This is a genomic window from Klebsiella sp. PCX (assembly GCF_021869705.1).
Lineage (GTDB): Bacteria > Pseudomonadota > Gammaproteobacteria > Enterobacterales > Enterobacteriaceae > Klebsiella > Klebsiella quasipneumoniae.
The window spans coordinates 1,554,453-1,611,241 of record NZ_CP091527.1 but is presented as its reverse complement, the minus strand read 5'-3'; the positions used below and the strand labels follow the sequence as shown (position 1 = coordinate 1,611,241).

Genomic DNA, 56,789 nt, shown 5'->3' with positions numbered 1-56,789 from the left:
ATGGCCAGGTACTTTTCAACATCAACCGGAAATAACACATGACAACACGCGTGATTGCCCTGGATTTAGACGGCACCCTGCTTACCAGCAAAAAAACCATCCTGCCCGCTTCGCTGGAAGCGCTGGCCCGCGCCAGAGAGGCGGGCTACCAGGTGATCGTCGTTACCGGACGTCATCACGTCGCTATTCATCCTTTTTATCAGGCACTGGCCCTCGATACACCTGCAATTTGTTGTAATGGCACTTATTTGTATGATTATCACGCAAAAAAGGTTTTGGCGGCCGATCCTATGTCGGTGGAACACGCGGTAAGCCTCACCGCCATGCTCGCCGAACAGCAGATCCACGGTCTGGCCTATGTGGATGATGCGATGCTTTACGAACAGCCCACCGGGCATGTGATCCGCACCCGCAACTGGGCGCTGGCGCTACCGGAGGATCAGCGCCCGGTCTTCAGCCAGGTCGACTCGCTGGCGCAGGCGGTCCGCGAGGTTAAGGCGGTATGGAAATTCGCCCTCACCGACGATGACATTCCCCGTCTGCAGCGCTTTGCGCAGGAGGTCGGCGAGACGCTGGGCCTGGCGTGCGAATGGTCGTGGCACGACCAGGTGGATATTGCCCGCGCCGGCAACAGCAAAGGCAAACGTCTGGCGCAGTGGGTCGCTGACCAGGGGCTGTCGATGCAGAATGTGGTGGCCTTCGGCGATAACTACAACGATCTGAGTATGCTGGAAGCAGCAGGCACCGGGGTGGCGATGGGCAATGCGGTGGACGAGGTCAAAGCCCGCGCTAACGTGGTCATCGGGGACAATGAGTCCGCCAGCATCGCCGAGTTTATCTACCGTCAGCTGCTGTGATCAGGCGGCGATCGACACGCTTTTGATCTGGGCAAACACCTGCTGGCCTGGCGCTATCGCCAGGTCATCCCGCGCCCACGGGCTGATTCGAGCCCACAGAGGATGGCCGCTCACCCTGAGCTGAACCTCGATCTGTCCGTTGACCTCCAGACACTGAACCACCTCGGCGCGCAAGATGTTGCGGATGCTGGTGGCGGACGGCTGGGCCAGCACCAGCGAAACATCCGACGCCTGAATGCGGATCCGCGCGGTATCACCTGCGGGACGTTCGAGCCGGTTGACCCACAGCATTTGATCCCCCAGCGTCAGCGCGGTCATCGCGTACTGCGGATGCTGCGCGGCGATGGTGGCGCTGAGGATCGTACTCTGCTGTTCCGCCGGCAGCCAGGGGTGCATCACGCTGCTGCTCCAGACCTCCTCCAGCGGACCGAAAGCCTTCACCTTACCGGCCTCCAGCACCAGCACGCGATCGGCCAGATGCTGGATCTCGTCCAGCGAGTGGCTGACGTAAAGCATCGGAATATGGATCTCCTGCGCTAGCCGCTGCAAATAGGGCAACAGTTCGCGTTTGCGCGGAATATCCAGCGAGGCCAGCGGCTCGTCCAGTAGCAGCAGCTCCGGCGCGGTCAGCAAAGCGCGGCCGATGGCTACACGCTGCTTTTCGCCGCCGGATAACCGGCCAGGCAGGCGATCCAGCAAGGGAGCGATCCCCAGCAGCTCCACCAGCTTATCGAACTGGCTGACCATGGATTTCGCCATGCCGTACTGCAGATTGCCGCGCACTTTATAGTGGGGAAACAGGCGCGCATCCTGAAAGACATAGCCGATCCGCCGCTGCTCCGGCGCCAGGCAGATACGCTGCGCGGTGTCGTTCAGCACCCTGCCGTTGAGCACGATCCGCCCCGCCTGCGGCCGGGTCAGGCCGCTGATAGCGTTGATCAACGACGTTTTCCCGGCGCCGGAGACGCCAAAGATGGCGGTGATCCCGCTGCTGGGCAGCGTTTCACGGATCTGCAGACAGTGGCTGCCGAGGGTCTGGGTAAAGTCCAGCTCCAGCATCATTATCCTCCTATGCGCTGGCGGCTCACGCGGGCCAGCCATTCTGATATCAAGAGCGAGACCAGCGCCAGGCCGATAGCGATGAGGCACAGGCGAGCCGCCGCCCCCTCCCCGCCCGGAGTCTGGATCAGGGTGTACATCGCCGAAGGCAGGGTACGCGTTTCGCCGGGAATATTGGAGACGAAGGTGATGGTCGCGCCAAATTCCCCTAACGAGCGGGCGAAGGCCAGCACCGTGCCAACAATAATTCCCGGCAGAGTCAGCGGCAGCGTAATGGTGAAAAATACCCGCCAGCGGCTGGCCCCGAGGGTTCTCGCCGCCTGCTCCAGTTTGATGTCCACCCCCTCCAGCGCCAGGCGGATGGCGCGCACCATCAGCGGGAAAGACATCACAGCCGCCGCCAGCACCGCCCCGCGCCAGCTGAAGGCAAAGCTGATGCCGAACCAGTCATACAGCCAGCTGCCAATAAACCCGCGCCGCCCCATGGCCACCAGCAGCAGATATCCCACCACCACCGGCGGCAGCACCAGCGGCAGATGGAGAAGGCTGTCGAGCAGCGCCTTGCCGGGGAAGGTGCGCCTGACCAGCAGCCAGGAAAAAAAGATGCCAAAGGGCAGGCTCAAGGCCACCGCCAGGGAGGAGACTTTCAGGCTCAGCAGCACCGCCTGCCATTCGGGTTCGCTCAGAAACATCAGCGGGTGGTAAATCCGTAACGTTGGAAAATCGCGGACGCTTCCGGCCCTTTCAGGTAGTCATAGAAAGCGCTCACGGCCGCATTGCGGTGGCCATCGACAATCGCCAGCGGGTATTCGACTTTCTGATGCGACGCCTCCGGGAAGGTGCCCACCACTTTCACCCCTTTGCTGGCCACAGCATCCGATCCGTAGACGATGCCCAACGGCGCTTCGCTACGCTCCACCAGCGCCAGCGCGCCGCGCACGTCTTCCGCCGGCGCAAGCTTCGGCGACAGGGTCTCCCAGGCGCCCAGTTTCTGCAGCGCTTCTTTGGCGTAGATCCCTGCCGGAACGTGCTGCGGATCGCCCACCGCCAGACGGCCCCCTTTCAGCAGGCTGGTCCAGTCGGTTTTCTCATCAATGGTAATCGCACCCTGCGCGCTGGCTTTCGGCGCCACCACCACCAGGCTATTGCCAAGCAGGGTGGCGCGGGTCGCCGGATCGATGGCCTTTTTGTCAGCCGCGTAGTCCATCCACTTTTGATCGGCGGAGATAAACAGATCCGCCGGGGCGCCTGCTTCAATCTGCCGCGCCAGCGTCGACGACGAGGCAAACGACGAGACGACCTCGACGTTTTTCTCTTTCTTATACGCCTGGGCGATATCCTGCATCGCGTTGGTTAACGATGCGGCGGCGAAAACGGTCACTTTCCCCTCTGCCGCCAGCGCCTGACCCGCGACGCACAGCGTGAGTGATACCCCGATAACCCCGCGTAACCAAGAACCTGCCATCTGAATCTCCTGTCAATGCGTTATGTATTCGACAATATAACGATATGCAGAGCATTTTTATAGTGACACAGGACAATAAAACGAAGGGAAATGATACAGGAGGGAAATAGCACAGCGCCCGGTTAAACCGGGCGCCGGGAAATCAATGATTTTGCTGGCTGCGATCTTTGTGGCCTACGCCGGAGAAGAGGTTGAACACTTCGCCAAGACCGTAAATCAATCCCAGGATGACCGCCATCACCACCGGTACCATGATGACCGCAAAAACCAGACTTTTCAAAAGCTCTAACATGGTTCACTCCAGATAGTATGATTTGCTGATTGTAACGGTTTCAGCCGAAAAAACACGCCCCATTTGTGCGGTGGGTAATGACAAAACCGCGCACAGAGGTTTTGCAACTGGGTGACTATCGGTCACAATACGCTTTTTTGTCAGGAAACGATTATGCAGGCTGAAATTCTTCTCACCCTTAAGCTACAGCAGCGCCTGTTTGCCGACCCCCGGCGGATCGCCCTGCTCAAACAGATTGACCAGACCGGCTCGATAAGCCAGGGGGCGAAGCACGCGGGCATCAGCTATAAAAGCGCGTGGGATGCCATCAACGAGATGAACCAGCTCAGCGAACAGCCGCTGGTGGATCGCGCCACCGGCGGCAAAGGCGGCGGCGGCGCGGTGCTGACCCGCTACGGGCAGCGTCTGATCCAACTGTACGATCTGCTGGCGCAGATCCAGCAGAAAGCGTTTGATGTGCTCAGCGATGACGACGCCCTGCCACTGGACAGCCTGCTGGCGGCCATCTCGCGCTTTTCCCTGCAGACCAGCGCCCGCAACCAGTGGTTCGGCACCATTACCGGCCGCGATCGCCAGCAGGTGCAGCAGCACGTTGAGGTGCTGCTGGCCGACGGTCAGACCCGCCTGAACGTCGCCATTACCGCCCAGAGCGCTGAAAAGCTGGGGCTCGATGAGGGCCAGGAGGTGCTGGTTCTGTTGAAAGCGCCCTGGGTCGGCATCACCCTCGACCCGGCGGTGGCCCGCCAGGCCGAGAACCAGCTGTCGGGTCGTATCAGCCATATCGAATGCGGCTCCGGGCAGTGCGAAGTGCTGATGACGCTGGCCGACGGTCAGACCCTGTGCGCCACTCTGCCGCAGGCGCAGACGTCTGGCCTGGCGGAAGGGACGGAGGCGATCGCTTACTTCAACGCCGATCGCATCATTCTCGCGACGTTATGCTGACCCCATTGACATTGCGCGCCTGAAGTCGTATCCCTGATGCACATCGCTGCAAAAAATGGGATACATCATGTCATCATTGCAAATTTCGCAAGGCACGTTTCGCCTGAGCGATACAAAAACCTTAAAAATAGACCACCTGAGCGTGGCGGCGGGTGAAAGCTGGGCGTTCGTCGGCAGCAACGGCAGCGGCAAATCCGCCCTCGCGCGAGCCCTGGCCGGTGACCTGACCCTGCTCAGCGGTCAGCGCGAAAGCCACTTCTCCCGCGTAACACGTCTCTCCTTCGAACAGCTGCAGAAGCTGGTCAGCGACGAGTGGCAGCGCAATAACACCGACCTGCTCAGCCCCGGAGAAGAAGATACCGGCCGCACCACTGCGGAGATTATTCAGGACGAGGTGAAAGATCCTGCCCGCTGCGCGCAGCTTGCCGAACAGTTTGCCATCAGCGCCCTGTTGGACCGCCGCTTTAAGTATCTGTCCACTGGCGAAACGCGTAAGACCCTGCTGTGCCAGGCCCTGATGAGCGATCCGCAGCTGCTGATCCTCGACGAGCCTTTCGACGGCCTCGACGTCAACTCCCGCCAGCAGTTGGCCGCGCTGCTGGCCGACCTGCATCGCGCCGGCCTCACCCTGGTGCTGGTCCTCAACCGCTTCGATGAGATCCCGGAGTTTGTGCAATACGCCGGCGTGCTGGCTGATTGCCTCCTCAGCGAGACCGGCGAGAAGCGCGCTCTTCTGCAGCAGGCGCTGGTCGCTCAGCTGGCGCACAGTGAAAAACTGGACGGCATCACCCTACCGGAGCCAGATGTACCACCAGCCCGTCATGCGCTGGCAGACTCGGCGCCGCGTATCGTGCTCAATGACGGCGTGGTCTCCTACAACGATCGTCCGGTCATCAACCATCTCTCATGGACCGTGAGCCCGGGCGAACACTGGCAGATCGTCGGCCCCAACGGCGCCGGTAAATCCACGCTGCTGAGCCTTATCACCGGCGATCATCCGCAGGGCTACAGCAACGATCTCACCCTCTTTGGCCGCCGCCGCGGCAGCGGCGAGACCATCTGGGATATTAAAAAGCATATCGGCTACGTCAGCAGCAGCCTGCATCTGGACTACCGGGTCAGCACCAACGTCCGCAACGTTATTCTGTCGGGCTATTTTGACTCGATCGGCATTTATCAGGCGGTGTCCGATAAACAGCATAAGCTGGTGCAGCAATGGCTGGATATTCTCGGCATCGATAAGCGCACCGCCGACGCGCCGTTTCAGAGCCTGTCGTGGGGCCAGCAGCGGCTGGCGCTTATCGTTCGCGCGCTGGTCAAGCATCCAACCCTGCTGATCCTCGATGAACCGCTGCAGGGGCTGGATCCCCTCAATCGCCAGCTGGTACGCCGCTTTGTCGACGTCCTGATTGGCGAAGGCGCCACGCAGCTGCTGTTTGTCTCGCACCATGCGGAAGATGCCCCGGACTGTATTACCCATCGCCTGACGTTCGTTCCCAGTGGAGACGGTTACACTTATCAGCTCGGCCCCGTGGCCTGACGCCTCCTGCCGGGGATCGAAAGATCCCTGGTATTTTTCAGAAAAATAGCGCCAACCTAATATAACCAATTGTATATAAAACAAAATAAATTAAATGATGTCGTTTCACCCTCAAGTGTAAACGATTCCACTAACTTGTTCTGTGTCACACTTTTCACTTCTTTGATATGCTATCTTCCTTATACACGATAAGCCGAATGGAGCGAATCATGAAAGTTCTGGTTACAGGTGGTAGCGGTTACATTGGAAGTCATACCTGCGTTCAACTGCTGCAGCAGGGGCATGAGGTGGTGATCCTCGACAATCTCTGCAACAGCAAGCGCAGCGTACTGCCGGTGATTGAGCGTCTCGGCGGCAAAAAAGCCACCTTCATTGAAGGCGATATTCGTAATGAAGCGCTGATGACCGAGATCCTCCACGACCACGCCATTGAAGCGGTGATCCACTTCGCCGGGCTGAAGGCCGTCGGGGAGTCCGTCGCCAAACCGCTGGAATATTACGACAATAACGTCACCGGCACACTGAAATTAGTCTCCGCCATGCGCGCCGCGGGCGTGAAGAACTTCATCTTTAGCTCCTCCGCCACCGTCTACGGCGACCAGCCGAAAATCCCGTATGTCGAAAGCTTCCCGACTGGCACCCCGCAAAGCCCCTACGGTAAAAGCAAACTGATGGTGGAGCAGATCCTGACCGACCTGCAGAAAGCCCAGCCGGAGTGGAGCATTGCCCTGCTGCGCTACTTCAACCCGGTCGGCGCCCATCCGTCGGGCGACATGGGTGAAGACCCGCAGGGGATCCCGAATAACCTGATGCCCTACATCGCCCAGGTCGCCGTTGGCCGTCGCGAATCGCTGGCCGTGTTTGGTAACGACTACCCGACCGAAGATGGCACCGGCGTGCGCGATTATATCCACGTGATGGACCTCGCCGACGGTCACGTCGCGGCCATGGAAAAACTGGCTGACAAAGCCGGGGTCCATATCTACAACCTTGGCGCCGGCGTCGGCAGCAGCGTGCTCGACGTGGTCAATGCTTTCAGCAAGGCCTGCGGCAAACCGATTAACTACCATTTCGCGCCGCGCCGCGATGGCGACCTCCCGGCCTACTGGGCGGATGCCGCCAAGGCCGACCGCGAGCTGAACTGGCGCGTGACGCGCAACCTGGACGAAATGGCGCAGGACACCTGGCACTGGCAGTCCCGCCATCCGCAGGGTTATCCAGACTAAGGAACCTTCATGAGCGTATTTAACCCCGTTGACCATCCGCATCGTCGTTATAACCCGTTAACCGGGCAGTGGATTCTGGTTTCTCCGCATCGCGCCAAGCGCCCCTGGCAGGGGGCGCAGGAAACGCCGGCAAAACAGACCTTGCCGGCCCACGATCCGGACTGTTTCCTGTGCCCGGGCAACACCCGGGTCACCGGCGACACGAATCCGAATTACACCGGTACCTACGTGTTTACCAACGACTTTGCGGCCCTGATGACCGACACCCCGGACGCCCCGGAGAGTGACGATCCGCTGATGCGCTGCCAGAGCGCGCGCGGCACCAGTCGGGTGATCTGCTTCTCGCCAGACCACAGCAAAACGCTGCCGGAGCTGAGCCTTGAAGCGCTGGAAGGCGTGGTTAAAGCGTGGCAGGAACAGAGCGCGGACCTTGGAAAAAGCTATCCGTGGGTACAGGTCTTTGAAAATAAAGGGGCAGCGATGGGCTGCTCCAACCCACACCCGCACGGTCAGGTGTGGGCCAACAGCTTCCTGCCCAATGAAGCGGAACGGGAAGACCGTCTGCAGAAAGAATATTACGCCAGCCAGGGCCAGCCAATGCTGCTGGACTATGCCCGGCGCGAACTGGCCGACGGCAGCCGCACCGTGGTCGACACCGAGCACTGGCTGGCGGTCGTGCCCTACTGGGCCGCGTGGCCGTTTGAAACGCTGCTGCTGCCGAAAGCGCCCGTGCAGCGTATTACCGATTTAACCGACGCCCAGCGTAGCGATCTGGCGCTGGCGTTGAAAAAGCTGACCAGCCGTTACGACAACCTGTTCCAGTGCTCATTCCCCTACTCCATGGGCTGGCACGGCGCGCCGTTTAACGACGAAAACCATAATCACTGGCAGCTCCACGCCCACTTTTATCCGCCGCTGCTGCGATCCGCGACGGTCCGCAAGTTTATGGTTGGCTACGAAATGCTGGCCGAAACGCAGCGCGATCTGACCGCCGAGCAAGCTGCTGAACGACTGCGCGCCGTCAGCGACGTCCATTTTCGTGAATCCGGAGTGTAATGATGAGTCTGAAAGAGAAAACCCAAACCCTGTTTGCTGAGGCCTTCGGTTACCCGGCCAGCCATGTCATTCAGGCGCCAGGCCGCGTCAACCTGATCGGCGAGCATACCGATTACAACGACGGCTTTGTGCTGCCCTGCGCTATCGACTACCAGACGGTGATCAGCTGTGCGCCGCGCGACGATCGTACCGTGCGGGTGATTGCCGCCGATTACGACAATCAGAGCGATGAGTTCTCTCTCGACGCGCCGATTATCAGCCACGACAGCCAGCAGTGGTCGAACTATGTCCGCGGCGTGGTGAAGCATCTGCAGCAGCGGAACCGCCACTTCGGCGGCGCGGATCTGGTGATCAGCGGCAATGTGCCGCAGGGCGCGGGCTTAAGCTCCTCAGCCTCGCTGGAGGTCGCCGTCGGCACCGTGTTCCAGCAGCTGTATCATCTGCCGCTGGACGGCGCGCAAATCGCCCTCAACGGCCAGGAGGCGGAAAACCAGTTCGTCGGCTGTAACTGCGGGATCATGGATCAGCTGATTTCGGCGCTGGGCAAAAAAGACCATGCGCTGCTGATCGACTGCCGTTCTCTGGGCACCAAAGCCGTCTCGATGCCGAAAGGCGTGGCGGTGGTCATCATCAACAGCAACTTTAAGCGCACCCTCGTCGGCAGCGAGTACAACACCCGTCGTGAACAGTGCGAGACCGGCGCGCGCTTCTTCCAGCAGCCCGCTCTGCGCGATGTCACCCTTGAGCAATTCAACGCCGTCGCCCATGAGCTGGATCCGGTGGTCGCGAAGCGGGTACGCCATGTGCTGACGGAGAATGCCCGCACCGTGGAAGCCGCCAGCGCCCTCGAAAAAGGCGACCTGAAGCGGATGGGCGAGCTGATGGCCGAATCCCACGCCTCGATGCGCGATGATTTCGAGATCACCGTCCCGCAGATCGACACCCTGGTGGAGATCGTCAAGGCGACAATCGGCGATAAAGGCGGCGTGCGCATGACCGGCGGCGGCTTTGGCGGCTGCGTGGTAGCGCTGGTCCCGGAAGATCTGGTCGATACCGTGCAGCAGGCCGTTGCCAACGAGTATGAAGCGAAAACCGGAATTAAAGAGACGTTCTATGTCTGCAAACCGTCACAGGGGGCTGGCCAATGGTAACGCAAACCACCGCGCTGGCGCCGGACGGCCAGCCATGGCAGCAGGTAACCCTGCGCAATAAGGCGGGGATGACCGTCACCGTGGCGGACTGGGGCGCGACGCTGCTCAGCGCCGAGGTGCCGCTGGCCGATGGCAACCTGCGCCGCCCGCTGCTGGGCTGCGCCAGGCTGGAAGACTATACCCGCCAGGCCGCGTTTCTTGGCGCCTCGGTAGGCCGCTACGCCAACCGCATCGGCAATAGCCGCTTCCCGCTTGACGGCCAGCTCGTCAACGTTACGCCTTCAAACGACGCGGGCCACCAGCTCCACGGCGGCCCCGAAGGGTTTGATAAACGTCGCTGGCGCATCGTCCGCGCCGACGAGCAGGAAGTGCTCTTCGCCCTGACCTCGCCAGATGGCGATCAAGGCTTTCCCGGCACGCTGCAGGCTACCGCGCACTATCGTCTGACCGACGATAACCGCATCGCGATTACCTATCGCGCCACCGTGGATAAACCCTGCCCGGTGAACATGACCAATCACGTCTATTTCAACCTCGACGGTGAACAGCGCGACGTGCGCCAGCACCAGTTGCAGATCCTCGCCCAGAGGTATCTGCCGGTGGAAAGCGACGGTATCCCGGGTGGTGAACTCAAAGATGTTGCTAACACCAGCTTTGATTTCCGCCAGCCGAAAACCATCGCCGCCGACTTCCTCGCCGACGCCGATCAGCAAAAGGTGAAGGGATACGATCATGCCTTCCTGCTGGACGCCGGAGGCGACGCCAGCCAGCCTGCGGCGCAGGTCTGGTCGCAGGACGGTAAGCTGCAGATGACGGTCTATACCTCCGCTCCGGCGCTGCAGTTTTACTCCGGCAACTATCTCGGCGGCACCCCGTCGCAGACGACAGAGCCCTACGCCGACTGGCAGGGGCTGGCGCTGGAAAGCGAATTCCTCCCGGATTCGCCGAATCATCCGGAATGGCCGCAGCCGGACTGTGTGTTACGTCCGGGCCAGGAGTACGTCAGCCTGACGGAATATCAGTTTATCGCCCGATAATCGCTAGCGCCCTCCGCCGGGGGCGCTGCTTTTCGTCCCCCCTCCTCTCTGGCGCCTCTTTTTTCAGCAACCTGCTCTATTTTCCGTCACCAAAGGGCAAAAAAATAACCTGTGTTTTACAAGCACCTTACACTGAGCCACTATTTTCGCTATGGTTAGGGATAAGCATTGCCGTGAGCCAAATCACGGCAATATAATGAGAATAGTTATCAATCAATAACACATACACCAACATATTCAGCGCACCGTTCGCGGCGCGAGGGATGGCGTGTAGAGAGGAGTAAGAGAATGGCTGTAACTAAGCTGGTACTGGTTCGTCATGGCGAAAGCCAGTGGAACAACGAAAACCGCTTCACCGGTTGGTACGACGTTGATCTGTCCGAGAAAGGCGTTAGCGAAGCGAAAGCGGCAGGTAAACTGCTGAAGGCTGAAGGCTTCAGCTTTGATTTTGCTTATACCTCCGTGCTGAAACGTGCCATCCATACCCTGTGGAACGTACTGGACGAACTGGATCAGGCCTGGCTGCCGGTTGAGAAATCCTGGAAGCTGAACGAGCGTCATTACGGCGCGCTGCAGGGCCTGAACAAAGCGGAAACCGCTGAGAAATACGGTGACGAGCAGGTTAAACAGTGGCGTCGCGGCTTCGCTGTCACTCCGCCGGAGCTGACCAAAGACGACGAGCGCTACCCGGGCCACGATCCGCGCTATGCAAAACTGACCGACGCCGAACTACCGACCACTGAAAGCCTGGCGCTGACCATCGACCGCGTCGTGCCTTACTGGAACGAAACCATTCTGCCGCGCCTGAAAAGCGGTGAGCGCGTGATCATCGCCGCTCACGGTAACTCCCTGCGCGCGCTGGTGAAATACCTCGACAACATGGGCGAAGACGAGATCCTCGAACTGAACATCCCGACCGGCGTACCGCTGGTGTATGAGTTCGATGAAAACTTCAAGCCGATCAAACATTACTATCTGGGCAATGCGGAAGAGATCGCGGCGAAAGCTGCTGCCGTCGCCAACCAGGGTAAAGCGAAGTAATTTCCCCGGTCAAAACAAAAAAGCGTGGAAATCTCCACGCTTTTTTTATGACCTGCGCTAACGCAGAGTAGCTTAGCCGCGACGGGTTTTCACTGCTTCCGCCAGCTGACGCAGGATCGTGTCGGTATCCTCCCAGCCGATGCAGGCGTCGGTGACGCTCTTGCCGTAGGTCAGCGGTTCACCGCTCTCGAGGCTCTGGTTGCCTTCCACCAGATGGCTTTCAATCATCACGCCCATAATGGCGCGCTCGCCGCCGGCAATCTGCTGGCATACGTCGGCGCCCACTTCCATCTGCTTCTTGAACTGCTTGCTGGAGTTGGCATGGCTGAAATCGATCATCACCTGGGCCGGCAGGCCCGCTTTAGCCAGGCCGATCTTCACGTCCGCCACGTGCTTCGCGCTGTAGTTCGGCTCTTTGCCGCCGCGCAGAATAATATGGCAGTCGCCGTTGCCGCTGGTATTCACGATGGCGGAGTGGCCCCACTTGGTGACCGACAGGAAACAGTGCGGCGCGCCGGCGGCGTTAATCGCGTCGATAGCCACCTTGATGGTGCCATCGGTACCATTCTTAAAGCCCACCGGGCAGGAGAGCCCCGAGGCGAGCTCGCGGTGAACCTGAGATTCGGTGGTACGCGCCCCAATGGCGCCCCAGCTCATCAGATCGGCGACATATTGCGGGGTGATCATATCGAGGAATTCCCCCGCCGCCGGCAGACCGCTGTCGTTAATGTCCAGCAGCAGTTTGCGCGCAATGCGCAACCCGTCGTTGATGCGGAAGCTGTTATCCATATGGGGATCGTTGATAAGCCCTTTCCAGCCGACGGTGGTGCGCGGTTTCTCAAAATAGACGCGCATGACGATCTCGAGCTCGCCCTTCAACGCCTCGCGCAGGGTCAGCAGACGGGAAGCGTACTCTTTCGCCGCCGCCGGATCGTGAATCGAACAGGGCCCAATCACCACCAGCAGGCGGTCATCATCGCCTTTGAGGATCTGGTGGATCGCTTTGCGAGCATGTGCAACGGTGTTTGCAGCATTTTCGGTAGCAGGGAATTTTTCCAGGAGCGCAACGGGAGGTAATAATTCGTTGATCTCTTTAATGCGTAAATCGTCGTTCTGATAATTCATCTTCTTTCCAGCGTTGCCATACTTATTCAATGAAATGCAATCCCTCCAATCTATCTCTTCGCTGAAATAGTGTAAACGTGATTTTACAGTAGTGATGGAATAATCCTGGAAATAGGCAAAAATACGCCATAAAGTAGCGAAAGCAGGCTCATGAACTACAATATTTAACTGTTAAAGCTAATTAAGTCTTACGTTTCAGGATTATATAGTGACACTGCGATCGTCTGCGGAGTCTTAAACCATAGCGAGTCAGATCCCTGGCACACTTACCGCTGGAGGCGTTTTTTACCGCTTCCCGACCCAACAGGAGTATCCGATGAATATGAAAAAACTGACGACCCTTTTGCTCACCGCCACCTTAAGTCTTGCCAGCGGCGCGGCCCTGGCGGCAGACACCGGCGCCCAGTCCAACAATGGCCAGGCCAACTCTTCCGCTGATGCCGGCCAGGTGGCGCCGGATGCCCGTGAAAACGTGGCGCCGAATAACGTGGATAATAGCCAAATTAACTCTGGCTCTGGCGGCACCATGCTTCATCCTGACGGCTCGACGATGAGCCAGGACAATATGTCGAGCGATGAGGTACATAAAAACTCGATGTGTAAAGACGGCCGCTGTCCGGATACCGGTAAGAAACTGGACAACGGCGACAGCATGAACCATGACAACAGCAAAACCGACGGCACCACCCAGTAATTGATGCGGTGAGTGCAAACAGAGAAAAGGCGAGCTGGGCTCGCCTTTTCTCTGTTTGTTATCGTTCTCTGTTTATGCTGTCATAGCGTGATAATGATAACTATCAAGGGACGACACCATGGCGCATTCGCATTCGCACTCCCCTGCCCAGGCTCCGGATAACGGCAACGCTCGCCGGCTGCTTTGGGCGTTCATCGTCACCGCCGGTTTTATGCTGATAGAAGCCATCGGCGGCGCGATCTCCGGCTCGCTGGCCCTGCTGGCGGATGCCGGCCATATGCTCACCGACTCCGCCGCCCTGCTGTTTGCGCTGCTGGCGGTTCGCTTCGCCAGCCGTCCCCCGAACGCCCGCCATACTTTTGGCTGGCTGCGTTTGACCACCCTGGCGGCGTTTCTCAATGCCATTGCTCTGGTGGTGATCACCATGCTGATTGTCTGGGAGGCCATTCAGCGCTTCCAGCATCCGCAGCCGGTTGCCGGGGTGACGATGATGGTGATTGCGGTCGCTGGCCTGCTGGCCAACGTGCTGGCTTTCTGGATCCTGCATCGTGGCAGCGAAGAGCGGAATCTTAACGTGCGCGCCGCGGCGCTACACGTGCTCGGCGATCTGCTGGGTTCGGTTGGCGCGATTGTGGCCGCCGTGGTGATCCTCACTACCGGCTGGACGCCTGTCGACCCGATCCTTTCCGTGCTGGTTTCCTGCCTGGTGCTACGTAGCGCATGGCGGCTGCTGAAGGAGAGTCTGAATGAGCTGCTGGAAGGCGCGCCGCGTTCGCTGGATGTGGCGGCCCTACAGCGGGATATCCGCCGCTCTATCCCGGAAGTGCGCGATGTTCACCACGTTCACGTCTGGCTGGTGGGGGAAAAACCGGTGATGACGCTGCATGTGCAGGTGGTCCCGCCGCACGATCATGATGCGTTACTCAACCGCATTCTGCATTTCCTGGAACATAAATATGAAATTGAGCATGCCACGGTGCAGATGGAGTACCAGCCCTGCAGCGGCCCGGAGTGCCATCTCAACACGATGCACGCCGGGCACGATCATCACCACCATCATTAGCCAGAAAACGCGTGAGAACCTCGCTCACGCGCGCTGTTTATCCACATTCGGCTGCCGTTCAGCGCAATGAACGTCAGCAAGAGATATTCCAGCGACATAGCATAGACGCCCTGACGGGCAAAAATCACCACGCTTATGACGTTGACGATGACCCACAGCAGCCAGTTCTCAACGTATTTGCGGGTCATTAAGATCATCGCCACTACCGACAGCACCGTCATACAGGAGTCCCAGAACGGGAAGGCATCCGGCTGCAGTTCCGGCATCGTGACCTGCAAACCAAGCGCTTGCATCAGGCTGACCGCAATTCGCGTCAGGAAGGCAAAAAACGGATTGATAAACAGGGTCAGCAAGCCAATTGCCACCACGCAGGCCGCCAGCCAGCCCAGTGCTTTACTGCGTGGTAGCCAGCGGATCTGCAGCTCGGCCTCATGATTGCTGCTTTGCCGCGACCAGGCATACCAGCCGTAAACGTTAGCGGCAAAGAAGAACAGCTGCAGCAACAGGCTGGCGTACAGCTGGATCTGAAAGAAGATGATGGCGAACAGCGTGACGTTGACCAGACCGAATGCATAGTTGCTGATCTTCTCCAGGCTCGCCAGCCAGATACACAGCAGCCCGGCGATGGTCCCCACGGCCTCTATCCAGGAGAGATCGTACCCCCCGGCGCCGATGGGTATATGTACTAAAATATTCTGCGTGCTAAAAAAATCCATTTTATCCTCTCAGCGTCAGATGACGCGGCAATAGGTTATCCCCGTAGTGTAGCCGCAAAATCCAGCATCCGGTTAAGGGGAATTAATGCGCCGGTCCGCAGCGCTTCGTCGACGTGGATTTCATGTTCAGCGCCGCCCTGCTCGAGCCCCTCGGCAATGGCTTTCAGGCCGTTCATCGCCATCCACGGACAATGCGCGCAGCTGCGGCAGGTCGCCCCTTCACCAGCGGTGGGCGCTTCCAGCAGCGTTTTCTCCGGCACCGCCTGCTGCATTTTATAAAAGATACCGCGATCGGTCGCCACGATCAGCTGGCGCTGGGGCAGGCTTTTCGCCGCCGCGATCAGCTGACTGGTGGAACCTACGGCATCGGCCATCTCGACGATTGCCTGCGGCGACTCGGGATGGACCAGTACAGCAGCTTCAGGATAGAGGGCCTTCATCCGCATCAACGCCTGAGTTTTAAACTCGTCGTGCACGATGCACGCCCCCTGCCAGCAAAGCACGTCTGCGCCGGTCTGACGCTGAACGTAGCGGCCAAGGTGGCGGTCCGGCGCCCAGAGGATCTTTTGACCCAGGCTGTCCAGATGATCAATGAGTTCCACGGCGATACTGGAGGTAACTACCCAGTCAGCGCGGGCCTTCACCGCGGCGGACGTATTGGCATAAACCACCACGGTGCGATCGGGATGGGCATCGCAGAAGGCGTTGAATTCCTCAATCGGACAGCCCAGATCCAGCGAACACTCCGCGTTCAGGGTCGGCATCAGAATGGTCTTTTCCGGGCTGAGGATTTTGGCGGTTTCCCCCATAAAACGCACCCCGGCGACCAGCAGCGTGGAGGCCGAATGACGGGCGCCAAAGCGCGCCATCTCCAGCGAGTCGGCTATACAGCCGCCGGTCTCTTCCGCCAGCTGCTGAATTTCAGGATCGGTGTAGTAATGCGCCACCATCACGGCATCGCGCTCGCGCAGCAGACGCTTGATTTTCTCGCGGTAAAACTGCTTTTCGTCGACGGTCAGCGGCTGCGGTTTCGGTGGGAAGGGATAAATCGCCGTTTCAGGATCAAACATTACGCTCATCATGCAATCTCGTTTTACTGGCTTAACTCTAAGACCGTCACTATGGCCTGTCTGCGCCTTAACACGGTCATGGTGTTTTATATGCTAAACAAGATAGCGGATTACGAGCAAAAAGTCGTGATGAATTTTGTACATGAGCACCTATTCCCCGGGGACGATGCTACGCATCTTCCCGGGCTACCGGTTCGTGCCTTATGGCGTCACGGTAAGCGGCGGCAGGGGGTCATGCTGAAGTAGGATTGTGGAGAATGACGCATAGCAAAAAGGCGCCTTTAGGGCGCCTTTTTACATTGGTGGGTCGTGCAGGATGACTCGGCTTCGCCTCGCCCTTCGGGCCGTCGCCGCAAGCGGCTCCGTTGTCTCACTACGTGAGACCCGAACCTGCCGCAGGTTCGAATCGTTGAGTTCAACGCATAGCAAAAAGGCGCCTTTAGGGCGCCTTTTTACACTGGTGGGTCGTGCAGGATTCGAACCTGCGACCAATTGATTAAAAGTCAACTGCTCTACCAACTGAGCTAACGACCCTTTGCGGGATTTTACTGCTGTCATCATTCAGGATGGTGGGTCGTGCAGGATGACTCGGCTTCGCCTCGCCCTTCGGCGCCGTTGCTGACGCAACGTTATCCTTCACTTTTCTACCAGTTACCATCATTAAAGATTGGTGGGTCGTGCAGGATTCGAACCTGCGACCAATTGATTAAAAGTCAACTGCTCTACCAACTGAGCTAACGACCCGCTCTGGTACTACCTTAATAATTTCACTCGACACCAATATTAAAATTGGTGGGTCGTGCAGGATGACTCGGCTTCACCTCGCCCTGGGGCGCCGTTGCTGACGCAACGTTATCCTTCACGTTCAACATCTGAGTTAAATGCTGAAATTGGTGGGTCGTGCAGGATTCGAACCTGCGACCAATTGATTAAAAGTCAACTGCTCTACCAACTGAGCTAACGACCCGAGTGGTGGGTGATGACGGGATCGAACCGCCGACCCCCTCCTTGTAAGGGAGGTGCTCTCCCAGCTGAGCTAATCACCCGAAACTGCGCTGGATACTACTGATACTGCGTCCACCGACCCCATCAGTATAATGGTGGGTCGTGCAGGATTCGAACCTGCGACCAATTGATTAAAAGTCAACTGCTCTACCAACTGAGCTAACGACCCGGTGGTGGGTGATGACGGGATCGAACCGCCGACCCCCTCCTTGTAAGGGAGGTGCTCTCCCAGCTGAGCTAATCACCCGATACTACGCTGGATATTGCTAATTGGTGGGTCGTGCAGGATGACTCGGCTTTGCCTCGCCCTATGGGCCGTTGCTGTCGCAACGTTATCCTTCACGTTTTACTATCGCGTTCCACCAGAACGATTGGTGGGTCGTGCAGGATTCGAACCTGCGACCAATTGATTAAAAGTCAACTGCTCTACCAACTGAGCTAACGACCCACTCTGGCGTCGCTTTGGGCTTGTTTGATATCCCTTGGCAACGGCGGCATATATTACTGATTTCAGAATTCAGCGCAACTAAAATTTCGATAAAGATCACTTAACTGCTGGCGATTCAGGCGACAAGACCAGAAATGACGCGATTTCTGGTCATGCCGTAATCAACCAAGGGCATTAAGTCGTTTTTGCGCTTGTTTCGCACCGTCGGTGCCGGGGAATTTGTTGATCACCTGCTGGTAAACCGCTTTCGCTTTCGCGGTATCACCTTTGTCCTGCATGATCACGCCGACCTTAAACATGGCGTCTGGCGCTTTTGGCGATTTCGGGTAGTTCTTCACCACCGAGGCGAAGTAAAACGCCGCATCGTCTTTTTTCCCCTTATTGTAGTTCAACTGTCCGAGCCAATAGTTGGCGTTCGGCTGATAAGTCGAATCCGGGTACTTTTTAACGAAGTTCTGAAACGCCGCCATGGCGTCATCCTGGCGTGAAGCATCCTTCACCAGGGCAATGGCCGCATTGTAATCGGTGTTCGCATCGCCGGTCATCGCCGGAGCGCCTGAAGAGGCCGCTGGCGCTGCACTGGTGGCAGCCGCGCTCTGATCGCCGGAAGACGACGTCTGGGCGCCAGCCGCTGCTGCGCCGCCCCCGCTCGTCAGCCCGTCAATCTGCAGCAGAATCTGCTTCTGACGCTCAACGATCTGATTCAGCTGATACTGGTTCTCCTGGATCTGACCACGGAGAGAATCAATGTCAGTCTGGTTATCAGAGAGTTGTTGCTGGAGTTGGGTTAAAAGCTGGCTGTGAGCATTGGAAATACGCTCAAGTTGAGTGACACGGTCTTCGACCGAGCCTGAGCCGACACTACTGATTGGCGCCTGAGCAAAAGCGGCCCAGGGGGCCGCTATGCCAACCAGTAACGACAGACTCAATAAATGATGTCTGAAGTTACTGCTCATGCAATTCTCTTAGTAAACCAGTACGGCGCGACGGTTTTTGGCATATGCCGCTTCGTCATGACCCAGTACTGCTGGTTTTTCTTTACCGTAAGAAACGATGGAGATCTGATCGGCAGAAACACCTTTGCCCTGCAGATACATCTTAACGGCGTTAGCACGACGCTCACCCAGCGCGATGTTGTATTCCGGCGTACCGCGCTCATCCGCGTGACCTTCTACAGTCACTTTGTAGGACGGGTTGCTGCGCAGGAAGTTAGCGTGCGCGTCCAGCATGGCAGCGAAGTCAGAACGGATATCGTACTTGTCCAGATCGAAGTAAACGATGTTGTTCTGCTGCAGCTGCTGCATCTGCAGACGAGCTTGCTCTTCAGAAGACATGTTGCCGCCGTTACCGTTAGCGTCCATACCAGTGCCGGCACCCAGCATGCCTTCACCGCTCTGGTCGTTGCTGGCGTTCTTGTTAGAAGAACATGCCGCGATTGCCATAACCGGCAGAGCGATCATCAGCCCTTTCAGCACTTTGTTCAGTTGCATTTCTTTGATTCCTTTAATAATCAATTATTTATTATCACAGATACGGCGACCAGGCAGGTGATTTTACCTGTCCATCAGTTGCCGGAAGACGCGCTTTGAAACGCCCATCTGTAGAAACCAGATTCAGCACGGATCCCATCCCCTGAGAAGAGCTGTAGATTACCATAGTGCCGTTAGGTGCCAGACTTGGCGTTTCGTCTAAAAACGTTGATGACAGAACCTGTACACCACCCGCTTCCAGATCTTGTTTGGCAATGTGCTGCTGGCCGCCGGCCGAGCTGACCATTACCATCGTTTTACCATCCGCGCTCACGTCAGCGTCCTGGTTCTGCGAACCTTCCCAGGTGATACGCTGCGGCGTGCCGCCATTAATATTGACTTTATACACCTGCGGACGACCGGCCTGGTCAGAGGTGAAGGCCAGGTTCTGGCTGTCCGGGAACCAGCTTGGTTCGGTGTTGTTGCTGCGACCGTTGGTCACCTGACGAATCTGACCCGAGCCCAGATCCATCACGTACAGGTTCAGGCTACCGGTTTTCGACAGCGCGAAAGCCAGTTTAGAGCCATCCGGCGAGAACGCCGGCGCGCCGTTGTGCTGCGGGAAGGAGGCAATCTGACGCACTGCGCCGTTCGCCAGGGTCTGCACCACCAGCGCAGAACGACCGCTTTCGAAGGTTACGTAAGCCAGTTTTGAACCGTCCGGAGACCAGGCCGGGGACATCAGCGGCTGGGAGGAGCGGTGAACCACGAACTGGTTGTAGCCATCATAATCGGAGACACGCAGCTCATACGGGAACTGACCGCCGTTGGTCTGCACCACATAGGCGATACGGGTACGGAAGGCGCCTTTAATACCAGTCAGCTTTTCAAATACCGCATCGCTGGCAGTGTGCGCTGCATAGCGCAGGTACTGCTTAGTGACTTTGAAAGAGCCTTGCGCCAGCGTTGTGCCCGGCGCACCGCCGGTATCCACCAGCTGATACGCGACCTGATAAGAACCATCCGGGTTTGACGTCACCTGACCGACGACCACGGCGTCAATACCCAGCGCAGACCAGGCCGCAGGCTGCACTTCCTGGGGACTGGTCGGCTGCTGCGGCAGACGCGAGCGATCCAGCGGGTTGAATTTACCGCTGTTGCGCAGGTCAGCTGCCACGATACCGCCAACATCTTCCGGCGCAGCGCCCTGGCCGGCCCACTGGAACGGTACCACGCCGATGGGGCGCGCCGAGTCCACCCCCTGGGTGATCTCGATACGTACTTCTGCGTGCAGCACCGCCGCCCACAGCATTAAAAAACCAAATGCTACTCGTAATGCCTGCTTCATCATATCTCCCTTATCCGGGCGGAAAGCCCACGATAATTTAGCAGAATGTTAACAAACTCAAATACACAAAACTACCAAAACCCATGACCGCCCTATTTTCTTTCCCCCCGCTAACGCGGGGAGAAAAAGCGCTTAAGGTTTGAAGTCCAGTGGCGCATTTTTGAACGTTTCATAAACAGCCTGCGACGGCGGTTTAGGGAATTTGCTCATCCGACTGGTAGCCGCCAGCATTTGCTGGCAGAAAGCCGGATCGCCGCCTTCCGATTTCACACTCAACAACGTTCCATCCTGAGCCAGGTTTACGCGCAACGTACATACTTTACCCTTGTACGTATCCCAGTCATAGAGATGTCCTTTAATCGCGGCCTGCACCTGCGAAATATAGCTGGCAATCTCCGCCTGAGATGCACCGCCCTGCCCCGGTTTACTTCCTTTAGCAGGTGAAGAGCCACCTGTGCTACCGCTGGTGCTACCTTTCGGCGCATTCTTACCAGAGCTCAGATCGCCGAGCAGGTCGTCAACGCCGTCCGCTTCTTTCGCTGCAGCCGCTTTCTTCGCTGCCGCGGCTTTTGCTGCTGCCGCTTTGGCCGCTTTATCAGCCGCCGCCTTCTCAGCAGCTGCCGCTTTGGCTGCCGCTGCTTTTTCAGCTGCGGCGGCTTTCTCGGCGACGGCCTTCTCCGCGGCCGCTTTTTGCGCGGCCGCTTTCTCAGCTGCTTTTTCGGCGGCTTTTTCTGCAGCCGCTTTTTCAGCCGCTGCCTGTTTAGCCGCTTCCTGCTGGGCCTTCTTCTCCGCTTCCTGTTGCGCTTTCTTCGCCGCTGCCGCTTCTGCTTTCTTCTGCGCCTCTGCCGCGGCTTTCGCCGCTTCGGCTTCCGCCTGTTTCTTCGCATCGGCCGCTGCTTTCGCGGCGGCGGCTTCGGCCTGTTTCTTCGCGTCAGCAGCCGCTTTCGCTGCCGCCAGTTCAGCCGCTTTCGCCTGGGCATCCGCCTTCGCTTTCGCCTCGGCGGCCGCTTTGGCCGCTGCTTCCTGCGCTTCTTTAGCCTGCGCATCCGCTTTGGCTTTCGCCGCCGCGGCAGCCTTGGCTGCGGCTTCCTCAGCCTGCTTCTGTTGTTCCTTCGCTTCTTTCGCCGCTTCCTGCGCCTGCAGCCGCTCCTGTTCGAGCTGTTTCAGCCGTTCCTGTTCCGCCGCCTGCTTCTCACGTAACTCTTCCGCCTGCTGCTGCGCCTGTTTTTCGCGCTGTTCAGCGGCGCGACGTGCGCTGGCCTGCTGCTGTTGCTGACGGTTATAGTTATTTACCACCGCCCCCGGATCGACCATGACGGCATCAATCGACGATCCCCCGCCGCCGCCGGCAGAGGCATCCAGATGCTCGTCAAACGAACTCCAGATCAGCAGCGCGATCAGTATGATGTGCAGCGCGACTGAAATGATGATCGCTCGTTTAAGCTTGTCGTTTTGTTCGGTTGCCTTTGACACTATCGGTTCCCAAAAACTGTTCGCCTGTACCCGCGATGCGCACCGACGGCGAGCGATACTCGCCGCCGAACGCCGCGCGGACGCACCTACCTGAAGCGATTAAATAGGTTTGGTCATCAAGCCGACCGATTTAACCCCTGCACTATGCAACAGGTTCAGCGCTTTAATAATTTCATCGTAAGGGACGTCTTTCGCACCGCCGATCAGGAATACCGTTTTCTCATTGGCTTCAAGACGACGCTTCGCTTCGGCAATCACCTGCTCCGGCGGCAGCTGGGACAGCGTCTCCTGCCCCACTTTCACGCTGTACTGCCCTACCCCGGAGACTTCCACAATCACCGGCGGATCGTCATTGCTTTTCACCGCTTGCGATTCCGTGGCGTCCGGCAGATCGACTTCCACGCTCTGCGTAATGATCGGCGCCGTTGCCATAAAGATCAGCAACAGCACCAGCAGGACATCCAGCAGCGGAACGATGTTGATCTCGGACTTCAGTTCGCGACGTCCGCGTCCACGTGCTCTGGCCATGGCTTACCCCTTATTGCTTTCGCTGGTGGTAAAAGCCTGACGGTGCAGAATGGCGGTGAACTCTTCCATAAAGTTGTCGTAATTCAGTTCAAGCTTGTTCACGCGCTGGTTCAGGCGGTTATACGCCATGACCGCCGGGATAGCAGCGAACAGACCGATCGCAGTGGCGATCAGCGCTTCGGCGATACCCGGCGCCACCATCTGCAGGGTGGCCTGCTTCACCGCGCCAAGAGCGATAAAGGCGTGCATGATCCCCCAAACGGTACCGAACAGACCGATATACGGGCTGATGGAGCCTACGGTGCCGAGGAACGGAATATGGGTCTCCAGCGTTTCCAGCTCGCGGTTCATCGATATACGCATCGCGCGCGATGCCCCTTCGACGATCGCCTCCGGCGCATGACTGTTGGCCCGATGCAAGCGCGCAAACTCTTTGAAGCCGCTGTAGAAGATCTGCTCCGAACCGGTCAGATTATCGCGACGCCCCTGGCTTTCCTGATACAAACGGGACAGTTCAATCCCGGACCAGAATTTGTCCTCGAACGCTTCAGCTTCGCGCGCGGCCGAGTTAAGGATACGCGTTCTCTGAATAATGATAGCCCAGGAAGCGATAGAAAAACCAATCAAAATCAACATGATAAGTTTAACCAGAAGGCTCGCCTTCAGGAACAAATCAAGGATATTCATGTCAGTCACTGCTTAAACTCCGCGACAATAGACTTGGGAAGCGCACGTGGCTTCATTAAGAGTGGATCAACGCACACAATGAGAACCTCAGCTTCGTTTAACACTGTATTCTCGGCGTTGACGATTCGCTGCGTGAAAACCAAAGAGGTGCCGCGCATCGAGGTAATTTCCGTCTGGACTTCGAGCATGTCGTCGAGTCTGGCGGGGGCAAAATACTCCAGCGTCATTTTGCGAACCACGAAGGCAACGCGTTCAGCCAACAGAACCTGTTGACTAAAGTGATGGTGGCGCAGCATCTCTGTGCGTGCTCTTTCATAAAAAGCGACGTAACTGGCGTGGTAAACCACACCACCGGCGTCGGTATCTTCGTAGTAGACCCGAACCGGCCATCGAAACAGCGTTGTATTCACTTTACATCCCGGTAATGCAAAAAAAGGTTAGAGCTTTCAAACTTCGCTACTATACGCGCGGGAAAGATGGTTTGGAATGGGGGAAAGTAAACGGGGCGTAAATTTTTATGGGCTTATGCAAGCCCATAGCATTAACAGAGATCTCTTATTCAAAAGAAGAAAAAGAAGAGACCTAAAGCGAGCACGATATCAGCGATAAGCGGACAAAAAATCCCCTGCCATTGAACGGCACGCGGGCGGAAGCCCACGCCGTGAATAACGCCGCTGCAAACTGCCCACATCAGCAAGAAACCATGCCAGATTTCCAGCTCGCTGGTCTTCGCGGCAAAGCGCGACGGATCCCAGAAGATGCAGCCTGCCAGCAGCAGCGCCATCAATAAGGAAAGCGCCCGGAGCGGGCGCTTGTCCATTATCGCGTACAGAGTAGCGATAAATTTCATCAGATTTCTTCTTTCTTCCCGGCTTTGGTGGCTTCCACGTGCTCAAGCGCCAGCGCGGTAATCACCCCAAAGGCACAGGCAAGAAGCGTTCCCAAAATCCATGCGAAGTACCACATATATAGCTCCTTACCTTAGTACAGCGAGTGGGTGTTCTTTTCGATGTCTTCGCGCGTGATGCGGCCAAACATTTTCCAGTAACACCAGCTGGTGTAGCCCAGAATGATCGGCACGAAGACAATCGCCACGTAGGTCATCAGATTCAGCGTCCGCTGGCTGGAGGTCGCGTCCCACATCGTCAGGCTGGCGTTCAGCATAGTGCTGGACGGCATGATGAACGGGAACATCGCGATACCGGCAGTCAGAATGATGCAGGCCAGGGTCAGCGAGGAGAACAGGAATGCCCAGGCGCCTTTATCCGCTTTGGTCGAAACGACGGTCAGCAGCGGCAGCACCACGCCCAGGGCAGGGATCGCCCACAGCGCTGGCATATTGTTAAAGTTCACCATCCACGCACCAGCTTCACGCACCACTTCTTTGGTCAGCGGATTAGACGGGCCGGTATGGTCAATCACCGATTTCACCACATAGCCGTCGATACCGTAGTAGACCCACACACCCGCCAGCGCGAAGCAGACCAGCGTCACCAGCGCCGCCACCGTGGAGACGGTGCGGGTGCGCAGGTGCAGTTCGCCTACGGTACGCATCTGCAGGTAGGTCGCGCCCTGGGTCAGGATCATCGCCACGCTGACGATACCGGCCAGCAGACCAAACGGGTTCAGCAGCTGGAAGAAATTACCGGTATAGAAGAGACGCAGGTATTCGTCGACATGGAACGGCACGCCCTGCAGCAGGTTGCCGAAGGCCACGCCAATCACCAGCGGCGGCACGAAGCTGCCGATGAAGATGCCCCAGTCCCACATGTTGCGCCAGCGGGTGTCCTCGATCTTGGAACGGTAGTCGAAACCGACCGGACGGAAGAACAACGAGGCCAGCACCAGAATCATCGCCACATAGAAACCGGAGAACGCCGCGGCGTAGACCATCGGCCAGGCAGCGAACAGCGCGCCGCCGGCGGTGATCAGCCACACCTGGTTACCGTCCCAGTGCGGGGCGATGGCGTTGATCATAATCCGACGCTCGGTGTCGTTACGGCCGAGGAAGCGGGTGAGCATGCCCACCCCCATGTCGAACCCGTCGGCGACGGCGAAGCCAATCAGCAGGATGCCAATCAGCAGCCACCAGATAAAACGCAATACTTCATAATCGATCATTTGACGACTCCTGTCTTAGCGTGCCGACTGAATAGCCGCAGAGGACTGTTCAAAGTGATAGCGGCCGGTTTTCAGGCTGCTAGGTCCTTTGCGGGCAAACTTGAACATCAGGAACAGTTCAGCCACCAGGAACAGCGTGTACAGGCCGCAGATCAGCAACATAGAGAAGATCAGATCGCCCGCGGTCAGCGACGAGTTGGCCACCGCCGTCGGCAGGACTTCACCAATCGCCCACGGCTGACGGCCGTATTCGGCAACAAACCAGCCCGACTCCACGGCAATCCATGGCAGCGGCAAGCCATAGAACGCGGCGCGCAGCAGCCATTTTTTCTCGCCGATACGGTTACGGATCACGCTCCAGAAGGAGGCGCCGATAATCAACAGCATCAGGATGCCGCACGCCACCATGATACGGAAGGCGAAGTACAGCGGTGCGACGCTTGGAATAGAGTCTTTGGTCGCTTTGGCGATCTGCTCTTCCGTGGCGTCAGCGACGTTCGGGGTATAGCGTTTCAGCAGCAGACCATAGCCAAGATCTTTCTTCACGTTATTGAACTGGTCGCGAACGGACTGGTCGGTGGAACCGGCGCGCAGTTGCTCCAGCAGCGCATAGGCCTTCATGCCGTTACGGATACGCTCTTCGTGCTGAACCATCAGATCCTTCAGACCGATAACCGGCTTATCCACCGAGCGGGTGGCAATGATGCCCAGCGCGTAAGGGATCTGGATGGCGAAGTGGTTGGTTTGCGCATTCTGATCGGGAATACCAAACAGGGTAAAGGCCGCCGGCGCAGGCTGGGTTTCCCACTCTGCTTCGATAGCCGCCAGTTTGGTTTTCTGCACGTCGCCCATTTCGTAACCAGATTCGTCACCCAGCACAATAACGGAGAGGATCGCTGCCATACCGAAGCTGGCTGCGATGGCGAAGGAGCGCTTAGCAAAGGCAAAGTCACGGCCTTTCAGCATGTACCAGGAGCTGATAGCCAGGATGAACATCGCACCGGTGACATAGCCAGACGCCACGGTGTGAACGAATTTCACCTGAGCAACCGGGTTGAGCACCAGTTCGGAGAAGCTAACCATCTCCATACGCATGGTTTCAAAGTTGAAGTCCGATGCGATAGGGTTCTGCATCCAGCCGTTTGCGACGAGGATCCACAGCGCGGAGAGGTTGGAGCCCAGTGCGACCAGCCAGGTGACGGCCATGTGCTGAACTTTACCCAGACGATCCCAACCGAAGAAGAACAGACCTACAAAGGTGGATTCGAGGAAGAAGGCCATCAGACCTTCAATGGCCAGCGGCGCACCGAAGATATCCCCCACGTAGTGTGAGTAATACGACCAGTTAGTCCCGAACTGGAACTCCATGGTCAGACCGGTCGCCACACCCAGCGCGAAGTTGATACCAAACAACTTGCCCCAGAATTTGGTCATATCTTTATAAATCTGTTTGCCGGAAAGGACGTAGACCGTTTCCATGATGGCCAGCAGGAACGCCATACCGAGCGTCAGTGGCACAAACAGGAAGTGGTACATCGCGGTCAAGGCAAACTGTAAGCGCGACAGTTCGACTATATCTAACATCATGACTCCTTGCTCATCGCATGAAGACTCCGAAAATGAACCGAGAAGCTCTGGCTCATACGCATGCCCCAATACAAATTTTTATTTGTCGCCCGCCCGGAGCGGGTTTCAACCGAAAGTGAAACCATGCCAGGACAAGGTTACAAATACGTTAACGAAAAACCCAATTGATTCCCCAATATATTACGCCGCAATAACCTTACAATAAATATGTTTTTATTGTTCCAGTTTTACATTTTTCGACGGTGATCAATATATAGCGAAGATGGCCAGTTTAGGCCAATTTGACTTGAGACAATTTAACGTTTTTTGAAGGATTTTTCCAAGCATTAAGTATTGATATAAATCAATTTTTACTCTACGTGTTAATTATGTAGCCCAATAAAGAATATTGGTAAACTTAATGTTAATACTGTGTTTAAAGTATACTTCGATTGGTTACTAAAAAGGGAGAGATGAGAATCATAGGTAATATTATTTAACGCCGCAGAAAAAAAAAGAAAAAAAGAGCCGATCCGATTAATGCTAGACCGCTCACAGTATTTTTTCCTGTTTTCTTATCCCCTCCCCCACTCTTTTTTTAGTGTCTGTTTTGCTTCCCTCCGATACGGCCAGGGCATATTTTCCTTTCCGACAACCGCACGTCGAGAATATTTATGAAATAATTCTTAAAATCAATATGATAGATAAGGTTTTCGCCAAACGCGGGGTTTGCTGGCTCAGCGGCTTTCGGGAGAAGCGGATAACGGCCAAAAAAAAGGCCACCTGACGGTGGCCAACCATGTCGAAATCGGACAGATTTCTGCTTGCGGACAAGCAGAGAGGGTTTACTTGATGATCGCTTTCAGCGCTTCGCCGATATCGGCCAGGCTGCGAACGGTTTTCACACCGGCTGCTTCCAGGGCTGCGAATTTCTCATCAGCAGTACCTTTACCGCCAGCGATGATGGCGCCCGCATGGCCCATACGCTTGCCTTTCGGCGCGGTCACGCCCGCGATGTAGCCGACAACCGGCTTGGTCACGTGCTCTTTGATGTAGGCAGCCGCTTCTTCTTCCGCGCTGCCGCCGATCTCACCGATCATGACGATAGCTTCGGTCTGCGGGTCTTCCTGGAACAGCTTCAGGATATCGATGAAGTTAGAGCCCGGGATCGGGTCGCCGCCGATACCGACGCAGGTAGACTGGCCGAAGCCGTAGTCGGTGGTCTGCTTAACCGCTTCATAGGTCAGGGTACCGGAACGGGAAACGATGCCCACTTTACCCGGTTTGTGAATGTGACCCGGCATGATGCCGATTTTGCATTCGCCCGGGGTGATAACGCCTGGGCAGTTCGGGCCGATCATGCGCACGCCCGCTTCGTCCAGTTTCACTTTCACAGTCAGCATATCCAGGGTCGGGATACCTTCGGTGATGGTGATGATAAGCTTAATGCCCGCGTCAATCGCTTCCAGAATGGAATCTTTGCAGAACGGCGCCGGAACGTAGATCACGGTCGCGGTAGCGCCGGTCGCTTCAACGGCTTCGCGCACGGTGTTGAACACCGGCAGGCCCAGGTGCGTGGTGCCGCCTTTGCCTGGCGTCACGCCGCCAACCATTTGCGTACCGTAAGCGATCGCTTGTTCAGAGTGGAAGGTCCCCTGGCTACCGGTGAAGCCCTGGCAGATAACCTTGGTATCTTTATTAATTAAAACTGACATTATTTCCCCTCCACTGCGGCAACAACCTGCTGTGCTGCGTCCGTCAGACTTTTCGCTGCAATAATATTCAGGCCGCTGTCAGCCAGTTTTTTCGCGCCCAGTTCGGCGTTGTTACCTTCCAGACGAACCACCACCGGAACGTTAACCCCAACTTCCGCTACCGCACCGATGATACCGTCAGCGATCAGGTCGCAGCGTACGATACCGCCGAAGATGTTAACCAGCACCGCTTTCACGTTGTCATCAGAGAGGATGATTTTGAACGCTTCGGTGACGCGCTCTTTGGTGGCGCCGCCGCCCACGTCGAGGAAGTTAGCCGGTTCGCCGCCGTGCAGTTTAACGATGTCCATGGTACCCATCGCCAGGCCCGCGCCGTTAACCATGCAACCAATGTTGCCGTCCAGCGCGACGTAGTTCAGTTCCCACTGCGCAGCCTGCGCTTCACGCGGATCTTCCTGAGACTGGTCGCGCATTTCGCGCAGATCCGGCTGGCGGAACAGTGCGTTGCCGTCAGCACCCAGTTTGCCGTCCAGGCAGATCAGGTCGCCCTGCTTGGTGATCACCAGCGGGTTAATTTCGATCAGCGCCAGGTCGCGCTCCAGGAAAATGGTCGCCAGACCCATGAAAATCTTAGTGAACTGCTGAACCTGCTTACCTTCCAGGCCCAGTTTGAACGCCAGTTCACGGCCCTGGTAAGGCATCGGGCCCGCCAGCGGATCGATGGCGATCTTGTGGATCAGGTGCGGAGTCTCTTCCGCCACTTTTTCGATTTCCACGCCGCCTTCAGTAGAGGCCATGAACACCACGCGACGGGAACTACGGTCAACGACCGCGCCCAGGTACAGCTCTTTGTCAATATCGGTCGCCGCTTCAACCAGGATCTGGTTAACCGGCTGGCCGTTCGCATCTGTTTGATAGGTCACCAGACGTTTGCCCAGCCAGTGCTCGGCAAATGCGCGGATCTCTTCTTTGCTCTTCACCACTTTCACACCGCCCGCTTTGCCGCGGCCACCAGCGTGAACCTGACATTTCACTACCCACGGACCCGCGCCGATTTTTGAAGCGGCTTCTTCTGCTTCACGCGGAGTAGTACAGGCATAACCCACCGGCGCCGGTAAGCCATAGCGGGCAAAAAGTTGTTTTGCCTGATATTCATGTAAGTTCATGTGTTCAGTCCATCCTTCAGGGTGTAATTATCTTTAAACCTGTAGGCCTGATAACGGCGCTAACGCGTGTTATCCGGCCTACGGTAGGTAATACGCTTGCTGACTACACGTCCAGCAGCAGACGGGTCGGATCTTCCAGCAGCTCTTTAATCGCCACCAGGAAGCCTACCGACTCACGTCCGTCGATCAGACGGTGGTCGTAGGAGAGCGCCAGGTACATCATCGGCAGGATCTCTACCTTGCCATTCACCGCCATCGGACGGTCTTTAATGGCATGCATACCCAGGATGGCGCTCTGCGGTGGGTTGATGATCGGCGTGGACATCAGGGAGCCGAACACGCCGCCGTTGGTAATGGTGAAGTTACCGCCGGTCAGGTCATCTACGGTCAGCTTGCCGTCGCGGCCTTTCACTGCCAGCTCTTTAATATTCTTTTCGATATCCGCCATGCCCAGCAGGTCGACGTCACGCAGAACCGGGGTGACCAGGCCGCGCGGGGTGGATACGGCCATGCTGACGTCGAAGTAGTTGTGGTACACCACGTCGTCGCCATCGATGGAAGCGTTCACTTCCGGATAGCGTTTCAGCGCTTCCACTACCGCTTTCACGTAGAAGGACATAAAGCCCAGACGGATGCCGTGACGTTTTTCGAACGCCTCACCGTACTGCTTACGCAGATCCATGATTGGCTTCATGTTGACTTCGTTGAACGTGGTCAGCATGGCGGTAGAGTTTTTCGCTTCCAGCAGACGCTCGGCCACGCGTTTACGCAGGCGGGTCATCGGGACGCGTTTTTCAGAACGATTGCCCAGCTGCGGCGCCGGCGCGGCTGCCGCGGCGGAGGCTGGCGCTTTGGCTTCTGCCGGCGCCGGGGCTTTCGCCAGATGTTTCTCAACGTCTTCGCGGGTCAAACGGCCGCCGACGCCAGTGCCTTTGATGGCCGCTGCGTCGAGGTTGTGTTCAGCCAGCAGACGACGGATCGCCGGGCTCAGCGCGTCGTTGTTCTGCTCTTCCAGAGAAGCCTGCTGACGCTGCGCCGGCGTGGACGCCTTCGCATCGGCTTTTTCGCTGCTTTCTTTACCTGCGCTGTTACCTTCGCGCAGGCGGCCAAGGATCTGGCGAGACAGGACGGTAGCGCCCTCGTCTTCCAGCACTGCATCCAGAATGCCGTCCGCTGATGCCGGTACTTCCAGTACCACTTTGTCAGTTTCGATTTCGACCAGGACTTCGTCACGGACGACCGCGTCGCCCGGTTTTTTGTGCCAGGTGGCGACGGTTGCGTCAGCTACGGACTCAGGCAGGTCGGGAACCAGAATATCTACGCTACTCATTGTGTATCCTTTAATTAATCGACGTTCAGCGCGTCATTGACCAGATCTTGTTGCTGTTTCTGGTGAACGGACATATACCCTACCGCCGGAGAGGCGGAGGCCGGGCGGCCTGCATAACGCAGAGAGGCCCCAAACGGAATCACTTCACGGAAGTGATGCTGGCTGCAGTACCATGCGCCCTGGTTGAGCGGCTCTTCCTGGCACCAGACAAAATCATGCACGTGCGCATACGCTTTCAGCGCTTCCTGCACCGCCTGATGCGGGAACGGATAGAGCTGCTCGATACGAACGATAGCGACATCTTTTTGCTCGTTTTTGCGGCGCTGTTCCAGCAGGTCGTAGTAAACCTTACCAGAGCACAGCACAACGCGCTTCACAGCCTGCGGATCAAGTTGATCGATTTCACCGATGGCCGGCAGGAAAGTGCCGTTCGCCAGCTCATCCATGCTGGAGACTGCCAGCGGATGACGCAGCAGCGACTTCGGCGACATCACCACCAGCGGACGACGCATACCGCGCAGCGCCTGACGACGCAGCATGTGGTACACCTGCGCCGGTGTGGACGGTACGCAGACCTGCATGTTCTGCTCAGCGCACAGCTGCAGATAACGCTCCAGACGCGCGGAGGAGTGCTCCGGACCCTGGCCTTCATAGCCGTGCGGCAGGAGCATCACCAGGCCGCACATCCGGCCCCACTTCTGCTCACCGGAGGAGATGAACTGGTCGATCACCACCTGAGCGCCGTTGGCGAAGTCGCCAAACTGCGCTTCCCAGATGGTCAGGGTGCGCGGCTCAGCGGTGGCGTAACCATATTCAAACGCCAGTACGGCTTCTTCAGACAGCACCGAGTCCCAAACGCGGAACTGGCCCTGACCGTTATGGACATGCTGCAGCGGGGTGTAAGTTGAACCATTGGTCTGGTTATGGATCACCGCATGACGATGGAAGAAGGTGCCGCGACCGGAGTCTTCCCCGGACAGACGCACCGGAATACCTTCGTCAACCAGCGTGGCGTAGGCCAGGTTTTCGGCGCCGCCCCAGTCGAACAGCTTCTCACCTGCCGCCATCGCCTGGCGGTCGGCGTAAATTTTCGCTACGCGGGACTGCATTTCGATACCTTCCGGCACCGTGCTGATGCGTTTCGCCAGCTCCTGCAGACGCTTCGGCTCCACTTTATCCGGATAGCTCTCGTCCCACTCATGATTGAGGTACGGCGACCAGGTAAAGGAGTGCATGTTCATAGGACGCCATTCCTGCACCACGCATTCGCCGGCATCCAGCGCATCGCGGTAGAGGTTAACCTGCTCGGTCGCGTCTTCCAGAGTCGCCACCTTCTCCTGCTCCAGCTTGTCAGCATAGATTTTGCGCGGGGTCGGGTGCTTTTTGATCTTCTGATACATCAGCGGCTGAGTTGCGCTCGGCTCATCGGCTTCGTTATGGCCGTGACGGCGGTAGCACACCAGATCGATGAAGACATCGCGTTTGAAGGTATTGCGGAAATCCAGCGCCAGACGAGTGACGAACGCGACCGCTTCCGGATCGTCGGCATTGACGTGGAAAATCGGCGCCTGCACCATTTTACCGATGTCGGTGCAGTACGGGGTCGAACGCGCATCCAGCGGGTTAGAGGTCGTGAAGCCCACCTGGTTGTTGATAACGATGCGCACGGTACCGCCCACTTCGTAACCGCGGGCTTTCGACATGTTCAGGGTTTCCTGAACCACGCCCTGACCGGTGACGGCGGCGTCGCCGTGGATAGTGATCGGCAGAACCTTGTTGCTGCTCGGCTCGTCCAGACGATCCAGACGGGCGCGTACGGAACCGATAACCACCGGGCTGACGATCTCGAGGTGCGACGGGTTAAACGCCAGCGCCAGGTGCACCAGACCGCCTTCGGTTTCCATATCGGATGAGAAGCCCATGTGGTACTTCACATCGCCGGTACCGAGATGTTCTTTATGTTTGCCGGCGAACTCGTCGAACAGATCCTGCGGTTTTTTACCCAGCACGTTGACCAGCACGTTGAGACGACCGCGGTGCGCCATGCCCAGCACCACTTCGCGGGTGCCGCTCTTGCCCGCATGGCGGATCATCTCTTTGAGCATCGGGATCAGGGCATCGCCACCCTCCAGCGAGAAGCGCTTCGCCCCCGGGAATTTGGCGCCGAGGTAGCGCTCCAGGCCTTCCGCGGCGGTCAGTTCGCTGAGGAAGCGTTTTTTCTCTTCCGCGGTAAAGCTCGCTTTGCCAGCTACCGATTCAATGCGCTGCTGGATCCAGCGTTTTTCTTCGGTAGAGGTGATATGCATGTATTCCGCGCCGATGGAGCCGCAGTAGGTTTGCTTGAGGGCGGCAATCAGCTCGCCCAGCTTCATCGTGTCTTTACCGATGGCAAATGAACCTACGTTATAGCTTTCCTGGAAATCGGCCTCGGTCAGATCGTGGTAGGCCGGATCGAGATCCGCCACTCTCTCTTGCTTCCACAGCCCCAGCGGATCGAGATTCGCATGCTGGTGGCCACGGAAACGGTATGCGTTGATGAGCTGCAGGACTTTAACCTGCTTCACATTGGTGTCTGGGTCGGAAATCGAAGAAGTGTAACGTGAGGCATCCTTCGCCAGTCGACGGAAATAATCACGCGTTTTGGAATGAAATTGATCCGGTTTAACTCCGGTGCCAGGTAACTGCTGGAACATTGAACGCCAGTTGGCGTCAACAGAGTCAGGATCGGTTAAGAAGTCTTCATAGAGCTGTTCTATCCAGCTCTGGTTCGAACCAGAGAGGTAAGAAGAGTCCAGCCAGGCTTTCATTGCGCCGTTCTGCATCGTGATCCCTTAAGCATTCATATGCTTATTTCGCCGTAGAAACTACCACGCACACCGAGTGCACGTGCCGGGGTTCACTTGTTGCGGACGAGTTGTGGTTTCTATCCGCTAAGGAACCTTTAAAAACTGCCATTAATCTTCGGCGTTCAGGCTGCGGTTGCGTTAGCTGCCTTCACTTACCCCGGTCACATAGTTCGCTATGCTCCCGGGGATGCGTTCAGTTGCCGCCTTACCTCGCACTGAACGCCTTGATTACTGGTACATCTTGTGGCGGTTTTTAAAGATTTCCTGCTATCCCTTCATACTTCAAGTTACATGTACGTTGTCCTGTAACTCGAATTATTTAGGGTATTCATTTCCCGGTAGCACAAACGCTACCGGGGTTACTGCTTTTGGTAGCCCGGATAAGCGGTAGCGCCATCCGGGATACACCGGGTTTCTTACGCGCTGCGCTGCAGCAGCATCGACTTAATATGGCCGATGGCGCGCGTCGGGTTCAGCCCCTTCGGACACACACTGACGCAGTTCATAATGCTGTGACAGCGGAATACGCTGAAAGCATCGCTCAGGCCGTCCAGACGCTCGCTGGTTTCGGTATCGCGACTGTCGATCAGGAAGCGATACGCGGCCAACAGGCCAGCCGGGCCAATGAACTTATCCGGGTTCCACCAGAACGACGGGCACGAAGTCGAACAACATGCGCAGAGAATACACTCGTACAGACCATCGAGTTTCTCACGCTGCTCAGGCATCTGCAGATGCTCGCGAGCCGGAGGATTTTGCCCATTATTCAACAAGTAAGGCTTAATCTTCTCATATTGTGCATAGAATTGCCCCATGTCCACCACCAAATCACGGATAACAGGTAATCCTGGCAGCGGACGGATAACAATCTTCTTGCCCGGCTGATTCAGCGCGGAGATCGGCGTGATGCACGCCAGACCGTTTTTCCCGTTCATATTCAGGCCATCGGAACCACAAACCCCTTCACGGCAGGAGCGGCGGAACGACAGCGACGGATCTTTTTCTTTCAGCTGGATCAGCGCATCCAGCAGCATCATGTCACGACCTTCTTCCGCTTCGAGGGTGTAATCCTGCATGTGCGGAGCGTCATCAACATCCGGGTTATAGCGATAAATTGAAAACTCGAGTTTCATTTTCCTGTCTCCGCATTAGTAAGTACGAATCTTCGGCGGGAATGCCGGACGCAGTTTCGGTTCCATGTTGACGCTACGACGCGTCATGGATTCCGACTCTGGCAGATACAGGGAATGGCACAGCCAGTTTTCATCATCACGATCCGGGAAGTCGAAGCGGCTGTGGGCGCCACGGCTCTCGGTACGGAAGTTAGCGGATACGGCGGTCGCGTACGCGGTTTCCATCAGGTTATCCAGCTCCAGGCACTCAACGCGCTGGGTGTTGAACTCGCTGGAGGTATCGTCGAGACGGGCGTTTTTCAGGCGCTCGCGGATCACTTTCAGCTGTTCCAGACCTTTGTGCATCGCATCGCCTTCGCGGAACACCGAGAAGTTATGCTGCATACATTCCTGCAGCGCTTTGCGGATCGCCACCGGATCTTCACCGGAACGGGTGTTGTTCCAGCGGTTGAGGCGGTCCAGCGAGCCTTCGATATCGGATTCGCTGGCGTCGCGCAGCGTGCCCTGCTCGGCGATGGATTCCTGCAGATGCAGGCCCGCCGCGCGGCCGAAGACCACCAGGTCGAGCAGCGAGTTGCCGCCAAGACGGTTAGCGCCGTGGACCGATACGCAGGCGATTTCGCCTACCGCGAACAGGCCCGGGATCACCACGTCTTCGCCCTTCTCATTGACGGTCAGCGCCTGGCCGGTCACTTTGGTCGGAATACCGCCCATCATGTAGTGGCAGGTTGGGATAACCGGGATCGGCTCTTTCACCGGATCGACGTGAGCAAAGGTACGGGACAGCTCGAGGATACCCGGCAGACGAGATTCCAGAACCTCTTTACCCAGGTGATCCAGCTTCAATTTCGCGTGCGGGCCCCACGGGCCATCGCAGCCGCGACCTTCGCGGATTTCGATCATGATGGAACGCGCCACCACGTCACGACCCGCCAGGTCTTTGGCGTTCGGGGCATAACGCTCCATAAAGCGTTCGCCGTGTTTATTGAGCAGATAACCACCTTCGCCGCGGCAACCTTCGGTGACCAGAACCCCTGCCCCGGCGATGCCGGTCGGGTGGAACTGCCACATTTCCATATCCTGCACCGGCACGCCGGCACGAATGGCCATCCCGACGCCGTCACCGGTGTTGATGTGGGCGTTGGTGGTGGACTGATAGATACGGCCTGCGCCGCCGGTCGCCAGCACGGTGGCGCGGGCTTTAAAGTAGACCACTTCGCCGGTCTCGATGCACAGGGCGGTACAACCCACCACCGCGCCGTCCTGGTTTTTCACCAGATCGAGGGCATACCATTCGGAGAAAATAGTGGTGTGGTTTTTAAGGTTCTGCTGGTACAGGGTGTGCAGCAGGGCGTGGCCAGTACGGTCAGCCGCCGCCGCGGTGCGCGCCGCCTGCTCGCCGCCGAAGTTCTTCGACTGGCCGCCGAACGGGCGCTGATAAATACGGCCGTCGTCAAGACGGGAGAACGGCAAGCCCATGTGCTCCAGCTCGAGAATCGCTTCCGGGCCGGTCTTACACATATATTCGATGGCGTCCTGGTCACCGATATAGTCCGACCCTTTTACGGTGTCGTACATATGCCATTCCCAGTTATCTTCATGGGAGTTACCGAGCGCGACGGTGATACCCCCCTGCGCTGACACGGTATGGGAACGGGTCGGGAAGACTTTAGAGAGCAGCGCACAGGTCTGTCCGCTCTGGGAAATTTGCAGCGCCGCGCGCATACCTGCGCCGCCGGCACCGATGACAACAGCATCAAACTCTCTGACTGGCAATTTCATTACACACCCCACACCACAACAAATCCATAAAGAACGTAAGCCACCAGCGCCACAACGATAGCCAGCTGCAGAACCAGGCGCAGAGCCAGTGGTTTAACGTAGTCCGTTAACACCTGCCACATCCCGATCCAGGCATGGATAAGAATGGAAACGAGAGCCAGCAGTGTGAAGACTTTAGTGAAGCCGGAGGCAAAGAATCCGGTCCACACTTCCCATGAGATCTCACCGGTGGTAGCGAAGAAGCCAACCATGTAGATGATGTAGAGGGTCAGAACGATGGCGGTAGCACGGACCAGAATAAAGTCATGTACGCCGTTGCGTCCCAGTGCTGAGGCGTTGCTTACCATACGAGGACTCCTGCGAGAAGTGAAAGCACGACAGTAATAACAAAAGAAATCTTGGCGGAACGTTTCCCTGCTTCGAGGGTTTCGTCCAGGTAACCAAAGTCCATCATCAGATGGCGGATACCGACAACGACGTGATAGGCCAGCGCGGTGAGAATGCCCCACATGATGAACTTCACAAAGAAGCTATCCATGATCGAGGCCGCCGTCAGAAAACCTTCAGGGGAGGAGAGGCTGGTGCCCAGCAGCCAAAGCAGAATTCCGACCGCCACGAAGGTGATGACACCGGAAACGCGATGGAGAATGGACGCTATCGCCGTGATTGGGAACCGTATCGTTTGTAGATCCAGATTGACAGGTCTTTGTTTTTTCACATTTCTTACCATGAATAACGCCCACATGCTGTTCTTATTGTTTCCTTCCTCCGGTCTGCTTGCGGGTCAGACAGCGTCCTTTCTATAACCAGAAGTCATGTTAAAACGTCTTTTCAGGCATTAAAACATCACTAAACAACGCTGGGTGGCTCGGGATTGCAGGGTGTTCCGGAGACCTGGCCGCAGTATAGGCCGTTCACAAAATCATTACAATTAACCTACATATAGTTTGTTGGGTTTTCTCCGGAACAGTGATCAAGGTCACGATAACAACATTTTTTTAATTTTTAATCACCTGATTTGACAAATATTAAACATTCTTGTTACAACCATTACCAGTTAAATGCAATAATGCTCAAAAGTTATGGGGTCACTCTTTCACCTGAGAATAAGTTATGTAACAGTGTGTCAGTATTGACCGATGTAATCAGGACAGTTATTAGTGGTATACAGGTTTTAATATTCGGACTGCTAAAACGCTGATTTGCTGTTGTTTCACCGCAGCCCTGAAGAACGTGCCATCAAGCGCCGTTGCTCTGTACCCTGCCCTTTTCGCTGACGCAGAGCTGTGTGCAACATAACAAACTGGTAACGTATACGGGCGCGGGCCGAAAGCAAATCCACCACCCGGCAGTCTTAAGCAATAAAGGCGCTAAGGAGACCATAAATGTCTGATGCTAAAGCAAAAATCACCCTGGGTGGTGACACTGCTATTGAACTGGATGTGCTAAAAGGCACGCTCGGTCAGGATGTTATTGATATTCGTAGTCTTGGTTCAAAAGGCGTATTTACCTTTGACCCAGGTTTCACATCTACCGCTTCCTGTGAATCTAAAATTACGTTTATCGATGGTGACGAGGGGATCCTGCTGCACCGCGGCTTCCCGATCGACCAGTTAGCGACCGAATCAAACTATCTTGAAGTTTGTTACATTCTGCTGAACGGTGAAAAACCAACCCAGGCCGAATATGACGAATTCAAAACCACCGTGACCCGTCACACCATGATCCATGAGCAGATCACCCGTCTGTTCCATGCGTTCCGTCGCGATTCTCACCCGATGGCCGTTATGTGCGGGATCACCGGCGCCCTGGCGGCGTTCTATCACGACTCCCTCGACGTGAATAACCCGCGTCACCGTGAAATCGCCGCCTATCGCCTGCTGTCCAAAATGCCGACCATGGCAGCTATGTGTTACAAGTATTCTATCGGCCAGCCGTTTGTTTATCCGCGCAACGACCTCTCCTACGCCGGCAACTTCCTGCGCATGATGTTCGCCACGCCGTGCGAAGAGTACGAAGTCAATCCGGTGCTCGAGCGCGCCATGGACCGTATTCTGATCCTGCACGCCGATCACGAGCAGAACGCCTCGACCTCGACGGTACGTACCGCGGGCTCTTCCGGCGCTAACCCGTTCGCCTGTATCGCAGCCGGCATCGCCTCTCTGTGGGGACCGGCGCACGGCGGCGCCAACGAAGCGGCGCTGAAAATGCTGGAAGAGATCAGCTCCGTTGAACACATTCCGGAATTTGTTCGTCGTGCGAAAGACAAGAATGACTCTTTCCGCCTGATGGGCTTCGGCCATCGTGTTTACAAAAACTACGACCCGCGCGCCACCGTGATGCGTGAAACCTGCCATGAAGTGCTGAAAGAGCTGGGCACCAAAGACGACCTGCTGCAGGTGGCCATGGAGCTGGAGCATATCGCGCTGAACGACCCGTACTTCATCGAGAAGAAGCTCTACCCGAACGTCGACTTCTACTCCGGTATCATCCTGAAAGCGATGGGTATTCCGTCCTCCATGTTTACCGTTATCTTCGCCATGGCGCGTACCGTGGGCTGGATTGCGCACTGGAACGAAATGCACAGCGACGGCATGAAGATCGCCCGTCCGCGTCAGCTGTACACCGGCTACGCCAAACGCGACTTCCAGTCCGACATCAAGCGTTAATCTCGCTGTCCGGATGATAAAAACGCGCCTGCTGGCGCGTTTTTTATGCCTGACGATGAAGCCTGGCGCTGACACTGCCTGGCTGCCGGCTTAATGCTGGCAGTGCGGGCACCAGTAAAACGGCCGCGATGAGAGCATGGTCTTCTCAATCACGCCCCCGCAGCGCTCGCACTTTTCCCCATCGCGATGGAAGACCTTAAAGCGGAACAGCGCGCCGTGGTGCTTGTTGTTATCGGGCTGGCCGCGAGTGCGATAAGAAAGCCGCGGGATATCGAGTAGCGCGTGCGCCAGCGCATCCAGCTGTATTTCATTAAGCTCCGAGGCCTTATGCCCCCCGGTCAGCCCCACCTGCCAGAGGATTTCCACCCGCAGATAGTTACCCAGACCGGCAAGAAAAGCCTGATCCAGCAGCAGGCCGGAAAACTGACGATTGCGGAATTTGGCCGACAGCAGTCGCGCTTTCACCTGCTCCGCGGTTAACGTCATATCCAGCACGTCCGGACCGACGCGCAGCAAGAACGGATGGTTGGCCTCCTGCTCCGCCGTGAGCATCTCAATGTCCGACGCGCTGTAGAGCAAAATCGCCTTGCTGGCCGTCTGTAGCCTGACGCGCAACACCCGGTTAGAGGCAGGCTGTTCGCCGGCCTCAACCACGCGCCAGACGCCGTACAGCTGATTATGGCTGTACAGGGTCAGGCCGCCGGAGAAGCGGGTCAGCAGGGCTTTGCCCCGGGTGTCGATATGGGTAACCCGCTGACCAATCAGTTCGGTTTGATAGGGTTGCAACCGGGGAAAAGCGAACCAGACGTCGGTTAAGGGTTCGTCTTTGATTGCTGCCTCCAGTGTATCCGCCGCGCGGCGGATCTCCGGACCTTCCGGCATACTTTCATCCTTTTGTTAGTGGGTGGCGCCGCCGCCCAGTTTACTATCCACCGGCTGGTGCAGGGCTACGGCTATGGCCGTCTCCAGCGCTTCCCGCACGGTGGCGGTCGCCATACTCGGCTCGCCGGGATGGGCCGCCGCCTGCGCCGGTAGCCATGGAATATGGATAAACCCGCCCCTCACCTCATTCTGTCCCTGCAGCTTGTGCAGCAGACCGTACATGACGTGATTGCAGACGAAGGTGCCGGCAGTTTGCGACACCGAGGCCGGGATCCCGCGATCGCGCAGCGCGCTGACGATCGCTTTGATCGGCAAGGTGCTGAACCACGCGGCCGGCCCGCCGTCGACGATCGGCGTGTCGATGGGTTGCTGGCCTTTGTTATCAGGGATACGCGCATCATCGACGTTAATCGCCACACGTTCGACGCTGATATCGACCCGGCCGCCGGCCTGTCCCACCGCGATAACCAGCTTCGGCTGCAGGTCTTCAATCGCCGCGTCCAGCGCCGACAGCGCCTCGCCAAACACGCAGGGAAGCTGCCTGGCGATCACCGGCTGACCAGCAATCATTGTGCCGTCAAGCTGCTGCACCACTTCCCAGGAAGGGTTCACCGTCTCGCCGTCAAAGGGTTCAAAACCGGTGAGTAATACGCCCGCCATCGTCATCTCCTTCGCGGTCCTTCAGATTGTCATATCTCAGCCTCTGGCTGAGCGCTGACCATAATATGGCGCCCGGCGAACGCCGCCCGCAAACGGCGGGCAAATTCGAGGGCATGCGGACCATCGCCATGCAGACATACCGTCTGCGCCACCACGTTCGCCCATTCGCCGCTGACGCTACGCACCCGGTGGTGTTGCACCATTTCGAGGGTTTGCGCCAGGGCCTGCTCTTCGCTGTCAATCAGCGCGCCGGGCTGGGTGCGCGGCACCAGGCTGCCGTCGGCCAGATAACCGCGATCGGCAAACACCTCCTGACGCGTCGTCAAGCCATAGCGTTGCCCGGCGCGGATCAGTTCGCTGCCCGCCAGACCCACCAGCACCAGCTGCGGGTTAACATCGCGGACCGCGCGGGCGATCGCGTCGGCCAGCGGCGGCGATTTGGCCGCCTGGTTGTAGAGCATGCCGTGCGGCTTTACGTGCTGCAACTCGCCGCCCTGAGCCTGAACGATCGCCGCCAGAGCGCCAATCTGATACAGCGTCTGGGCATAGACCGTTTCCGGCGGCAGATCCATCGCCGTGCGGCCAAAATTTTCCCGGTCGGGATATCCCGGATGGGCGCCCACTGCCACGCCGTACTTCAGTGCCTCGCGCACGCTCTGCACCATCAGCCCGGCGTCGCCGGCGTGAAAACCACAGGCGATATTCGCCGACGACACCAGCTGGAGCAGCGCGCTATCGTTCGCCCCGCCTTCCCCGAGATCGGCATTGAGATCAATCATCATCGTGGAGTCTCCACGCCAGTTGTTCAAGATAACGCTGACGATCGGCCCGCGCCTTCAGCGCCTCCTCCAGCGAGCAGGCCACGAAATGGATCGGCTGCCCCAGCGGGATCTGCGCCAGCTGGTACATATCGGCATCGATGATGCAGGCGATCCGCGGATAGCCGCCGGTGGTTTGCGCGTCGTTCATCAGCACAATGGGCTGGCCGTTGTGCGGCACCTGCACCACGCCCGGCAGCAGGCCGTGCGACAGCATTTCGCGATCGGTGGTGCGTTTCAGCGGCTGCCCCTGCAGGCGGTACCCCATGCGGTTACTCTGCGGACTGAGCTTCCAGGGGGCGCGCCAGAATGACGCCTGCGAGGCCACGTCAAATTCGTGGTACTCCGGCCCGGGCAGCGCACGAATGCGGTTGCCCAGCGGCAACTGCTTGACGCCGCGCGGGGTGGTGAAGCGGCGGGCGGCTTTCCCGAGCTTCAGCTTGTCGCCGTCCTGCAGGCGGCGTCCTTCCAGACCGCCAATCCCCGCCTTGAGATCCGTGCAGCGCGAGCCAAGGACCTCGGGAACCGCAATCCCGCCCGCCACCGCCAGATAGCTGCGAATGCCATGCTGCGGCGTTTTCAGCACCAGGCGCTGCCCGGGCCGGTAGGCGGTGCGCCAGCCCACCCAGACCGCTTTACCGTCCAGCGTCGCTTCGCAGGCGGCGCCGGTCAGCGCAAACCAGCCGCTGCGGGCAAATTCGATCTCCACCTGGCCGAGGGTAATCTCCAGCCCGGCGGCATTCGCCTCGTTGCCAACCAGCAGATTGGCAATCACCAGCGAGGGATAATCCAGAGCGCCGCAGCGGCTGATGCCAGACTGGCGCAGGCCTTCTCGTCCACCGTCCTGTACCGAGGTGTACAGGCCGGCGCGGATCAGAGTCAACATACCCCCTCCTTTTGCGGCACAAAGCGAATTTTATCGCCCACGCGCAGCAGCGCAGGCTCCTTCCGCGACGGGTCGAACAGCGTTAGCGAGGTCCGCCCCAGCAGCTGCCAGCCGCCGGGCGTCGCCAGCGGATAGATCCCGGTTTGCGCGCCGCCGATACCCACCGACCCGGCCGGGACGTGCACGCGCGGTTCAGCGCGACGCGGTGTCGCCAGCGCCGCTGGCAACCCGCCCAGGTAGGGAAATCCCGGCTGAAAACCAATAAACCAGACCAGATACTCCACCGAGGCGTGCAGCTCCACGACCTGCTTTTCACTGAGGCCGCTGTGCTGCGCCACCACCCCGAGATCCGGTCCGGCCTCGCCGCCGTAGACGACCGGAATGGTCAGCGAGCGCGACTCCGGCTCGATCGCGAGGCTCTCCTCCCACCAGCGCTGCAGACGGTCTATCGCCTCCCACGCCACCTCCTGCGGGCGGCGGAGCACCACAGTGATATTGTTCATGCCGGGAATGGCGTCAATCACTTCCTCATGGTTCGCCAGACGCTGGGCTAAGCCCCAGATCCGCTGCTGGCTCTCAAGGGTGACCGGCGGCTCCAGCTCCAGCACGACGGCCGTTTCTCCTAACAGATAACAACGCGCTCGCTGCACTTTTCTCTCTCCCGTCAGGCAGGGTTGGGAATATCAATAAAGGTGACGTCCAGGTCAGTGGTTTCCGTCAGCCATTCGCTGAGGGCGCGAATACCGCCCCGCTCGGTGGCGTGGTGGCCGGCGGCATAAAAATGCAGGCCCTGCTCGCGGGCGGAATGGATGGTTTGTTCCGACACCTCGCCGGTGATAAACGCGTCCACGCCAAAGCGCGCCGCGGCGTCGATAAAGCTCTGGCCGCCGCCGGTACACCAGGCGACGCGGCTGACGGTGTCCGGCCCGGTATCGCCGCACCACAGCGGCTTACGCCCCAGCCGCGCTTCAATCCATGAGGCCAGTTCAAGGCCGGAAACCGGCATCGACAGTTCGCCCCAGGGCACCAGCGGTTCGATTTCCCCCAGCACGTTAATCCCCAACAGATGCGCCAGTTGCGCGTTATTGCCCAGCTCGGGATGGGCATCCAGCGGCAGGTGCCAGCCGTAGAGATTGATATCATTGGCCAGCAGGGTTTTCAGGCGCCGGCGCTTCATACCGCGGATCACTGGCGATTCGTTTTTCCAGAAATAGCCGTGATGGACAATCACCGCATCCGCCTGAAGACGAACGGCCTCATCCAGCAGCGCCTGGCTGGCCGTCACTCCGGTGACGATCTTGTGCACCGTGTCGCGCCCTTCCACCTGCAGACCGTTAGGGGCGAAGTCACTGATGGCTGCACTATTGAGCTTGTCGTTTATCAGTTGTTCCAGTTCGCTATTTTTCATCGCCACTCCAGCAGATAATCAGGGTATACAAAGGCATAACATAACCAGATCTATTCGGGTCGTCGATAGTCCGCCTCCGACACTGACGATGACTTTTTACCGAATAGCGCAATTTGTCTATTCACCCGGCCGCGCATTCGTGTATATTTATGCACTAATAAAGCATATTAAATAATCAGAAAGCCCCTCAAGCCATGAATATGACTAATTAAACGCTATTCATGCAGAACGATCGACTTTCGCTTTAGGCCAGGAAACACACTTCTCATGAAGACAACATCATCGCAACCGCGGGCGATTTACTACGTCGTGGCGCTGCAAATCTGGGAATATTTTAGCTTCTACGGCATGCGCGCCCTGCTGATCCTCTATCTCACCAATCAGCTCAAATATGATGATAACCACGCTTACGCCCTGTTCAGCGCCTACTGTTCGCTGGTCTATGTGACGCCGATCCTCGGCGGCTATCTGGCCGATAAGCTGTTAGGCAACCGGATGGCGGTCATGCTCGGCGCGCTGCTGATGGCCATTGGCCATCTGGTGCTCGGGGCCAGCGAAACCGCCCCGGCCTTCCTCTATCTGTCGCTGGCGATCATCGTCTGCGGCTACGGGTTGTTTAAATCCAACGTCAGCTGTCTGCTGGGCGAACTGTACGAACCCGCCGATCCGCGTCGCGATGGCGGCTTCTCGCTGATGTATGCCGCGGGCAATATCGGCTCGATCATCGCGCCCATCGCCTGCGGCTACGTTCAGGAGGAGTATAGCTGGGCGATGGGCTTTGCCCTGGCGGCCATCGGCATGGTGGCGGGACTGGTGATTTTCCTCTGCGGCAACCGTCATTTCCAGCATACCGCCGGCGTGAACCGCCAGGCGCTGTGCGCCCGCCGCTTCCTGCTGCCGAACTGGGGCTGGCTGCTGGTGCTGCTGGTCATCGCGCCGCTGCTGATTGCCGTGCTGTTCTGGCAGGAGTGGTCGGTGTATGCCCTGATCGTGGCCACGGCCATTGGCCTCGCGGTGCTGGCGCGGATCTACCTGCGTGCCGAGACCGATAAACAGCGCAAGGATCTGCGCCTGATCGTCGTCCTGACCGCCTTCAGCCTGCTGTTCTGGGCCTTCGCCCAACAGGGCGGCAGCTCCATCAGCCTGTATATTGACCGCTTCGTTAACCGCCATATCATGAGCTACGAAGTCCCTACCGCTATGTTCCAGTCGATCAACGCCTTTGCGGTGATGCTCTGCGGCATGGTGCTGGCGTGGCTGGTGAAAGAGAGCGTCGGCGGTAACCGCACCGTGCGCATCTGGGGGAAATTTGCCCTCGGTCTGGGCCTGATGAGCGCCGGGTTCTGCATTTTGACCCTCAGCGCCCGCTGGTCGGCGGCCTATGGCCAGTCGTCCATGCCGCTGATGGTGCTGGGGCTGGCGGTGATGGGTTTTGCCGAACTGTTTATCGACCCGGTCGCGATGTCGCAAATCACCCGCATTGAGATCCCGGGGGTGACCGGGGTGCTGACCGGCATCTATATGCTGCTCTCCGGGGCCATCGCCAACTATCTGGCCGGCGTTATCGCCGACCAGACCTCGCAGGCGTCATTCGACGTCGCCGGGGCGGTGAACTATTCCATTGACGCCTACATCAACGTCTTCAGCCAGATCACCTGGGGCGCGCTGGCCTGCGTCGGCGTAGTGCTGGTTATCTGGCTGTATCACTCGCTGAAGCTCAGGACCCGCCGTCTGGCGGTGGAATAATCCCCTTTCTGGCGGCCTCCCAGGCCGCCAGCGTCTCCTGCCGCGCCTGCTTGTGATCGACTATCGGGCGCGGATAATCCAGCGTCACCCCCTGTTTATCCGCCCACACCCACGGCTGATGCAGCGCCTTCTCCGGCACCTTTGCCAGCTCCGGCAGCCAGCGACGTATAAACACCCCCTGCTTATCAAACTTCTCGCCCTGGGTGGTGGGATTAAATATGCGGAAATAGGGCGCGGCGTCGGTGCCCGTCGAAGCCGCCCATTGCCAGCCGCCGTTGTTCGCCGCCAGGTCGCCGTCAATCAGCTGGCTCATGAAATAGCGCTCCCCTGCCCGCCAGTCGAGGCGCAGATCTTTGGTCAGGAAGCTGGCGACAATCATGCGCAACCGGTTATGCATCCAGCCGGTGGCGTTAAGCTGGCGCATGGCGGCATCGACTATAGGAAAGCCGGTCTCCCCGCGCTGCCAGGCCTGCAGGGCGCCATCCTCTTCGCGCCAGGCGACTTTATCGGTCCAGGCGACAAACGGCCGACCTTTACAGAGTTTCGGATAGTAGACCATCAGATGACGGTAAAACTCGCGCCAGATCAGCTCATTAAGCCAGGTGGCGCCTGCCCCGCCATCCAGTGCGGCGGGGTGTTCCGTCAGCAGCCGATGCAGGCACTGGCGAGGCGACAGCACCCCGATGGCCAGGCAGGGCGACAGGCGACTGGTCCCTTCCACGGCCGGGAAGTCGCGCTGCCCCTCATAATCCGCCGCCGGTTGCTGACAAAACGCGCGCAGCCGCGCCAGCGCCGTTTTTTCATCCGCGGCAAACAGCAGCCCATCGAACGGCGTTTGCGGATAGTTAAGCTCCGGCACCGGCGGCGCCAGGCGAGCGGGCGCCTGGCGCGGCTTTGGCGCGGCCACGCACGCCGGCAATCCTTCCCGCAGCCGGCGAATAAACGCGTTCTTAAACGGGGTGAAGACTTTATACATTTCGCCGCCGCCGGTCAGTACGCTGCCGGGCGGCAACAGGACGCTGTCGTCAAATCCCTGGCAAATCACTTCGCTCAAGGAGCTCTCAACGGCGGCATCGCGCTGGCGTTCATTGAATTCGTACTGATAGTTGTAGAACAGGTGACTGACCTGGTGCTGCTGGCAGAAATGGGCCAGCCGCTCGACGCTGGCGCTAAAATCGTCCGCCTCTTCTACCCACAGCGGTATGCCCCGCTCCGCCAGCGCGGCGTGCAGACTGCGCAAATGGCTGGCGATAAAAGCGGCCTGCCGCGGCGCCAGGTGATGTTCGCGCCACTGCCCCGGGGTGGCAATATACAGCGCCAGCACCTGCGCCTGCGGATCGCGGCAGGCGGCGGCCAGCGCCAGGTTATCGTGAATGCGTAAATCCGTGCGTAACCAGACCAGATGGGTGGCCATATCACTCCTCACTCTCCGTCAGCAAAACTCATCTTATGATCTAAGCCGGCAAAAATAGCGCGCCCCGGCAAAATAAGCACCTGCCAATTCCGCTGCGGCGCCTGAAAACGAGTGTAGACAAGCGGCGAAAAAAAACCGCCGGGGCAACCGGCGGTTAGTGGTTTTCCTCGCAGCAGGGCGAATTAGTAGAAGTCGTGCGCGGCTTTTTCCGCCTGCGCCATCCACACCGGCTGCTCGCTGGTTTTCGACCATACACGGTGCAGCCAGCTGTAATAGCGGGCGCGATCCTTCCAGAACAGCATCACCGGCAGCGCCGCGACGCCAGCCACGACGGCGAAAGCACGACGCAGCAAAATAATATGAGCAGGATAAGCTTTGTACAACGCCATCATTTCTCTCCCCTTTGTCAGGCCGGCAAGCAGCGCCGGAAAATTAATCATGTTTGTCTGAGCAAAATAATACCGCTCTGGTTGTAATTTTACTACTCATCCGACCACTAAAAAGCACGTATTTATACTTAATTTACATTCGCTACGTAAATTAGTTACGAAAAAGTTAAATTAATACTAACCATCAGTTAAATTGTGCCTTTGTCTTTTTTATACTTTTTTTACACCGCGCCCGCGGATTTTTGCGAAATCTTTGCGCCGTAATTTCTATTCTCCTGGTAAATCAAAAACACACCCGGAGGTGGATTGTGACTGCAGGCGTACTCACTGGCGTTGGGCTGGTGTTCCTGTTACTGGCTTATCTGGTTTATGCCTTGATACATGCGGAGGCATTCTGATGGCTGCCCAGGGATTTTTATTATTAGCCAGCTATCTGCTGGTTTTGCTGGTGCTGGCGCGCCCGCTGGGGATGTGTCTGGCAAGAATGGTGAATGACATCCCGCTTCCCGGCCTGGCCGGGGTCGAGCGCGTCCTGTGGCGCGTGGCCGGGATCCGCGCCGAAGAGATGGGCTGGCTGCAGTATTTGCTGGCGCTCCTGCTGTTCAACGCCCTCGGCGGCCTGGCGCTGTTTGCCCTGCTGATGCTGCAGGGCGTGCTGCCGTTTAACCCGCAGCACCTGCCGGGGCTGACGTGGGATCTGGCGCTCAACACCGCGGTCAGCTTTGTCAGCAATACGAACTGGCAGGCCTACGCCGGCGAAAGCACCATGAGCTATCTCAGCCAGATGGTGGGGCTGACGGTGCAGAATTTCCTCTCCGCCGCCACCGGCATCGCCGTGGTCTTCGCCCTGACCCGCGCCTTCGCCCGGCAGAAAATGTCCACCCTCGGCAATGCCTGGGTCGACCTGACGCGCATTACCCTGTGGCTGCTGCTGCCGCTCTCTCTGCTGGTGGCCCTGTTCTTTATTCAGCAGGGCGTGCCGCAGAACCTGCAGGCCTACCAGCCCTTTACCACCCTCGAAGGGGCGCACCAGCTGCTGCCGATGGGGCCCGTCGCCTCACAGGAAGCGATTAAGCTGCTGGGCACCAACGGCGGCGGTTTCTTTAACGCCAACTCCGCCCATCCGTTTGAAAACCCGACGGCGCTGACCAATCTCGTGCAGATGCTGGCCATCTTCCTGATCCCGGCGGCGCTGTGCTTCGCCTTCGGCGAGGTGGTGAGCGATCGCCGCCAGGGGCGCGCCATCCTGTGGGCGATGACGCTGATCTTTATCCTCTGCGTCGCCGTGGTGATGTGGGCGGAAACCCGCGGTAACCCGCACCTGATGACGCTGGGCGCCGACAGCAGCCTGAATATGGAAGGTAAAGAGAGCCGCTTCGGTATTCTCGCCAGCAGTCTGTTCGCGGTGATCACCACCGCCGCCTCCTGCGGCGCGGTCAACGCCATGCATGACTCCTTCACCGCGCTGGGCGGGATGGTGCCGATGTGGCTGATGCAGATTGGCGAAGTGGTGTTCGGCGGCGTCGGCTCGGGTCTTTATGGCATGCTGCTGTTCGTTATGCTGGCGGTGTTTATCGCCGGCCTGATGGTCGGCCGCACCCCGGAGTACCTCGGAAAGAAAATCGATGTCCGGGAAATGAAAATGATCGCCCTGGCCATTCTGGTCACCCCGACGCTGGTGCTGCTCGGCACGGCGCTGGCGATGATGACCGAGGCCGGCCGCGCCGGGATGTTCAACCCCGGACCGCACGGCTTTAGCGAAGTGCTGTACGCCGTCACTTCGGCGGCCAATAACAACGGCAGCGCCTTCGCCGGCCTGGGCGCGGCGACGCCATTCTGGAACCTGCTGCTGGCGTTCTGCATGCTGGCTGGACGCTTCGCCGTCATCATTCCGGTGATGGCTATCGCCGGCTCGCTGGTGGCGAAGAAAATTCAACCGGCCAGCCCCGGCACCCTGGCCACCCACGACGCCCTGTTTATCGGTCTGCTGATCGGCACCGTGCTGCTGGTTGGCGCCCTGACCTTTATTCCTGCGCTGGCGCTTGGCCCGCTGGCCGAACACTTTTCCTTACTTTGAGCGATGCGGAGCACCCTGTTATGAGTCGCAAACAATTAGCCCTGCTGGAGCCGACGCTGGTGCGCCAGGCGCTGCTGGATGCCGTGAAAAAACTCAGCCCGATGGTGCAGTGGCGCAATCCGGTGATGTTTATCGTCTGGGTGGGCAGCCTGTTAACCACTCTGCTGGCCATCGCCATGGCTGGCGGCGCCCTGACCGGCAGCGCCACTTTTACCGCCGCCATCAGTATCTGGCTATGGTTTACCGTGCTGTTCGCCAACTTTGCCGAAGCGATGGCGGAAGGCCGCAGCAAAGCCCAGGCCAATAGCCTGAAAGGGGTGAAAAAAACGGCCTACGCCCGTAAGCTGCGCGCCCCGCAGCATGACGCGACGGTCGACCACGTGCCGGCGGAAGACCTGCGCAAAGGCGACGTGGTGCTGGTGGAAGCAGGGGATATTATCCCCTGCGATGGTGAAGTCATCGAAGGCGGCGCCTCGGTGGATGAAAGCGCCATTACCGGCGAGTCTGCTCCGGTGATCCGCGAATCCGGCGGTGATTTCGCCTCGGTGACCGGCGGGACGCGCATCCTCTCCGACTGGCTGGTGATCCGTTGCAGCGTTAACCCGGGAGAAACCTTCCTCGACCGGATGATCGCCATGGTGGAAGGCGCCCAGCGCCGTAAAACGCCGAACGAAATCGCCCTGACGATCCTGCTGATCGCCCTGACGCTGGTGTTCCTGCTGGCCACCGCCACCATCTGGCCATTCTCGGCGTGGAGCGGCAATGCGGTCAGCGTCACCGTACTGGTGGCGCTGCTGGTGTGCCTGATCCCGACCACCATCGGCGGTCTGCTGTCGGCCATCGGCGTCGCCGGGATGAGCCGTATGCTGGGCGCCAACGTGATCGCCACCAGCGGCCGCGCGGTGGAAGCGGCAGGCGACGTTGATGTGCTGTTGCTGGATAAAACCGGGACCATTACGCTCGGCAACCGCCAGGCCTCCGCTTTCCTGCCGGCGCGCGGTGTGGAAGAGCGAACCCTCGCCGATGCCGCCCAGCTCTCCTCGCTGGCGGACGAAACCCCTGAAGGACGCAGCATCGTGGTGCTGGCGAAACAGCGCTTTAACCTGCGCGAACGCGATCTGCAGTCGCTGCACGCCACCTTTGTCCCCTTTACCGCGCAAACGCGGATGAGCGGCATCAATATCGATCAGCGCATGATCCGCAAAGGGTCGGTGGACGCCATTCGCCGCCACGTAGAGGCCAACGGTGGCCACTTCCCTGCCGATGTCGAGAAGCAGGTGGAAGAGGTCGCCCGCCAGGGGGCCACGCCGCTGGTGGTCGCCGAAGGGGAAAAGGTGCTGGGGATTATTTCACTCAAAGATATCGTCAAAGGCGGCATCAAAGAACGTTTCGCCCAGCTGCGCAAAATGGGCATTAAAACGGTGATGATCACCGGCGATAACCGCCTGACCGCTGCGGCGATCGCCGCCGAGGCCGGCGTCGACGATTTCCTCGCCGAAGCGACGCCGGAAGCCAAGCTGGCGCTGATCCGCCAGTATCAGTCGGAAGGTCGGCTGGTGGCGATGACCGGCGACGGCACCAACGACGCGCCCGCGCTGGCTCAGGCCGACGTGGCGGTAGCCATGAACTCAGGCACCCAGGCGGCGAAAGAGGCGGGCAACATGGTCGATCTGGATTCCAACCCCACCAAGCTGATTGAGGTGGTCCATATCGGCAAACAGATGCTGATGACGCGCGGCTCGCTGACCACCTTCAGTATTGCCAACGACGTGGCGAAATATTTCGCCATTATTCCGGCGGCGTTTGCCGCGGTCTATCCCCAGCTGGCCATGCTGAACGTGATGGGCCTGCATTCGCCATCGTCGGCGATCCTCAGCGCCGTTATCTTCAACGCGCTGATCATCGTCTTCCTGATCCCGCTGGCCCTGAAAGGGGTGAGCTATCGCCCGCTCTCCGCCTCGGCGATGCTGCGCCGCAATCTGTGGATCTACGGCCTCGGCGGTCTGCTGGTGCCTTTTATCGGTATTAAAGCCATCGACCTGCTGCTGACCCTGAGCGGTCTGGTGTGAGGAACAAACTATGTCATTGATTCGTCCAGCACTTGTGCTATTTATTCTGTTAACCCTGCTCACCGGCGGCGTTTATCCTCTGCTGACCACCAGCTTGGGGCAGTGGTGGTTTAACTCACAGGCCAACGGCTCGCTGATCCGCATGAACGGCGAGGTGCGCGGCTCGGCGCTGATTGGCCAGAACTTTACCGCCGCAGGCTATTTCCAGGGTCGCCCGTCAGCCACCGCGGAGACAGCGGATAACCCGATGGCCTCTGGCGGCAGCAACCTCGCCGCCAGCAACCCGGCGCTGGATAAGGCGGTGAGCGAGCGGGTGCAGGCCCTGCGCGCCGCAAACCCGGATGCTGACCCGCGTGTGCCGGTCGAACTGGTCACCACCTCGGCGAGCGGTCTCGATAACAACCTGACCCCGGCCGCCGCGCTGTGGCAGGCGCCGCGGGTGGCCAAAGCGCGCCAGCTGAGCGTCGACCAGGTGACCGCGCTGGTTAACCAGGCCACACAAAAGCCGCTGCTGAGCTTCCTTGGCCAGCCGGTGGTCAATATACTGCAACTCAATATGGCGCTGGATGCCCTGAAGGATAAGTAAATGAGTGACGAGCCGCTGCGTCCGGACCCTGACCGCCTGCTGCAGCACACCGCCGCCCCGCATCGCGGCAAACTAAAAGTGTTCTTCGGCGCCTGCGCCGGGGTGGGGAAAACCTGGGCGATGCTGGCGGAAGCGCAGCGGCTCCGGGCGCAGGGGTTGGATATTCTGATTGGCGTGGCGGAGACCCACGGCCGGAAAGAGACCGCCGCGATGCTGCAGGGCCTGAGCACCCTGCCGCCGCGGCGGCTCGCCCACCGCGGGCGCTACGTGTATGAGTTCGATCTCGACGCCGCCCTCGCCCGCCGTCCGGCGCTGATTCTGGTGGATGAGCTGGCGCACAGTAATGCCCCCGGCTCCCGCCATCCAAAGCGCTGGCAGGATGTGGACGAACTGCTGGAGGCCGGGATTGACGTCTTCACCACCGTTAACGTCCAGCATCTGGAAAGTCTGAATGACGTCGTCAGCGGGATCACCGGCGTGCAGGTGCGAGAGACCGTCCCCGATCCCTTCTTTGACGCCGCGGACGACGTGGTGCTGGTGGACCTGCCCCCTGACGATCTGCGCCAGCGGCTCAATGAGGGCAAAGTCTATATCGGTGGCCAGGCCGAGCGCGCTATCGAGAACTTTTTCCGCAAAGGGAACCTGATTGCGCTGCGTGAACTGGCCCTGCGCCGCACCGCCGATCGCGTCGATGAGCAGATGCGCGCCTGGCGCGACCGCCAGGGCCAGGAGAAAGTCTGGCACACCCGCGACGCGATCCTGCTCTGTATCGGGCACAACACCGGCAGCGAAAAGCTGGTGCGTACCGCCGCCCGCCTCGCCGCCCGTCTGGGCAGCGTCTGGCATGCGGTGTATGTCGAAACGCCTTCCCTGCACCGCCTGCCGGAGTCCCGGCGGCGGGCCATCCTCGCCGCGCTGCGTCTGGCCCAGGAGCTGGGCGCCGAAACCGCCACCCTCTCCGACCCGTCGGAAGAGAAAGCGGTCCTCCATTACGCCCGCGAACACAACCTTGGGAAAATTGTTATCGGCCGCCAGAGCAAGCGCCGCTGGTGGGATCGCAGCGGCTTCGCCGATCGTCTGGCTCGCCACGCGCCGGACCTCGATCTGGTGGTCATCGCTCTGGATGAAAAGCCCTTCCCCCTTCAGGCGCGCGCCAGCGACAGCCGTCCGGCGCTGGAGAAATGGCGGCTACAGCTGCAGGGCTGCGCGGTGGCGGTGGCGCTGTGCGCCATCATTACCCTGGTGGCCATGCAGTGGCTGATGGCCTTCGAAGCCGCTAACCTGGTGATGCTCTATCTGCTGGGGGTGGTGATCATCGCTCTGCTCTACGGCCGCTGGCCGTCGGTCCTGGCGACGGTGATTAACGTTATCAGCTTCGATCTCTTTTTTGTCGCCCCGCGCGGCACGCTGGCGGTGTCCGATGTCCAGTATCTGCTCACCTTCGGCGTGATGCTCACCGTGGGCCTGCTTATCGGTAACCTCACCGCCGGCGTGCGCTACCAGGCGCGGGTGGCGCGCTACCGCGAGCGGCGTACCCGCCATCTGTATGAGATGTCCAAAGCGCTGGCGGTGGGTCGTAGCCAGCAGGATATCGCCACCACCAGCGAGCGGTTTATCGCCTCCACCTTTCAGGCCCGCAGCCAGCTGCTGCTCCCGGACGCCCAGGGGAAACTGCTGCCCTTAACCCACCAGCCCGGGCTGACGCCGTGGGATGACGCCATCGCCCGCTGGAGCTTTGATAAGGGTCAACCCGCCGGCGCTGGCACCGATACCCTGCCCGGCGTGCCGTATCAGATCCTGCCCCTGAAGAGCGCCGCCCGCACCTGGGGCCTGCTGGTGGTGGAGCCGGCGAATCTGCGCCAGCTGATGATCCCGGAGCAGCAGCGGCTGCTGGAGACCTTCACCCTGTTGGTGGCCAGCGCCCTGGAGCGTCTCACCCTGACCGCCAGCGAAGAGCAGGCCCGACTAACTAGCGAGCGCGAAAGCCTGCGTAACTCGCTGCTCGCCGCCCTGTCGCACGATCTGCGTACCCCGCTGACCGTGCTGTTTGGCCAGGCGGAAATCCTGACCCTCGATCTGGCCAGCGAGGGCTCGAAGCATGCCCCGCAGGCCAACGAAATCCGCCAGCATGTGCTCAACACCACCAGGCTGGTGAACAACCTGCTGGATATGGCGCGGATCCAGTCCGGCGGCTTTAACCTCCACAAGGAGTGGCTGACGCTGGAGGAGGTGGTCGGCAGCGCGCTGCGCATGCTCGAACCGAGCCTCGGCGGCCAGCACGTTCAACTGGATTTACCCGATCCGCTGCAGCTGGTGCATGTTGACGGGCCGCTGTTCGAGCGGGTGCTGATCAATCTGCTGGAGAATGCCCATAAGTATGCCGGCGCCCGGGCGGACATCGGTATTCGCGCCGAAGCGGACGCCCGGCAGCTGTCGCTGGAAGTATGGGATAATGGTCCAGGGATCCCGGCGGGCCAGGAACAGGCTATCTTTGATAAATTCGCCCGCGGCAACAAAGAATCGGCGATCCCCGGCGTCGGGCTGGGCCTTGCCATCTGTCAGGCCATCGTCGACGTCCACGGCGGGACCATCTCCGCCAGCAACCGGCCAGAGGGCGGCGCCTCATTCCGTGTTACACTGCCGGGAGAAACGCCCCCTGAACTGGAAGAGCTATCTGAGGAATTGTGATTAACGTTCTGATTATCGAAGACGAACACGCTATCCGTCGATTTCTGCGCACCGCGCTGGAAGCCGACGGCATGCGCGTATTTGAAGCGGAAACCCTGCAGCGCGGGCTGATCGAAGCCGCCACCCGTAAGCCCGACCTCGCGATCCTCGATCTCGGCCTGCCGGATGGTGATGGCATTGATTTTATTCGCGACCTGCGCCAGTGGAGTCAGATGCCGATTATCGTCCTGTCAGCGCGTAGCGAAGAGCATGACAAAATTGCCGCCCTGGATGCCGGCGCCGATGACTACTTAAGTAAACCCTTTGGCATCGGCGAGCTGCAGGCCCGCCTGCGCGTCGCGCTGCGTCGCCACGGCGCGGCGCAGGCCGACGAGCCGGTGGTGCGCTTCGCCGACCTGGAGGTCAATATCCCCGCCCGCCGCATCCTGCGCGGCAGCGAAGAGATCCACCTGACGCCCATCGAGTTTCGCCTGCTGGCGGCGCTATTGAATAATCCCGGCAAAGTGCTTACCCAGCGCCAGCTGCTGAATCAGGTGTGGGGCCCTAACGCCGTGGAGCACAGCCATTATCTGCGGATCTATATGGGTCACCTGCGGCAAAAGCTGGAGGCCGATCCGGCGCGCCCGCAGCATCTGCTGACCGAAACCGGGATTGGCTATCGCTTTATGCCCTGAGCCCCGCCTCTGCAGTACCAGAGGCTGGTGATCTTCAGCCCTTCAGAGAGCAGCAGGAAGCCTGCCAGGATCGCTAAATGCCTGACGCCGGCGGCCTGAATCAGCCACAGACCCAAAGAAAGCGAAGGCTGCATAAACACCAGCCTGAGCGGCGCCTGCCCCCAGGCCAGCCACAGCCCATAGCGGCTCTGACGGAAAAAGAGGATCATCGACAACGGGATGCTGATAATCAGCAGCACATTTAGCGGATAGAGCCAGACCGCCGCAGAGCCCCAGGTGTGCAGCAGCTGGAGATAAGCCAGCAGGTCGTCGTAAAAAGGGAGTCGGCGGTGGGCAATATTCCACCATAAGAATTGCAGGACGAAAAAGAGATCCATCCACGCCCAGAACAAAAACAGGGACTTCCGTTGTATTTTCATCGCTATCCTTGCGAAAAAAATCAGGCCCGCAAGGGGCCTGATGATCGTGCGCCGTTAAGCGTTCTTCAGCACTTCACTGACAATCTCTACCGCTTCTTTTTCAATCAGCTTGCGATGTTCTTCGCCGAGGAAGCTTTCGCAGTAGATCTTGTAGGCGTCTTCGGTGCCTGACGGGCGTGCCGCAAACCAGCCGTTGTCGGTCATTACTTTCAGGCCGCCAATCGCCGCCCCGTTGCCCGGCGCCGCGGTCAGACGAGCGGTGATCGGATCCCCCGCCAGGGTGTCAGCGCTGACCATTTCCGGCGACAGCTTAGACAGCGCCGCTTTCTGCGCGGAGGTCGCGGAAGCCTGCAGACGGTTGTAGCTCGGCGCGCCGAAGCGTTCCGCCAGCTCGTTATAGTGCTCCTGCGGGTTTTTCCCGGTCACTGCGGTGATTTCCGCCGCCAGCAGGCA

General features: G+C 58.6%; 54 protein-coding genes, 7 tRNA genes, 1 other RNA gene and 1 pseudogene (1 of these 63 only partly in view). 19 read left to right on the top strand and 44 right to left on the bottom strand.

Annotated elements, in window-relative coordinates:
* Positions 1-38: 38 nt before the first annotated feature.
* Positions 39-857 carry a pyridoxal phosphatase gene (locus tag GQR96_RS07545; protein ID WP_048323452.1) on the top strand — a complete coding sequence of 273 codons (819 nt, stop codon included), beginning with the start codon at positions 39-41 and terminating at the stop codon, positions 855-857.
* Here GQR96_RS07545 and modC read toward each other — a convergent pair whose 3' ends face one another.
* From modC to GQR96_RS07525, 4 genes are all read right to left on the bottom strand, one after another.
* On the bottom strand, positions 858-1,916 hold the full coding sequence (gene modC, locus GQR96_RS07540) for a molybdenum ABC transporter ATP-binding protein ModC (RefSeq protein ID WP_004886036.1): 1,059 nt from the start codon (positions 1,914-1,916) through the stop codon (positions 858-860).
* A gap of 2 nt (positions 1,917-1,918) precedes the next feature.
* Entirely contained in the window at positions 1,919-2,608 is a 690-nt protein-coding gene (gene modB / locus GQR96_RS07535) for a molybdate ABC transporter permease subunit (protein ID WP_004886033.1), read from the bottom strand.
* The gene (gene modA, locus GQR96_RS07530; RefSeq protein WP_004886031.1) at positions 2,608-3,381 is read right to left on the bottom strand and encodes a molybdate ABC transporter substrate-binding protein; all 774 of its coding nucleotides are present in this window, start codon (positions 3,379-3,381) and stop codon (positions 2,608-2,610) included. Before modA ends, modB begins: the two co-directional genes overlap by 1 nt.
* A 142-nt stretch (positions 3,382-3,523) precedes the next feature.
* The gene (locus GQR96_RS07525) at positions 3,524-3,673 is read right to left on the bottom strand and encodes an AcrZ family multidrug efflux pump-associated protein (RefSeq protein WP_002895156.1); all 150 of its coding nucleotides are present in this window, start codon (positions 3,671-3,673) and stop codon (positions 3,524-3,526) included.
* Between the two features lie 153 nt (positions 3,674-3,826).
* On the opposite strand from GQR96_RS07525, the gene modE reads away from it, so the two are divergent.
* The 7 genes from modE (at position 3,827) to gpmA (ending at position 11,666) form a co-directional block, all read left to right on the top strand.
* Positions 3,827-4,615, top strand: a complete 789-nt coding sequence (gene modE, locus GQR96_RS07520) for a molybdenum-dependent transcriptional regulator (RefSeq protein WP_017899612.1) — start codon at positions 3,827-3,829, stop codon at positions 4,613-4,615.
* A gap of 67 nt (positions 4,616-4,682) precedes the next feature.
* Positions 4,683-6,155: a molybdate ABC transporter ATP-binding protein ModF gene (gene modF, locus GQR96_RS07515; RefSeq protein ID WP_065904963.1), complete on the top strand. Its 1,473-nt coding sequence runs from the start codon at positions 4,683-4,685 to the stop codon at positions 6,153-6,155.
* 209 nt (positions 6,156-6,364) lie between these two features.
* The gene (gene galE, locus GQR96_RS07510; RefSeq protein ID WP_004886025.1) at positions 6,365-7,381 is read left to right on the top strand and encodes a UDP-glucose 4-epimerase GalE; all 1,017 of its coding nucleotides are present in this window, start codon (positions 6,365-6,367) and stop codon (positions 7,379-7,381) included.
* A 9-nt stretch (positions 7,382-7,390) separates the two neighbouring features.
* On the top strand, positions 7,391-8,437 hold the full coding sequence (gene galT, locus GQR96_RS07505; RefSeq protein ID WP_064178085.1) for a galactose-1-phosphate uridylyltransferase: 1,047 nt from the start codon (positions 7,391-7,393) through the stop codon (positions 8,435-8,437).
* A gap of 2 nt (positions 8,438-8,439) precedes the next feature.
* Entirely contained in the window at positions 8,440-9,588 is a 1,149-nt protein-coding gene (galK, locus tag GQR96_RS07500) for a galactokinase (protein WP_065802265.1), read from the top strand.
* Positions 9,582-10,625: a galactose-1-epimerase gene (gene galM, locus GQR96_RS07495; protein WP_049114953.1), complete on the top strand. Its 1,044-nt coding sequence runs from the start codon at positions 9,582-9,584 to the stop codon at positions 10,623-10,625. Before galK ends, galM begins: the two co-directional genes overlap by 7 nt.
* A gap of 288 nt (positions 10,626-10,913) precedes the next feature.
* Complete coding sequence (gpmA, locus tag GQR96_RS07490; RefSeq protein ID WP_002895089.1) at positions 10,914-11,666, top strand: 2,3-diphosphoglycerate-dependent phosphoglycerate mutase; 753 nt, start codon at positions 10,914-10,916, stop codon at positions 11,664-11,666.
* 72 nt (positions 11,667-11,738) lie between these two features.
* Here gpmA and aroG read toward each other — a convergent pair whose 3' ends face one another.
* Positions 11,739-12,791: a 3-deoxy-7-phosphoheptulonate synthase AroG gene (gene aroG / locus GQR96_RS07485; RefSeq protein WP_049004307.1), complete on the bottom strand. Its 1,053-nt coding sequence runs from the start codon at positions 12,789-12,791 to the stop codon at positions 11,739-11,741.
* 316 nt (positions 12,792-13,107) lie between these two features.
* Between aroG and GQR96_RS07480 the strand changes: the two genes are divergently transcribed.
* Together GQR96_RS07480 and zitB are read left to right on the top strand one after the other, a co-directional pair.
* Positions 13,108-13,485: a YbgS-like family protein gene (locus GQR96_RS07480; RefSeq protein ID WP_017899606.1), complete on the top strand. Its 378-nt coding sequence runs from the start codon at positions 13,108-13,110 to the stop codon at positions 13,483-13,485.
* Between the two features lie 118 nt (positions 13,486-13,603).
* A complete protein-coding gene (gene zitB, locus GQR96_RS07475) occupies positions 13,604-14,548 on the top strand; it encodes a CDF family zinc transporter ZitB (RefSeq protein ID WP_004886012.1) in 945 nt (314 codons plus the stop codon).
* Here zitB and pnuC read toward each other — a convergent pair.
* Together pnuC and nadA are read right to left on the bottom strand one after the other, a co-directional pair.
* A complete protein-coding gene (gene pnuC / locus GQR96_RS07470; RefSeq protein WP_004151689.1) occupies positions 14,545-15,264 on the bottom strand; it encodes a nicotinamide riboside transporter PnuC in 720 nt (239 codons plus the stop codon). The two genes, zitB and pnuC, sit on opposite strands and share 4 nt — an antisense overlap.
* A 35-nt stretch (positions 15,265-15,299) precedes the next feature.
* Positions 15,300-16,343 carry a quinolinate synthase NadA gene (gene nadA / locus GQR96_RS07465; protein ID WP_004886008.1) on the bottom strand — a complete coding sequence of 348 codons (1,044 nt, stop codon included), beginning with the start codon at positions 16,341-16,343 and terminating at the stop codon, positions 15,300-15,302.
* Positions 16,344-16,412: 69 nt separating this feature from the next.
* Here nadA and GQR96_RS07460 point away from each other — a divergent pair.
* A pseudogene (locus GQR96_RS07460) lies at positions 16,413-16,575 on the top strand (hypothetical protein).
* Positions 16,576-16,634: 59 nt separating this feature from the next.
* On the opposite strand, the gene GQR96_RS07455 reads toward GQR96_RS07460, so the two are convergent.
* The 27 genes from GQR96_RS07455 to sdhC form a co-directional block, all read right to left on the bottom strand.
* A non-coding RNA gene (locus GQR96_RS07455) (RtT sRNA) lies at positions 16,635-16,756 on the bottom strand.
* Positions 16,757-16,792: 36 nt separating this feature from the next.
* Positions 16,793-16,868 (bottom strand) — tRNA-Lys (locus GQR96_RS07450).
* Positions 16,869-17,002: 134 nt separating this feature from the next.
* Positions 17,003-17,078: transfer RNA gene (locus GQR96_RS07445), tRNA-Lys, on the bottom strand.
* A gap of 147 nt (positions 17,079-17,225) precedes the next feature.
* Positions 17,226-17,301: transfer RNA gene (locus GQR96_RS07440), tRNA-Lys, on the bottom strand.
* Between the two features lie 3 nt (positions 17,302-17,304).
* Positions 17,305-17,380, bottom strand: a tRNA-Val gene (locus GQR96_RS07435).
* 52 nt (positions 17,381-17,432) lie between these two features.
* Positions 17,433-17,508 (bottom strand) — tRNA-Lys (locus tag GQR96_RS07430).
* A 2-nt stretch (positions 17,509-17,510) separates the two neighbouring features.
* Positions 17,511-17,586 (bottom strand) — tRNA-Val (locus GQR96_RS07425).
* A 125-nt stretch (positions 17,587-17,711) separates the two neighbouring features.
* Positions 17,712-17,787, bottom strand: a tRNA-Lys gene (locus tag GQR96_RS07420).
* 161 nt (positions 17,788-17,948) lie between these two features.
* Positions 17,949-18,743 (bottom strand): cell division protein CpoB, encoded by a 795-nt coding sequence (gene cpoB / locus GQR96_RS07415; protein WP_004886003.1) that lies wholly within the window; start codon positions 18,741-18,743, stop codon positions 17,949-17,951.
* 9 nt (positions 18,744-18,752) lie between these two features.
* Entirely contained in the window at positions 18,753-19,277 is a 525-nt protein-coding gene (gene pal, locus GQR96_RS07410) for a peptidoglycan-associated lipoprotein Pal (protein WP_002895068.1), read from the bottom strand.
* A gap of 34 nt (positions 19,278-19,311) precedes the next feature.
* Complete coding sequence (tolB, locus tag GQR96_RS07405; RefSeq protein WP_004885999.1) at positions 19,312-20,604, bottom strand: Tol-Pal system beta propeller repeat protein TolB; 1,293 nt, start codon at positions 20,602-20,604, stop codon at positions 19,312-19,314.
* Positions 20,605-20,736: 132 nt separating this feature from the next.
* Complete coding sequence (gene tolA, locus GQR96_RS07400) at positions 20,737-22,077, bottom strand: cell envelope integrity protein TolA (protein WP_236948502.1); 1,341 nt, start codon at positions 22,075-22,077, stop codon at positions 20,737-20,739.
* A 99-nt stretch (positions 22,078-22,176) separates the two neighbouring features.
* A complete protein-coding gene (gene tolR / locus GQR96_RS07395) occupies positions 22,177-22,605 on the bottom strand; it encodes a colicin uptake protein TolR (protein WP_002895061.1) in 429 nt (142 codons plus the stop codon).
* A 3-nt stretch (positions 22,606-22,608) separates the two neighbouring features.
* Positions 22,609-23,301 (bottom strand): Tol-Pal system protein TolQ, encoded by a 693-nt coding sequence (gene tolQ, locus GQR96_RS07390; protein WP_004152221.1) that lies wholly within the window; start codon positions 23,299-23,301, stop codon positions 22,609-22,611.
* Positions 23,298-23,702 carry a tol-pal system-associated acyl-CoA thioesterase gene (gene ybgC / locus GQR96_RS07385; RefSeq protein ID WP_002895056.1) on the bottom strand — a complete coding sequence of 135 codons (405 nt, stop codon included), beginning with the start codon at positions 23,700-23,702 and terminating at the stop codon, positions 23,298-23,300. Before ybgC ends, tolQ begins: the two co-directional genes overlap by 4 nt.
* Positions 23,703-23,851: 149 nt before the next feature.
* Positions 23,852-24,142, bottom strand: a complete 291-nt coding sequence (gene ybgE, locus GQR96_RS07380) for a cyd operon protein YbgE (protein WP_065904964.1) — start codon at positions 24,140-24,142, stop codon at positions 23,852-23,854.
* The gene (cydX, locus tag GQR96_RS07375) at positions 24,142-24,258 is read right to left on the bottom strand and encodes a cytochrome bd-I oxidase subunit CydX (RefSeq protein ID WP_002895051.1); all 117 of its coding nucleotides are present in this window, start codon (positions 24,256-24,258) and stop codon (positions 24,142-24,144) included. The genes ybgE and cydX overlap by 1 nt, the downstream gene beginning before the upstream one ends.
* A gap of 15 nt (positions 24,259-24,273) precedes the next feature.
* A complete protein-coding gene (gene cydB, locus GQR96_RS07370; RefSeq protein ID WP_004885993.1) occupies positions 24,274-25,413 on the bottom strand; it encodes a cytochrome d ubiquinol oxidase subunit II in 1,140 nt (379 codons plus the stop codon).
* A gap of 15 nt (positions 25,414-25,428) precedes the next feature.
* The gene (gene cydA, locus GQR96_RS07365) at positions 25,429-26,997 is read right to left on the bottom strand and encodes a cytochrome ubiquinol oxidase subunit I (RefSeq protein ID WP_032455734.1); all 1,569 of its coding nucleotides are present in this window, start codon (positions 26,995-26,997) and stop codon (positions 25,429-25,431) included.
* Between the two features lie 827 nt (positions 26,998-27,824).
* Positions 27,825-28,694 carry a succinate--CoA ligase subunit alpha gene (sucD, locus tag GQR96_RS07360; RefSeq protein ID WP_004885990.1) on the bottom strand — a complete coding sequence of 290 codons (870 nt, stop codon included), beginning with the start codon at positions 28,692-28,694 and terminating at the stop codon, positions 27,825-27,827.
* Positions 28,694-29,860 (bottom strand): ADP-forming succinate--CoA ligase subunit beta, encoded by a 1,167-nt coding sequence (gene sucC / locus GQR96_RS07355; RefSeq protein WP_002895039.1) that lies wholly within the window; start codon positions 29,858-29,860, stop codon positions 28,694-28,696. The genes sucD and sucC overlap by 1 nt, the downstream gene beginning before the upstream one ends.
* A 103-nt stretch (positions 29,861-29,963) precedes the next feature.
* Complete coding sequence (odhB, locus tag GQR96_RS07350; protein ID WP_023319992.1) at positions 29,964-31,190, bottom strand: 2-oxoglutarate dehydrogenase complex dihydrolipoyllysine-residue succinyltransferase; 1,227 nt, start codon at positions 31,188-31,190, stop codon at positions 29,964-29,966.
* A 14-nt stretch (positions 31,191-31,204) separates the two neighbouring features.
* The gene (gene sucA, locus GQR96_RS07345) at positions 31,205-34,012 is read right to left on the bottom strand and encodes a 2-oxoglutarate dehydrogenase E1 component (protein ID WP_004147623.1); all 2,808 of its coding nucleotides are present in this window, start codon (positions 34,010-34,012) and stop codon (positions 31,205-31,207) included.
* Between the two features lie 440 nt (positions 34,013-34,452).
* Positions 34,453-35,169, bottom strand: a complete 717-nt coding sequence (sdhB, locus tag GQR96_RS07340) for a succinate dehydrogenase iron-sulfur subunit SdhB (RefSeq protein ID WP_002894954.1) — start codon at positions 35,167-35,169, stop codon at positions 34,453-34,455.
* Between the two features lie 15 nt (positions 35,170-35,184).
* Positions 35,185-36,951, bottom strand: coding sequence for a succinate dehydrogenase flavoprotein subunit (sdhA, locus tag GQR96_RS07335; protein WP_004179067.1), 1,767 nt, complete (start codon positions 36,949-36,951; stop codon positions 35,185-35,187).
* Positions 36,951-37,298 carry a succinate dehydrogenase membrane anchor subunit gene (sdhD, locus tag GQR96_RS07330; protein ID WP_002894949.1) on the bottom strand — a complete coding sequence of 116 codons (348 nt, stop codon included), beginning with the start codon at positions 37,296-37,298 and terminating at the stop codon, positions 36,951-36,953. Before sdhD ends, sdhA begins: the two co-directional genes overlap by 1 nt.
* Positions 37,292-37,696 (bottom strand): succinate dehydrogenase cytochrome b556 subunit, encoded by a 405-nt coding sequence (sdhC, locus tag GQR96_RS07325; protein WP_004142216.1) that lies wholly within the window; start codon positions 37,694-37,696, stop codon positions 37,292-37,294. The genes sdhD and sdhC overlap by 7 nt, the downstream gene beginning before the upstream one ends.
* A gap of 640 nt (positions 37,697-38,336) precedes the next feature.
* Between sdhC and gltA the strand changes: the two genes are divergently transcribed.
* Positions 38,337-39,620, top strand: a complete 1,284-nt coding sequence (gltA, locus tag GQR96_RS07320) for a citrate synthase (RefSeq protein WP_004885983.1) — start codon at positions 38,337-38,339, stop codon at positions 39,618-39,620.
* 90 nt (positions 39,621-39,710) lie between these two features.
* Here the strand turns inward: gltA and nei are convergent, their stop codons facing one another.
* The 6 genes from nei to GQR96_RS07290 are packed head-to-tail and all read right to left on the bottom strand — an operon-like array spanning position 39,711 to position 44,274.
* On the bottom strand, positions 39,711-40,502 hold the full coding sequence (nei, locus tag GQR96_RS07315) for an endonuclease VIII (RefSeq protein ID WP_053810633.1): 792 nt from the start codon (positions 40,500-40,502) through the stop codon (positions 39,711-39,713).
* Between the two features lie 15 nt (positions 40,503-40,517).
* Positions 40,518-41,162 (bottom strand): pyroglutamyl-peptidase I, encoded by a 645-nt coding sequence (pcp, locus tag GQR96_RS07310; protein ID WP_004885979.1) that lies wholly within the window; start codon positions 41,160-41,162, stop codon positions 40,518-40,520.
* Positions 41,163-41,191: 29 nt separating this feature from the next.
* Positions 41,192-41,944, bottom strand: a complete 753-nt coding sequence (gene pxpA, locus GQR96_RS07305) for a 5-oxoprolinase subunit PxpA (RefSeq protein ID WP_004885977.1) — start codon at positions 41,942-41,944, stop codon at positions 41,192-41,194.
* Positions 41,934-42,866, bottom strand: coding sequence for a 5-oxoprolinase subunit PxpC (gene pxpC / locus GQR96_RS07300; RefSeq protein WP_065904965.1), 933 nt, complete (start codon positions 42,864-42,866; stop codon positions 41,934-41,936). The genes pxpA and pxpC overlap by 11 nt, the downstream gene beginning before the upstream one ends.
* Positions 42,860-43,516, bottom strand: a complete 657-nt coding sequence (gene pxpB / locus GQR96_RS07295; protein WP_017901415.1) for a 5-oxoprolinase subunit PxpB — start codon at positions 43,514-43,516, stop codon at positions 42,860-42,862. Before pxpB ends, pxpC begins: the two co-directional genes overlap by 7 nt.
* 14 nt (positions 43,517-43,530) lie before the next feature.
* Positions 43,531-44,274, bottom strand: a complete 744-nt coding sequence (locus GQR96_RS07290; RefSeq protein ID WP_004885970.1) for a type 2 GTP cyclohydrolase I — start codon at positions 44,272-44,274, stop codon at positions 43,531-43,533.
* Positions 44,275-44,541: 267 nt separating this feature from the next.
* Between GQR96_RS07290 and GQR96_RS07285 the strand changes: the two genes are divergently transcribed.
* Positions 44,542-46,020, top strand: a complete 1,479-nt coding sequence (locus GQR96_RS07285; RefSeq protein WP_065904966.1) for an MFS transporter — start codon at positions 44,542-44,544, stop codon at positions 46,018-46,020.
* On the opposite strand, the gene phrB is transcribed toward GQR96_RS07285, so the two are convergent.
* Entirely contained in the window at positions 45,992-47,434 is a 1,443-nt protein-coding gene (phrB, locus tag GQR96_RS07280) for a deoxyribodipyrimidine photo-lyase (protein ID WP_065904968.1), read from the bottom strand. The genes GQR96_RS07285 and phrB overlap by 29 nt on opposite strands.
* A 182-nt stretch (positions 47,435-47,616) precedes the next feature.
* Positions 47,617-47,826 carry a DUF2517 family protein gene (locus GQR96_RS07275; protein WP_004142243.1) on the bottom strand — a complete coding sequence of 70 codons (210 nt, stop codon included), beginning with the start codon at positions 47,824-47,826 and terminating at the stop codon, positions 47,617-47,619.
* Between the two features lie 305 nt (positions 47,827-48,131).
* On the opposite strand from GQR96_RS07275, the gene kdpF reads away from it, so the two are divergent.
* From kdpF to kdpE, 6 genes are read left to right on the top strand one after another with little or no spacing between them, the layout of a single operon-like run.
* Entirely contained in the window at positions 48,132-48,221 is a 90-nt protein-coding gene (kdpF, locus tag GQR96_RS07270; RefSeq protein WP_020323459.1) for a K(+)-transporting ATPase subunit F, read from the top strand.
* Positions 48,221-49,900: a potassium-transporting ATPase subunit KdpA gene (gene kdpA / locus GQR96_RS07265; protein ID WP_017901418.1), complete on the top strand. Its 1,680-nt coding sequence runs from the start codon at positions 48,221-48,223 to the stop codon at positions 49,898-49,900. Before kdpF ends, kdpA begins: the two co-directional genes overlap by 1 nt.
* Positions 49,901-49,920: 20 nt before the next feature.
* Positions 49,921-51,969, top strand: a complete 2,049-nt coding sequence (gene kdpB, locus GQR96_RS07260) for a potassium-transporting ATPase subunit KdpB (RefSeq protein ID WP_065904970.1) — start codon at positions 49,921-49,923, stop codon at positions 51,967-51,969.
* Between the two features lie 10 nt (positions 51,970-51,979).
* Complete coding sequence (kdpC, locus tag GQR96_RS07255; RefSeq protein ID WP_004885963.1) at positions 51,980-52,555, top strand: potassium-transporting ATPase subunit KdpC; 576 nt, start codon at positions 51,980-51,982, stop codon at positions 52,553-52,555.
* Positions 52,556-55,243 carry a two-component system sensor histidine kinase KdpD gene (kdpD, locus tag GQR96_RS07250; protein ID WP_021312504.1) on the top strand — a complete coding sequence of 896 codons (2,688 nt, stop codon included), beginning with the start codon at positions 52,556-52,558 and terminating at the stop codon, positions 55,241-55,243.
* Positions 55,240-55,917 carry a two-component system response regulator KdpE gene (gene kdpE, locus GQR96_RS07245; protein WP_002894776.1) on the top strand — a complete coding sequence of 226 codons (678 nt, stop codon included), beginning with the start codon at positions 55,240-55,242 and terminating at the stop codon, positions 55,915-55,917. Before kdpD ends, kdpE begins: the two co-directional genes overlap by 4 nt.
* On the opposite strand, the gene GQR96_RS07240 is transcribed toward kdpE, so the two are convergent.
* Both GQR96_RS07240 and pgm read right to left on the bottom strand, forming a co-directional pair.
* A complete protein-coding gene (locus tag GQR96_RS07240; protein WP_004885958.1) occupies positions 55,899-56,336 on the bottom strand; it encodes a hypothetical protein in 438 nt (145 codons plus the stop codon). The genes kdpE and GQR96_RS07240 overlap by 19 nt on opposite strands.
* A gap of 54 nt (positions 56,337-56,390) precedes the next feature.
* Positions 56,391-56,789: the 3' end of a phosphoglucomutase (alpha-D-glucose-1,6-bisphosphate-dependent) gene (gene pgm, locus GQR96_RS07235; protein ID WP_002894773.1), read on the bottom strand. The gene runs 1,242 nt beyond the window's last position; only the last 399 of its 1,641 coding nucleotides appear in the window; the start codon falls outside the window, past its right edge; it ends in the stop codon at positions 56,391-56,393.

Bases quoted from the DNA above. Each gene is read 5' to 3' on its own strand.
- pnuC (WP_004151689.1), bottom strand. From the start codon at position 15,264: ATGGATTTTTTTAGCACGCAGAATATTTTAGTACATATACCCATCGGC.
- tolB (WP_004885999.1), bottom strand. From the start codon at position 20,604: ATGAAGCAGGCATTACGAGTAGCATTTGGTTTTTTAATGCTGTGGGCG.
- modF (WP_065904963.1), top strand. From the start codon at position 4,683: ATGTCATCATTGCAAATTTCGCAAGGCACGTTTCGCCTGAGCGATACA.
- kdpB (WP_065904970.1), top strand. From the start codon at position 49,921: ATGAGTCGCAAACAATTAGCCCTGCTGGAGCCGACGCTGGTGCGCCAG.
- modC (WP_004886036.1), bottom strand. From the start codon at position 1,916: ATGCTGGAGCTGGACTTTACCCAGACCCTCGGCAGCCACTGTCTGCAG.
- gpmA (WP_002895089.1), top strand. From the start codon at position 10,914: ATGGCTGTAACTAAGCTGGTACTGGTTCGTCATGGCGAAAGCCAGTGG.
- GQR96_RS07240 (WP_004885958.1), bottom strand. From the start codon at position 56,336: ATGAAAATACAACGGAAGTCCCTGTTTTTGTTCTGGGCGTGGATGGAT.
- sdhC (WP_004142216.1), bottom strand. From the start codon at position 37,696: ATGTGGGCGTTATTCATGGTAAGAAATGTGAAAAAACAAAGACCTGTC.
- odhB (WP_023319992.1), bottom strand. From the start codon at position 31,190: ATGAGTAGCGTAGATATTCTGGTTCCCGACCTGCCTGAGTCCGTAGCT.
- sdhA (WP_004179067.1), bottom strand. From the start codon at position 36,951: ATGAAATTGCCAGTCAGAGAGTTTGATGCTGTTGTCATCGGTGCCGGC.
- gltA (WP_004885983.1), top strand. From the start codon at position 38,337: ATGTCTGATGCTAAAGCAAAAATCACCCTGGGTGGTGACACTGCTATT.
- GQR96_RS07285 (WP_065904966.1), top strand. From the start codon at position 44,542: ATGAAGACAACATCATCGCAACCGCGGGCGATTTACTACGTCGTGGCG.
- cydA (WP_032455734.1), bottom strand. From the start codon at position 26,997: ATGTTAGATATAGTCGAACTGTCGCGCTTACAGTTTGCCTTGACCGCG.
- GQR96_RS07545 (WP_048323452.1), top strand. From the start codon at position 39: ATGACAACACGCGTGATTGCCCTGGATTTAGACGGCACCCTGCTTACC.
- pxpC (WP_065904965.1), bottom strand. From the start codon at position 42,866: ATGTTGACTCTGATCCGCGCCGGCCTGTACACCTCGGTACAGGACGGT.
- aroG (WP_049004307.1), bottom strand. From the start codon at position 12,791: ATGAATTATCAGAACGACGATTTACGCATTAAAGAGATCAACGAATTA.
- galE (WP_004886025.1), top strand. From the start codon at position 6,365: ATGAAAGTTCTGGTTACAGGTGGTAGCGGTTACATTGGAAGTCATACC.
- pcp (WP_004885979.1), bottom strand. From the start codon at position 41,162: ATGGCGGGCGTATTACTCACCGGTTTTGAACCCTTTGACGGCGAGACG.
- GQR96_RS07525 (WP_002895156.1), bottom strand. From the start codon at position 3,673: ATGTTAGAGCTTTTGAAAAGTCTGGTTTTTGCGGTCATCATGGTACCG.
- ybgE (WP_065904964.1), bottom strand. From the start codon at position 24,142: ATGAAATTTATCGCTACTCTGTACGCGATAATGGACAAGCGCCCGCTC.
- cydB (WP_004885993.1), bottom strand. From the start codon at position 25,413: ATGATCGATTATGAAGTATTGCGTTTTATCTGGTGGCTGCTGATTGGC.
- nei (WP_053810633.1), bottom strand. From the start codon at position 40,502: ATGCCGGAAGGTCCGGAGATCCGCCGCGCGGCGGATACACTGGAGGCA.
- nadA (WP_004886008.1), bottom strand. From the start codon at position 16,343: ATGAGCGTAATGTTTGATCCTGAAACGGCGATTTATCCCTTCCCACCG.
- cpoB (WP_004886003.1), bottom strand. From the start codon at position 18,743: ATGAGCAGTAACTTCAGACATCATTTATTGAGTCTGTCGTTACTGGTT.
- GQR96_RS07480 (WP_017899606.1), top strand. From the start codon at position 13,108: ATGAATATGAAAAAACTGACGACCCTTTTGCTCACCGCCACCTTAAGT.
- kdpD (WP_021312504.1), top strand. From the start codon at position 52,556: ATGAGTGACGAGCCGCTGCGTCCGGACCCTGACCGCCTGCTGCAGCAC.
- sucA (WP_004147623.1), bottom strand. From the start codon at position 34,012: ATGCAGAACGGCGCAATGAAAGCCTGGCTGGACTCTTCTTACCTCTCT.
- galT (WP_064178085.1), top strand. From the start codon at position 7,391: ATGAGCGTATTTAACCCCGTTGACCATCCGCATCGTCGTTATAACCCG.
- zitB (WP_004886012.1), top strand. From the start codon at position 13,604: ATGGCGCATTCGCATTCGCACTCCCCTGCCCAGGCTCCGGATAACGGC.
- tolR (WP_002895061.1), bottom strand. From the start codon at position 22,605: ATGGCCAGAGCACGTGGACGCGGACGTCGCGAACTGAAGTCCGAGATC.
- kdpC (WP_004885963.1), top strand. From the start codon at position 51,980: ATGTCATTGATTCGTCCAGCACTTGTGCTATTTATTCTGTTAACCCTG.
- pal (WP_002895068.1), bottom strand. From the start codon at position 19,277: ATGCAACTGAACAAAGTGCTGAAAGGGCTGATGATCGCTCTGCCGGTT.
- modB (WP_004886033.1), bottom strand. From the start codon at position 2,608: ATGTTTCTGAGCGAACCCGAATGGCAGGCGGTGCTGCTGAGCCTGAAA.
- sdhD (WP_002894949.1), bottom strand. From the start codon at position 37,298: ATGGTAAGCAACGCCTCAGCACTGGGACGCAACGGCGTACATGACTTT.
- pxpA (WP_004885977.1), bottom strand. From the start codon at position 41,944: ATGATGATTGATCTCAATGCCGATCTCGGGGAAGGCGGGGCGAACGAT.
- cydX (WP_002895051.1), bottom strand. From the start codon at position 24,258: ATGTGGTACTTCGCATGGATTTTGGGAACGCTTCTTGCCTGTGCCTTT.
- sucC (WP_002895039.1), bottom strand. From the start codon at position 29,860: ATGAACTTACATGAATATCAGGCAAAACAACTTTTTGCCCGCTATGGC.
- phrB (WP_065904968.1), bottom strand. From the start codon at position 47,434: ATGGCCACCCATCTGGTCTGGTTACGCACGGATTTACGCATTCACGAT.
- sucD (WP_004885990.1), bottom strand. From the start codon at position 28,694: ATGTCAGTTTTAATTAATAAAGATACCAAGGTTATCTGCCAGGGCTTC.
- modE (WP_017899612.1), top strand. From the start codon at position 3,827: ATGCAGGCTGAAATTCTTCTCACCCTTAAGCTACAGCAGCGCCTGTTT.
- galK (WP_065802265.1), top strand. From the start codon at position 8,440: ATGAGTCTGAAAGAGAAAACCCAAACCCTGTTTGCTGAGGCCTTCGGT.
- GQR96_RS07290 (WP_004885970.1), bottom strand. From the start codon at position 44,274: ATGAAAAATAGCGAACTGGAACAACTGATAAACGACAAGCTCAATAGT.
- GQR96_RS07275 (WP_004142243.1), bottom strand. From the start codon at position 47,826: ATGATGGCGTTGTACAAAGCTTATCCTGCTCATATTATTTTGCTGCGT.
- kdpA (WP_017901418.1), top strand. From the start codon at position 48,221: ATGGCTGCCCAGGGATTTTTATTATTAGCCAGCTATCTGCTGGTTTTG.
- galM (WP_049114953.1), top strand. From the start codon at position 9,582: ATGGTAACGCAAACCACCGCGCTGGCGCCGGACGGCCAGCCATGGCAG.
- sdhB (WP_002894954.1), bottom strand. From the start codon at position 35,169: ATGAAACTCGAGTTTTCAATTTATCGCTATAACCCGGATGTTGATGAC.
- modA (WP_004886031.1), bottom strand. From the start codon at position 3,381: ATGGCAGGTTCTTGGTTACGCGGGGTTATCGGGGTATCACTCACGCTG.